The 53878-nt window shown below is 36.7% G+C and carries 50 protein-coding genes, 1 rRNA gene and 3 riboswitches; of the genes, 38 read left to right on the forward strand and 13 right to left on the reverse strand.

The genetic code is table 11. The features are described from left to right. The first annotated feature begins 2 nt into the window (after positions 1–2). From rrf to tsaD, 7 genes are all read left to right on the forward strand, one after another. Positions 3–118 (forward strand): 5S ribosomal RNA (gene rrf, locus SNE38_RS16645). 185 nt (positions 119–303) lie between these two features. Next, positions 304–1395, forward strand: coding sequence for an NADH-dependent flavin oxidoreductase (locus SNE38_RS16650; RefSeq protein WP_336046919.1), 1092 nt, complete (start codon positions 304–306; stop codon positions 1393–1395). Positions 1396–1526: 131 nt separating this feature from the next. Continuing rightward, complete coding sequence (locus tag SNE38_RS16655; RefSeq protein WP_191705267.1) at positions 1527–1865, forward strand: hypothetical protein; 339 nt, start codon at positions 1527–1529, stop codon at positions 1863–1865. 162 nt (positions 1866–2027) lie between these two features. Continuing rightward, positions 2028–2480 carry a tRNA (adenosine(37)-N6)-threonylcarbamoyltransferase complex ATPase subunit type 1 TsaE gene (gene tsaE, locus SNE38_RS16660; protein WP_191705266.1) on the forward strand — a complete coding sequence of 151 codons (453 nt, stop codon included), beginning with the start codon at positions 2028–2030 and terminating at the stop codon, positions 2478–2480. Beyond that, entirely contained in the window at positions 2477–3181 is a 705-nt protein-coding gene (gene tsaB / locus SNE38_RS16665; protein ID WP_336046920.1) for a tRNA (adenosine(37)-N6)-threonylcarbamoyltransferase complex dimerization subunit type 1 TsaB, read from the forward strand. The genes tsaE and tsaB overlap by 4 nt, the downstream gene beginning before the upstream one ends. Then, complete coding sequence (gene rimI, locus SNE38_RS16670) at positions 3181–3624, forward strand: ribosomal protein S18-alanine N-acetyltransferase (protein WP_336046921.1); 444 nt, start codon at positions 3181–3183, stop codon at positions 3622–3624. Before tsaB ends, rimI begins: the two co-directional genes overlap by 1 nt. After that, positions 3624–4637: a tRNA (adenosine(37)-N6)-threonylcarbamoyltransferase complex transferase subunit TsaD gene (tsaD, locus tag SNE38_RS16675; RefSeq protein WP_191705263.1), complete on the forward strand. Its 1014-nt coding sequence runs from the start codon at positions 3624–3626 to the stop codon at positions 4635–4637. The genes rimI and tsaD overlap by 1 nt, the downstream gene beginning before the upstream one ends. A gap of 572 nt (positions 4638–5209) precedes the next feature. On the opposite strand, the gene abc-f is transcribed toward tsaD, so the two are convergent. Continuing rightward, complete coding sequence (gene abc-f, locus SNE38_RS16680) at positions 5210–7150, reverse strand: ribosomal protection-like ABC-F family protein (RefSeq protein WP_191705262.1); 1941 nt, start codon at positions 7148–7150, stop codon at positions 5210–5212. 212 nt (positions 7151–7362) lie between these two features. Between abc-f and SNE38_RS16685 the strand changes: the two genes are divergently transcribed. The 3 genes from SNE38_RS16685 to tatC are packed head-to-tail and all read left to right on the forward strand — an operon-like array spanning position 7363 to position 9144. Next, on the forward strand, positions 7363–7995 hold the full coding sequence (locus tag SNE38_RS16685) for a redox-sensing transcriptional repressor Rex (RefSeq protein ID WP_191705261.1): 633 nt from the start codon (positions 7363–7365) through the stop codon (positions 7993–7995). Positions 7996–8048: 53 nt separating this feature from the next. Continuing rightward, on the forward strand, positions 8049–8306 hold the full coding sequence (tatA, locus tag SNE38_RS16690) for a twin-arginine translocase TatA/TatE family subunit (protein ID WP_191705260.1): 258 nt from the start codon (positions 8049–8051) through the stop codon (positions 8304–8306). A 16-nt stretch (positions 8307–8322) separates the two neighbouring features. Further along, positions 8323–9144: a twin-arginine translocase subunit TatC gene (tatC, locus tag SNE38_RS16695; RefSeq protein WP_191705259.1), complete on the forward strand. Its 822-nt coding sequence runs from the start codon at positions 8323–8325 to the stop codon at positions 9142–9144. A 92-nt stretch (positions 9145–9236) separates the two neighbouring features. On the opposite strand, the gene SNE38_RS16700 is transcribed toward tatC, so the two are convergent. Continuing rightward, positions 9237–9821, reverse strand: a complete 585-nt coding sequence (locus SNE38_RS16700; protein ID WP_336046922.1) for a CPBP family intramembrane glutamic endopeptidase — start codon at positions 9819–9821, stop codon at positions 9237–9239. 421 nt (positions 9822–10242) lie between these two features. Here SNE38_RS16700 and groES point away from each other — a divergent pair, with 421 nt between their 5' ends. The 3 genes from groES (at position 10243) to SNE38_RS16715 (ending at position 13828) form a co-directional block, all read left to right on the forward strand. Continuing rightward, positions 10243–10527 carry a co-chaperone GroES gene (gene groES / locus SNE38_RS16705; RefSeq protein WP_191705257.1) on the forward strand — a complete coding sequence of 95 codons (285 nt, stop codon included), beginning with the start codon at positions 10243–10245 and terminating at the stop codon, positions 10525–10527. A gap of 118 nt (positions 10528–10645) precedes the next feature. After that, a complete protein-coding gene (gene groL / locus SNE38_RS16710) occupies positions 10646–12277 on the forward strand; it encodes a chaperonin GroEL (RefSeq protein WP_191705256.1) in 1632 nt (543 codons plus the stop codon). A 177-nt stretch (positions 12278–12454) separates the two neighbouring features. Continuing rightward, complete coding sequence (locus SNE38_RS16715; RefSeq protein WP_191705255.1) at positions 12455–13828, forward strand: S-layer homology domain-containing protein; 1374 nt, start codon at positions 12455–12457, stop codon at positions 13826–13828. 197 nt (positions 13829–14025) lie between these two features. Here the strand turns inward: SNE38_RS16715 and SNE38_RS16720 are convergent, their stop codons facing one another. Beyond that, a complete protein-coding gene (locus tag SNE38_RS16720) occupies positions 14026–14772 on the reverse strand; it encodes an alpha/beta hydrolase (RefSeq protein ID WP_191701825.1) in 747 nt (248 codons plus the stop codon). Between the two features lie 195 nt (positions 14773–14967). Between SNE38_RS16720 and SNE38_RS16725 the strand changes: the two genes are divergently transcribed. The 11 genes from SNE38_RS16725 to SNE38_RS16775 all read left to right on the forward strand — a co-directional run bounded on the left by SNE38_RS16725 (position 14968) and on the right by SNE38_RS16775 (position 29518). Then, positions 14968–15855 carry a LysR family transcriptional regulator gene (locus SNE38_RS16725; RefSeq protein WP_191705254.1) on the forward strand — a complete coding sequence of 296 codons (888 nt, stop codon included), beginning with the start codon at positions 14968–14970 and terminating at the stop codon, positions 15853–15855. Position 15856: 1 nt separating this feature from the next. Then, positions 15857–16714 carry a tetratricopeptide repeat protein gene (locus SNE38_RS16730; protein ID WP_225223897.1) on the forward strand — a complete coding sequence of 286 codons (858 nt, stop codon included), beginning with the start codon at positions 15857–15859 and terminating at the stop codon, positions 16712–16714. A gap of 94 nt (positions 16715–16808) precedes the next feature. Beyond that, positions 16809–17294 carry a chemotaxis protein gene (locus SNE38_RS16735; protein WP_336046924.1) on the forward strand — a complete coding sequence of 162 codons (486 nt, stop codon included), beginning with the start codon at positions 16809–16811 and terminating at the stop codon, positions 17292–17294. 229 nt (positions 17295–17523) lie between these two features. Beyond that, the gene (locus tag SNE38_RS16740) at positions 17524–18816 is read left to right on the forward strand and encodes a globin-coupled sensor protein (protein WP_191705252.1); all 1293 of its coding nucleotides are present in this window, start codon (positions 17524–17526) and stop codon (positions 18814–18816) included. Positions 18817–18984: 168 nt separating this feature from the next. Beyond that, entirely contained in the window at positions 18985–20370 is a 1386-nt protein-coding gene (gene hemG / locus SNE38_RS16745) for a protoporphyrinogen oxidase (protein ID WP_191705251.1), read from the forward strand. Between the two features lie 102 nt (positions 20371–20472). Next, positions 20473–20570: riboswitch (SAM riboswitch) on the forward strand. A gap of 109 nt (positions 20571–20679) precedes the next feature. Next, the gene (locus tag SNE38_RS16750; RefSeq protein WP_191705250.1) at positions 20680–22524 is read left to right on the forward strand and encodes a bifunctional homocysteine S-methyltransferase/methylenetetrahydrofolate reductase; all 1845 of its coding nucleotides are present in this window, start codon (positions 20680–20682) and stop codon (positions 22522–22524) included. After that, positions 22517–25945: a methionine synthase gene (gene metH / locus SNE38_RS16755; RefSeq protein WP_336046926.1), complete on the forward strand. Its 3429-nt coding sequence runs from the start codon at positions 22517–22519 to the stop codon at positions 25943–25945. The genes SNE38_RS16750 and metH overlap by 8 nt, the downstream gene beginning before the upstream one ends. Positions 25946–26008: 63 nt before the next feature. Then, positions 26009–26521 carry a GNAT family N-acetyltransferase gene (locus SNE38_RS16760; protein WP_191705248.1) on the forward strand — a complete coding sequence of 171 codons (513 nt, stop codon included), beginning with the start codon at positions 26009–26011 and terminating at the stop codon, positions 26519–26521. A 130-nt stretch (positions 26522–26651) separates the two neighbouring features. After that, positions 26652–27695 (forward strand): fatty acid desaturase family protein, encoded by a 1044-nt coding sequence (locus SNE38_RS16765; RefSeq protein ID WP_191705247.1) that lies wholly within the window; start codon positions 26652–26654, stop codon positions 27693–27695. Positions 27696–27779: 84 nt separating this feature from the next. Continuing rightward, positions 27780–28916, forward strand: a complete 1137-nt coding sequence (locus SNE38_RS16770; RefSeq protein ID WP_191705246.1) for a sensor histidine kinase — start codon at positions 27780–27782, stop codon at positions 28914–28916. Next, positions 28913–29518, forward strand: a complete 606-nt coding sequence (locus SNE38_RS16775; protein ID WP_191705245.1) for a response regulator transcription factor — start codon at positions 28913–28915, stop codon at positions 29516–29518. The genes SNE38_RS16770 and SNE38_RS16775 overlap by 4 nt, the downstream gene beginning before the upstream one ends. A 50-nt stretch (positions 29519–29568) precedes the next feature. On the opposite strand, the gene SNE38_RS16780 is transcribed toward SNE38_RS16775, so the two are convergent. The 3 genes from SNE38_RS16780 to SNE38_RS16790 all read right to left on the reverse strand — a co-directional run bounded on the left by SNE38_RS16780 (position 29569) and on the right by SNE38_RS16790 (position 32527). After that, positions 29569–30540: a proline dehydrogenase family protein gene (locus SNE38_RS16780; protein WP_191705244.1), complete on the reverse strand. Its 972-nt coding sequence runs from the start codon at positions 30538–30540 to the stop codon at positions 29569–29571. A gap of 308 nt (positions 30541–30848) precedes the next feature. Further along, positions 30849–32156, reverse strand: a complete 1308-nt coding sequence (locus SNE38_RS16785; RefSeq protein ID WP_191705243.1) for an ammonium transporter — start codon at positions 32154–32156, stop codon at positions 30849–30851. A 29-nt stretch (positions 32157–32185) separates the two neighbouring features. Then, positions 32186–32527 carry a P-II family nitrogen regulator gene (locus SNE38_RS16790; protein ID WP_191701812.1) on the reverse strand — a complete coding sequence of 114 codons (342 nt, stop codon included), beginning with the start codon at positions 32525–32527 and terminating at the stop codon, positions 32186–32188. A gap of 360 nt (positions 32528–32887) precedes the next feature. Here SNE38_RS16790 and SNE38_RS16795 point away from each other — a divergent pair, with 360 nt between their 5' ends. The 9 genes from SNE38_RS16795 to SNE38_RS16835 all read left to right on the forward strand — a co-directional run bounded on the left by SNE38_RS16795 (position 32888) and on the right by SNE38_RS16835 (position 43209). After that, a complete protein-coding gene (locus SNE38_RS16795) occupies positions 32888–34351 on the forward strand; it encodes a nicotinate phosphoribosyltransferase (protein ID WP_191705242.1) in 1464 nt (487 codons plus the stop codon). Between the two features lie 18 nt (positions 34352–34369). Next, positions 34370–35197 carry an ammonia-dependent NAD(+) synthetase gene (gene nadE, locus SNE38_RS16800; protein WP_191705241.1) on the forward strand — a complete coding sequence of 276 codons (828 nt, stop codon included), beginning with the start codon at positions 34370–34372 and terminating at the stop codon, positions 35195–35197. A gap of 108 nt (positions 35198–35305) precedes the next feature. After that, positions 35306–35641: a hypothetical protein gene (locus SNE38_RS16805; RefSeq protein ID WP_191705240.1), complete on the forward strand. Its 336-nt coding sequence runs from the start codon at positions 35306–35308 to the stop codon at positions 35639–35641. A 131-nt stretch (positions 35642–35772) separates the two neighbouring features. Next, a complete protein-coding gene (locus SNE38_RS16810) occupies positions 35773–36717 on the forward strand; it encodes an AAA family ATPase (protein ID WP_191705239.1) in 945 nt (314 codons plus the stop codon). Next, on the forward strand, positions 36714–37901 hold the full coding sequence (locus SNE38_RS16815) for a DUF58 domain-containing protein (protein WP_191705238.1): 1188 nt from the start codon (positions 36714–36716) through the stop codon (positions 37899–37901). Before SNE38_RS16810 ends, SNE38_RS16815 begins: the two co-directional genes overlap by 4 nt. After that, a complete protein-coding gene (locus SNE38_RS16820) occupies positions 37898–40048 on the forward strand; it encodes a transglutaminaseTgpA domain-containing protein (protein WP_191705237.1) in 2151 nt (716 codons plus the stop codon). The genes SNE38_RS16815 and SNE38_RS16820 overlap by 4 nt, the downstream gene beginning before the upstream one ends. Positions 40049–40079: 31 nt before the next feature. Then, a riboswitch (purine riboswitch) is annotated at positions 40080–40181 on the forward strand. Between the two features lie 117 nt (positions 40182–40298). Next, on the forward strand, positions 40299–41852 hold the full coding sequence (gene guaA, locus SNE38_RS16825; RefSeq protein WP_191705269.1) for a glutamine-hydrolyzing GMP synthase: 1554 nt from the start codon (positions 40299–40301) through the stop codon (positions 41850–41852). Positions 41853–42052: 200 nt separating this feature from the next. Then, positions 42053–42733, forward strand: coding sequence for a DUF3800 domain-containing protein (locus SNE38_RS16830; RefSeq protein ID WP_336046927.1), 681 nt, complete (start codon positions 42053–42055; stop codon positions 42731–42733). Continuing rightward, a complete protein-coding gene (locus SNE38_RS16835) occupies positions 42733–43209 on the forward strand; it encodes a hypothetical protein (RefSeq protein WP_336046928.1) in 477 nt (158 codons plus the stop codon). The genes SNE38_RS16830 and SNE38_RS16835 overlap by 1 nt, the downstream gene beginning before the upstream one ends. 127 nt (positions 43210–43336) lie before the next feature. Here the strand turns inward: SNE38_RS16835 and SNE38_RS16840 are convergent, their stop codons facing one another. From SNE38_RS16840 to SNE38_RS16865, 6 genes are all read right to left on the reverse strand, one after another. Beyond that, positions 43337–44527 (reverse strand): site-specific integrase, encoded by a 1191-nt coding sequence (locus SNE38_RS16840; protein ID WP_336046929.1) that lies wholly within the window; start codon positions 44525–44527, stop codon positions 43337–43339. Between the two features lie 20 nt (positions 44528–44547). Next, entirely contained in the window at positions 44548–44727 is a 180-nt protein-coding gene (locus SNE38_RS16845) for a DUF3173 domain-containing protein (RefSeq protein ID WP_336046931.1), read from the reverse strand. An 11-nt stretch (positions 44728–44738) separates the two neighbouring features. Further along, positions 44739–45758 carry a replication initiation factor domain-containing protein gene (locus tag SNE38_RS16850; protein WP_336046932.1) on the reverse strand — a complete coding sequence of 340 codons (1020 nt, stop codon included), beginning with the start codon at positions 45756–45758 and terminating at the stop codon, positions 44739–44741. Beyond that, on the reverse strand, positions 45748–46224 hold the full coding sequence (locus tag SNE38_RS16855) for a hypothetical protein (RefSeq protein WP_336046933.1): 477 nt from the start codon (positions 46222–46224) through the stop codon (positions 45748–45750). Before SNE38_RS16855 ends, SNE38_RS16850 begins: the two co-directional genes overlap by 11 nt. 286 nt (positions 46225–46510) lie before the next feature. Then, positions 46511–47290 (reverse strand): cell division protein FtsK, encoded by a 780-nt coding sequence (locus tag SNE38_RS16860; protein WP_336046934.1) that lies wholly within the window; start codon positions 47288–47290, stop codon positions 46511–46513. A 4-nt stretch (positions 47291–47294) separates the two neighbouring features. Beyond that, positions 47295–47864: a hypothetical protein gene (locus tag SNE38_RS16865; protein ID WP_336046935.1), complete on the reverse strand. Its 570-nt coding sequence runs from the start codon at positions 47862–47864 to the stop codon at positions 47295–47297. Between the two features lie 257 nt (positions 47865–48121). On the opposite strand from SNE38_RS16865, the gene SNE38_RS16870 reads away from it, so the two are divergent. The 3 genes from SNE38_RS16870 to SNE38_RS16880 all read left to right on the forward strand — a co-directional run bounded on the left by SNE38_RS16870 (position 48122) and on the right by SNE38_RS16880 (position 50206). Beyond that, a complete protein-coding gene (locus tag SNE38_RS16870) occupies positions 48122–48952 on the forward strand; it encodes a helix-turn-helix domain-containing protein (RefSeq protein WP_336046936.1) in 831 nt (276 codons plus the stop codon). Between the two features lie 365 nt (positions 48953–49317). Beyond that, positions 49318–49467, forward strand: a complete 150-nt coding sequence (locus SNE38_RS16875; protein ID WP_191701804.1) for a hypothetical protein — start codon at positions 49318–49320, stop codon at positions 49465–49467. A 235-nt stretch (positions 49468–49702) separates the two neighbouring features. Then, a complete protein-coding gene (locus SNE38_RS16880) occupies positions 49703–50206 on the forward strand; it encodes a general stress protein (protein WP_225223895.1) in 504 nt (167 codons plus the stop codon). 327 nt (positions 50207–50533) lie between these two features. Here SNE38_RS16880 and SNE38_RS16885 read toward each other — a convergent pair whose 3' ends face one another. Then, positions 50534–50935, reverse strand: coding sequence for a hypothetical protein (locus SNE38_RS16885; protein WP_336046939.1), 402 nt, complete (start codon positions 50933–50935; stop codon positions 50534–50536). A gap of 331 nt (positions 50936–51266) precedes the next feature. After that, positions 51267–51368: riboswitch (purine riboswitch) on the forward strand. 137 nt (positions 51369–51505) lie between these two features. On the opposite strand from SNE38_RS16885, the gene SNE38_RS16890 reads away from it, so the two are divergent. Further along, a complete protein-coding gene (locus SNE38_RS16890) occupies positions 51506–52837 on the forward strand; it encodes an NCS2 family permease (RefSeq protein ID WP_336046940.1) in 1332 nt (443 codons plus the stop codon). Positions 52838–52988: 151 nt separating this feature from the next. After that, positions 52989–53465, forward strand: coding sequence for a GNAT family N-acetyltransferase (locus SNE38_RS16895; RefSeq protein WP_191705234.1), 477 nt, complete (start codon positions 52989–52991; stop codon positions 53463–53465). The last annotated feature ends 413 nt before the right edge of the window (positions 53466–53878 follow it).

Here is a 53878-nt window from a genome sequence, read left to right on the forward strand (position 1 = left end):
AGTGAAGTGATGATGGCAAAGAGGTCACACCCGTTCCCATACCGAACACGGAAGTTAAGCTCTTTAGCGCCGATGGTAGTTGGGGGCTTCCCCCTGTGAGAGTAGGACGTCGCTTCGCACACGTAAAACCACTGATTCCTCAGTGGTTTTTTTGTTGTTAAAGCATATTATGGTTTCTTTCAAAAAAAATGATTCATATCATCTACCTCTATTTCTACTAAATAACAAGATTAGATGCCTGTTGCTTGAAAATAACGAATTGTTTCGTTAAAGTCATAGCATAGCAAAAGGAGGAATTAAGGTATGAAAGCACTTTTTGAAAAGGTAAAACTAAATGAAAAGATTGAACTTAGAAATCGCTTTGTAATGGCCCCAATGACAACTTATTCGGGTAACGAAGATGATACGGTTTCAGATGAAGAGATTACTTATTATAAAGAACGTGCTTCAGGAGCTGGCATGATTATTACGGCATGTGCATATGTTGCGGCAAATGGAAAGGCCTTTCCAGGGCAAATAGCAGCTCATGAGGATCACTATATACCAAGTCTACAAAGAATTGCACAAGCTATTCAGCAAGGTGGCGCGAAGGCTGTTCTGCAAATTCACCATGGGGGTCGTCAATCCCTTCAGGACTTAGTTCCAGATGGGGATGTTGTAAGCGCAAGTACAGCTATTACAATAGAGAAAAATGAAGCACGATCATTAACACTCGATGAAACAAAACAACTTATAAAAGCATATGGAGAAGCGACAAGACGAGCGATTCAAGCAGGCTTTGATGGTGTTGAAATTCATGGGGCGAATACGTATTTAATTCAACAATTCTTTTCAGCATATACGAATAAAAGAAATGATGAATATGGTGGAACGATAGATAAACGAATGCGTTTCCCATTAGAGATAGTTGAAGAAGTATTAAATGTTAGAAATATGTATGCAGATGATTCGTTCATTGTTGGCTATCGATTTAGTCCAGAAGAGCCAGAGGAAGATGGAATTACGATGGATGATACTATCGTGTTAGTAAATGAATTAGCTAAAACAGAGCTAACGTATTTACATATTTCACTTGGAGATTTCCGCTCAGAGACACATCGCTATGAAAAGGGACAACAGAATCGAATCTCGGCTATTCAAAGTTTATTAGATGGAAGAAAGCCTTTGATTGGTGTTGGTTCAATATATACAGTTGAAGAGGCAGAACAAGCATTACAGCTAGGGGCAGATTTAGTTGCGCTTGGTCGTGCATTACTTATTGAACCACACTGGGTTGAAAAAGTAGAAAAGGGAGAGCAAGTTTATACAGCATACAATGAGAATGTTGATACTGTACTTCCAAGTCCATTACTAAAAAGGTTGAAATCTAGACCGGGATGGGTTCCGGGTTTTTAATTAAAGGTAATTATAAAAGGTTTAGTAAGGGGGTTAAGTCCTTTACTAAGCCTTTTTTATATTGCGAAAATGTTTTGTAGTGCAATGTTGCGGGAAAAGTTCGCTATATACATAGTGAAGGAGGGATACTGATGAATAAAAAGGGTTTCTTTATCTACCTATCTATTTGTCTTGTTTTCTTTCTAATGATGATGGTTTCTGCATGTACTGATGAAATTTTGGAGATTGAAGAAGGTAATACATATAGCTGGCAGAAGTATATGAATGAAGAAGAATATAATAAACTGAAAGAAGGTATGTCGTATCTGGAGGTAGTGCGGATTACAGGTGGCGCAGGTGAAGAAATTGACAGTGGAGTTTATGAGTGGAATGATGAATTTTTACTAACAAAGGCTTATCGTCTTCAGTTTAATGAGGATGCTTTAGTTCAAAAGGAAATAGTAGAACGGAAAGGTCACTCTTCACGTTAAAATAGATCTTATAGGCATTTTGCTTATAAGATTTTTTCTTTTTAAATACCTGAACCTAAGTTTTCATGTGTAAACATTATCTAGGAGTAATACATTTTGAACAATTGCCTCAGTTCAAGTAAACTAGAGATAATTGATTTTTTGTGGAAGGAAGCAAATTACATGATATATGAAAAATATATAGATACTCTAGAGGAGACGCAAGTACTTGCGATAAGACTGGCAGGTTTAGTTCATCCCCAGTATACAATTACTCTTGAAGGGGACTTAGGTGCTGGCAAAACGACTTTTACACAGAGTTTTGCAAAGGGACTTGGTGTAAAACGAACAGTTAATAGCCCAACATTTACGATTATGAAACAGTATGAAGGACGGATTCCACTGAATCATTTAGATGTCTATCGATTAGCCGATAGCGATGAAGATTTAGGATGGGAGGAAATTTTTTTTGGTGATGCGGTTACAGTTGTAGAATGGGCCCATTTAATTGATGAGGATTTACCAGAGGAACGTTTAGCAATAGAAATTACACGTATTGATGAAACAAAACGTAAGTTTATATTGAAACCAATTGGCGAAAAATATATTCGCCTTTGTGAGGAGTTATTAAAATGATTTGGTTAGGAATTGAAACAGCAAATGCACCGCTTTCTGTCGCAATTGTGAACGAAAATAAAGTGCTGGCTGAGGTTGTACAAAATATAAAGTTAACGCATTCAGTAGGTGCTATGCCTGCCATTGAAGAAGTAATAAAAAAAGCAGGATTAGTGCCAGCAGATATAGAGGCTATTGCTGTTTCGGAAGGACCTGGCTCCTATACAGGTGTCCGTATTGGCGTTACCCTTGCCAAAACTTTTGCGTGGTCATTGAAAAAACCTTTAGTAGGAGTTTCCAGCTTAAAAGTGCTGGCTGCCAATGCCCGTATTTCTAATTATGCGATTTGTTCTTTAATCGATGCTCGTCGTCAAAATGTATATGCAGCGGTTTATGAATCAGGTAGTTTAAATACAATGATTGAAGATTATCACGATCATATAGACGGGTTATTACTTAAGCTTCAACAACTTAATCGTCCCATTTTATTTATAGGGAGCGATGTTGAAGTATACTTTGAAAAAATCCAGCATGTATTAGGTGATTTAGCCATAAGAGCACCTTATACAATGGATTTACCGAGAGCTTCCGAGCTAATAGCCTTAGCTCAGCAAATGCCATTACCGGACATTGAATCTACTCATACATTTGTTCCCCAATATCGCCGTATTGCAGAAGCAGAAGCGAACTGGATTAAGGAACAAAAAAAGGAGCAACACTAATGGTTCAGTATCGTAAAATGGTGATTGACGATGTTCCGGCTGTCCATGCAATTGAGCTTGCCACATTTCCAACACCATGGACTCTGGAGTCGTTTTATTATGAAATGACAGAAAATCAATTTTCTCATTACTTAGTAGCTGAAAATGAGACAGGTGACATTATCGGCTTTTGTGGAATTTGGCTTGTTATTGATGCAGCTCAAATCACAAATGTAGCTGTTGTGAACTCTGTGCGTGGTCAAGGTATCGGTGAAGGGCTTATGCGTGAGGCATTACGAATAGCCAATGAAGCTAATATGGATGTAATGAGTTTAGAAGTACGTGTAACAAATACGGTTGCACAAAATTTATATCGCAAGCTTGGATTCCAAGAAGGTGGGCTTCGCAAAGGCTACTATACGGATAATCATGAAGATGCGTTAGTAATGTGGGTGAAATTATAATGGATAACTATATATTAGCAATAGAAACAAGTTGTGATGAAACAGCAGCAGCAATTATTAAAAATGGTACAGAAATTATTTCAAATGTCGTGTCATCGCAAATTGACAGTCATAAACGCTTTGGAGGAGTTGTACCTGAAATTGCGTCACGTCATCATGTCGAACAGGTAACAATTGTATTAGAAGAAGCATTAAATCAGGCGAATATGGAACCAAAGGATTTAACTGCTGTGGCCGTAACAGAAGGTCCTGGTTTAGTAGGAGCTTTATTAATCGGGATTAATGCGGCAAAGGCTTTTGCATTTATTCACGGCTTACCGTTAATTGGTACCCACCATATTGCGGGACATATTTATGCAAACAATCTAATACAGCCTATGGAATTTCCATTGTTGGCTTTAGTTGTTTCAGGTGGACATACGGAGCTTGTCTTAATGCGTGAACATGGTTCCTTTGAAGTGATAGGTGAAACTCGAGATGATGCGGCAGGCGAAGCGTATGATAAAGTAGCACGTGTATTGAATATGCCATATCCAGGAGGACCACATATTGACCGTTTAGCGCACGAAGCAACCGAAGCAGTACCTTTTCCTCGTGTATGGTTGGAGGAAGGATCCTATGATTTTAGCTTTAGTGGCTTAAAATCGGCTGTTATCAATTACAAGCATAATATGGATCAGCGCGGGGAAGAAATTATTCCTGAGAAAGTCGCAAAAGGATTCCAAGATAGTGTAGTGGAAGTATTAACAGCGAAAACATTACGCGCGGCACGTGAATTTCATGTAAAACAAGTTATTGCAGCTGGTGGCGTATCAGCAAATAAAGGGCTACGTACGGCATTGGAGAACGCTTTTAAAGAAGAAGGTATTCCGTTTTACGTACCTCCTTTAAAATTATGCACGGATAATGCTGCAATGATTGGTGCAGCTGCCTATGAAATGTATCAAGCAGGTGTTCGTGGGAATTTAGCTATGAATGGACGTCCTGGTATGGAACTAACAAGTTGGAAATAAGAACCAAAGTCATGATAGATCGGAATGATTTCATTTCCGTTCTATCATGCTTTTTTATTTAAGAGAATAAAGTAATCAGTATTTCAGTGTATTGCAATAATATAAGAAAGTCGAAACTAATAATTTATGATAGATAAATCTTATTTATAACAAGATTTTATCCAATGTTCAATTTTTCTGAAAATTATCCACAGATAAAGTTGATAAATCATAAAAAAGTTGTACGAACATGCGTACTTATGCACAAAGTGTGTATAACTTGTGGAAAACATGTGATTTATCTATATATAGTGGTGGCTTTTTCACATCGGATTGTGTATAACTTTGATTTTAATTGTGGATAATGTGGAAAACTATGTTGATATGTTGGTAGAACTAGATTTGTAATGTGAATAAAACTGTGGAGAAATTTGTAGAAATTTGGCGTATTGACCTATATATATGATTAATATGTAAATAGATTATTTATAGAATTAGTATTATACAATAATAATGAAAAATAGAGTTTTTATGTGAAAAAGATGCCAACAGCAAAAAGAGAGTGCCCAAAATTTCTTCTGGACACTCCCTTATTATAGTTGTTCTAATTCGTCATTTAGTTCAAGCCATTCCATTTCAAGTTCCTCATGTTGCTGCTTTACTTCATTTAATTCGGATTGAATCAATAGTGTTTTTTCATGGTCTGAGTAAATAGCGGGATCACAAAGTTGTTCTTCAAATACGGCGATAGTTTCAGCTAAAGCATTCATTTTCACTTCAAGTTCCTCGACAGCGCGGCGAATTTGGCGTTCCCTCTTTTTCGTGTCTTTATCAATCATAGACGTCGATTTCGAAGGGGCGCTTTTCTCAGTCGTATTTTTTTCTGAGGTAAGACTTTGCATTGCAGCTAGCTCTTGAAGTTCTTCTTTTTTCTCTAAATAATAGTCATAGTCTCCTAAATATTCAAAAGAACCTGTGCTGGAAAGTTCAATGACTTTAGTTGCGATCCGGTTAATGAAATAACGGTCGTGTGAAACGAATAAAAGTGTGCCAGGATAATCGATTAATGCATTTTCCAATATTTCTTTACTGTCTAAGTCTAAATGGTTTGTAGGCTCATCTAGTACTAGAAAGTTTGATTTTTGCATCATTAATTTTGCTAGTGCAAGACGAGCCTTTTCGCCACCGGACAGTGAGTTTACAGATTTGGCAACATCATCACCACTGAAAAGGAAGCGCCCTAAAATATTGCGAATATCCTTTTCATTTAATAATGGCCATTCATCCCAAAGTTCACTTAATACAGATTTATTGGAATGGAGTTTTGCCTGTTCCTGATCATAGTAGCCAATATGGACATTGGTACCGTAACGAATATCTCCCGCAAGTGCCTGTATATCCTTGACAATTGTTTTTAATAATGTAGATTTACCCACACCGTTTGGTCCAACAAGTGCAATGCGGTCTTCCCTAAATACTCGCATTCGAATATTCGTTGAAATTTCCTCTTTAGAAAAGCCAATTGATAAATCATCGATGGATAGTACATCGTTTCCGCTTTGACGCTCAATAGTAAAGCCGAAGTTCGCACTTTTCTCATCACCATCCGGAGAGTCCATCCAATTTGTTTTTTCCAATACTTTACGACGAGACTGTGCCATTTTTGTTGTTGAGGCGCGTGCTAAGTTTTTTTGAATGAATGTTTCGAGCTTTGATTTTTCATCCATCTGGCGTTCATACATTTTTAAATCCCGTTCATAGTTTTTCGCCTTTTCCTCTAAATAGCCACTATAATTTCCAATATATTTCGATACTTTCGTACGTGATACTTCATAAACAATCGACACTACTTGGTCTAAAAAGTATCGGTCATGTGAAACGATTAAAATTGCCCCTTCATAACCTTTTAAATATCCTTCCAGCCATGACAATGTCTCGATATCCAAATGGTTTGTGGGCTCGTCCAAAATTAGTAAGTCAGGCTTTGATAAAAGAAGCTTTGCAAGTGCCAAGCGTGTCCTTTGTCCGCCGGAAAGTGAGCGGATCGGCTTATCGTAGTCCTCAGGGAAAAACTGCATCCCATGTAATACGGAACGTGTATCTGCTTCATATTGATAGCCGCCTGCATCTTTGAAATCATGCTGTAATTGGTCATATTCTCCAGTAATCCGTGTATATTGTTCAGTATTCTCATAGATGCTTGGATCTGCCATTTGTTTTTCCAACTGGCGCAGCTTCTGTTCTTGATTTTTTAGGGTAGTGAAAATTGTCATCATTTCGTCCCAAATAGATAACTCTGAATCGATTCCTGCATGCTGCTCCAAATAACCGAGCCGAACATCTTTCGGAATAATAATTTCACCTGAGTCATAACTCATTTGCCCAGCAATTATTTTTAATAGCGTTGATTTTCCTGCACCGTTTCGACCCACTAATGCAATGCGATCACGGTGTTGAACTTCTAGCTTTACACCACTTAAAATTTCATCGGTAATAAAGGATTTATATAATTGATTTACTTGTAAGACAATCATTTTTACACCTCAGTTTCTCCTACTTAGTTTAATGGATGGGAACATCGTACGCAACGATGGATACTTTACTTGTTGCTACTAGTTTAGTAAGATTAACTTGCTTCTGCTCAAATAGGGGGAGCTCAGGCAAAGAGTGTTACATCGTGTTGCAATGCCTGAATGATCAACATCATGTTGGCAACAATTTTCAAATGTACATAGGAGGAGAATGTGTGAAACCAGATATAAAAATTCCACAAGCAACGACAAAAAGACTTCCTCTTTATTATCGGTTTTTAAAAAACTTCTCAAATGAAGGTAAAAAGCGTATTTCATCACAAGAATTAAGTGATGCGATGAAAATAGATTCAGCAACGATTCGACGTGATTTTTCTTATTTTGGGGCTCTCGGTAAAAAGGGGTATGGCTATGACGTACAATATTTGCTAGAGTTTTTCCGTCAAACATTGGATCAGGATGAGGCAATGAATGTTGCGTTAATAGGGGTCGGGAACCTAGGGAATGGTCTACTTAAATATAATTTCCAAAAAAATCATAATACGCGTATTGTTGTCGCATTTGATACAAAAGCACCTTTTGAAGGAACGACAATTAGCGATATCCCTGTATTCCATCCAGATCGTTTAGAGGAAATGTATGAAGAGTTTGGCGCAGAGTTAGCAATTCTTACTGTTCCATCACGTTCTGCCCAAATGATGACAGATCGCCTTGTTAAAATGAATGCAAAAGGTATACTAAATTTTACGCCTGTACGATTATCCGTACCCGAAACATTAAAAGTAATGAATATAGATTTGTCGGTAGAATTACAGGCACTTATTTATTTAGTACGAAATTCAGGTTAGTAACAAATTGTTCACATTAGTATAAATAGCAAATTCTAGTTAATTACTGTAAAATGTACATAATAATAGAGGAGGTGGCTATAGTGGTTGTGCATCTAAATGCGATTGGACCTGTGAGCCTAATTATCATTGGACTTATTGCTTTATTAATTTTTGGACCAAAAAAATTGCCATCATTAGGTCGTGCAATGGGGACAACTTTACGCGAGTTCCGTAGCGCTACGAAAGGCTTGACAGATGACGATGATGATTTTGAGAACAAGAAAAAGGTTATTGAACATAAAGAGAACGAAAAAAACGACGTTAAGTAAATAAGGAAGTCATACTATGAATTCAAGAGAATTAACTGTAGTTGAACATATGGATGAGCTTAGAAAACGCTTATTTTTCGTGGCGATTTTCTTTGTAATGGCTCTTTTCGTAGGATTCTATACAGCTAAACCACTAATTCGACACATTCAACAAAGCGATTTAGCTACTAGTTTTTCCATGAATGCATTTAGCCCGGCGGATCCTTTAACTGTTTATTTACAAGTAACCTTTATTGTGGCGGCAGTCATTGTTTCTCCGATTTTGCTATACCAGCTATGGGCTTTTATTACTCCAGGCTTGCATGAAATGGAACGCAAAGCAACGTTGAAGTATATCCCTTATGCATTTGTTTTAGGTATTGGAGGAATTACCTTTGCCTACTATATTTTATTCCCGTTTATTATGCGCTTTATGACGGAATTATCGGCAGATTTGAATATTACACAAACAATTGGCATTAATGAATTTTTCTCTTTTTTAATAAAGCTAGTAGTACCATTTGGTATACTATTTCAATTGCCTGTTGTTACGTTATTTATATCCCGTCTTGGTATTATTAATCCTAAGCTCATGATAAAGTTTCGTAAGTATGCATACTTTGTATTGATCGTTATTTCGGTATTGCTGGCACCGCCTGATCTAGTATCGAATATTATTATTGCGATTCCACTTTTTATTTTATATGAGATAAGCATTGTCATTTCCCGTATCGGCTATCGGAAATACGAAGTGGCGGAAAAGGAACGCATATTGGAAGAGGAAGAACGTGAGCGTGAGCTGCAAGTAGAAGAGTTGCTTGAACAGCAACGTCGACAAATGGAGCAAATGAATAGTTGATGTAAAACGCTATCAAAAGGGATAGCGTTTTTTTATTGAATTATATTATGGAATGGGAAAACCCGCTATTTCTATCCATAGCGGGTTTAAAATTACGCTTGAAACTTATCTGCATTCATCTGCACAAATGTCACGAACCCATTTAAAAGGATATGTGCAATAATCGGTGTGAGAAGCCGCTTTGTTTTATAATATAAAAACGCGAATATCATACCGCAAATTGTATAAAGTAAAATATGTGTGAAGTCCATATGAATGGCAGCAAAGACGATGGCACTAACAATGCTTGCTATCCAGAAATTATAATTTTGTATAATAGAACCGAAAATAACACGGCGGAATACGAGTTCTTCCAAAATTGGTCCTAAAAATACGGTAGCAACAATCATGATAGGTGCTACTTTTGTGACATTCATAATCGCCTCTGTATTTTCCGAGCCCATATCAATTCCTAAAGCGAGCTCAATATATGCTCCGATTGTTTGCCCTAAAAATACGAGGAAAAATCCAATAATACCCCAACCGATTGATGCGCCAATCGATGCTTTTTCTCCTTTAAAAACATCCCAAAATTGCTTATTGCGGGAAATTAAAATAAAACTCACGACAAAAGCAATCCCAAACGAAATCGTTGACCACCAAGCAGATAATTTAATAAGCTGATCTTGCTCAGACACTCCAGAAAAAAGTTGTAAAAGGGAATCTTTTAAACTAGGAATGAATATAAGTATTAAGACTGATAACTGACAAATGATATAAGTTAATAACACATAAAATGCAGTTTTCTGTGTTTTAAACTTAGAAGATGAGGTAGATGTCACGGATTAATAACCTTCTTTCTAAATATTAACAGCAGGAAATTCTTCACAAAAAACGTGTGAATATGCCGTATATTTTATTATACATTTAAGCAAGGACTATTATGTTATAGCCTTTTTCATACATTACTTCTTTTATTGTAGAGGAATTTGGTAATAAAACAAAATTTTTTAATGCACATACTTGCAAAAAAATATAGAATTCATTAAACTAATAAATGTGTTAGCACTCGACAATCGAGAGTGCTAAAAAGAAAATTTCTTTAGGAGGTTGTTTCAATTGTTAAGACCATTAGGAGATCGCATCATTATCGAACTTGTTGAGGTAGAGGAAAAAACGGCATTTGGTATCGTCTTACCCGACTCAGCAAAAGAAAAACCACAAACTGGTAAAGTAGTGGCTGTAGGTACAGGTCGTGTTCTTGACAACGGCACTCGTCTTGAGCTTGACGTAAAAGAAGGCGACGAAATTATCTTCTCTAAATTCTCTGGTACGGAAGTGAAGTACGACGGCGTAGAATATTTAATTATACGTGAGAGCGATGTACTTGCAATTGTCGGATAATTCCAAATTAAAATGTAATTTTGCAGCTAGTTATACATAATCAACTTTACTAGCTGCTCATCTTCATAAAAAAATAAATTGAAATAATAGATCGCAAATTTTAGGAGGAAAATGAATTATGGCAAAAGATATTAAGTTTTCAGAAGAAGCACGTTCATTAATGGCATCTGGTGTAGATAAGTTAGCTAACGCTGTAAAAGTAACTTTAGGACCTAAAGGACGTAACGTTGTTTTGGAGAAAAAATTCGGTTCTCCACTTATTACAAATGACGGTGTATCAATTGCAAAAGAAATTGAATTAGAAAATGCATTTGAAAACATGGGTGCAAAATTAGTAGCGGAAGTTGCTTCTAAAACGAATGAAATCGCAGGTGACGGTACAACTACTGCAACAGTTTTAGCACAAGCTATGATCCGTGAAGGTCTTAAAAACGTAACAGCTGGTGCAAACCCTGTTGGTATCCGTAAAGGTATGGATAAAGCTGTTGCTGCTGCATTAACAGAACTTCAAGCTATTTCACGTCCAGTTGAAAATAAAGAATCAATTGCACAAGTAGCGGCAATCTCTTCAGCAGATGAAGAAATTGGTCAATACATTGCAGATGCAATGGAGCGCGTAGGAAACGACGGCGTTATTACAATTGAAGAATCAAAAGGTTTTACAACAGAATTAGATGTAGTGGAAGGTATGCAATTTGACCGTGGCTATGCATCACACTACATGGTAACAGACACAGATAAAATGGAAGCGGTATTAGATAACCCATTCATTTTAATTACAGATAAAAAAATCGCTAACATTCAAGAAATTTTACCAGTGTTAGAGCAAGTAGTACAACAAGGTCGTCCAATTTTAATTATTGCTGAAGATGTTGAAGGGGAAGCTCTTGCAACATTAGTAGTAAATAAATTACGTGGTACATTCAACGCAGTAGCGGTAAAAGCTCCAGGCTTCGGTGACCGTCGTAAAGCAATGTTAGAAGATATTGCTGTATTAACTGGTGGACAAGTAATTACACAAGATCTTGGCTTAGATTTAAAATCAGCGGATTTATCATCTTTAGGTCGTGCTGCTAAAGTTATCGTATCAAAAGATAACACAACAATCGTTGAAGGAGCTGGTAACACAGATGCAGTAGCTAGTCGTGTAAACCAAATCCGCGCACAACTTGCTGAAACAACTTCTGAATTTGATAAAGAAAAATTACAAGAGCGCTTAGCAAAATTAGCTGGTGGGGTTGCAGTTATTAAAGTTGGTGCAGCAACAGAAACAGAATTAAAAGAACGAAAATTACGTATCGAAGACGCATTGAACTCAACACGTGCAGCAGTAGAAGAAGGTATCGTATCAGGTGGTGGTACAGCACTTCTAAATGTTTACGCGGCAGTTGAAAAAGTATTAGAACAAGTAGAAGGCGATGTAGCAACGGGTGTACGTATTATTTTACGTGCATTAGAAGAGCCAGTACGTCAAATTGCTGAAAACGCTGGTTTAGAAGGTTCAATCATCGTTGACCGCCTAAAACGTGAAGAAATAGGAATCGGCTTTAACGCAGCAACAGGCGAGTGGGTAAACATGATTGAAGCAGGTGTAGTTGACCCAGCAAAAGTTACACGTTCAGCATTACAAAATGCAGCTTCTGTAGCTTCACTATTCTTAACAACTGAAGCAGTGGTTGCAGATATTCCAGAACCAGCAGGATCAGGTATGCCGGATATGGGCGGCATGGGTATGCCGGGGATGATGTAATTCGTAATTAATCATTATCCGAAATTAATATAGACAGCCTTAATTGGAGTTAAAACATCGTATGGTTATGAAGTCATACGATGTTTTTTGTCTATAACAAACAATATAAGAAGATTTTGTTTTTTAACGACCAATAATTTATAATATGAACAAGTTACATAATAAGGGGGAAACTGGATGAAAAGATTCTCATTTTTTGTAGTAGTACTATTGGTATTGCAACTAATACTGCCTTTTTCTACAACGGTAAGTGCTGAAGAAAATAGTGATTTATTGAACTATTTAGCGCTTGGAGATTCATTAGCAGCAGGGATGAATGAAAATAGTGAAATTGGACTCGGTTATGCCGATCTAATCGCTAAAAGTTATATGGATGAGCAAGAGGGAATCCTGTTTAACAAAGGGTTTTCTTACCCTGGCTATACAACTGTAAATGTACTAAACGATATTGTAGAAAATGTCACAAAGCCAATGTATGATCTAAATGGTCAGTCAGAAAAAACAGCTTCCATTAAGCAGGCAATTCAGGAAGCAGACCTAATTACATTAAGTGTAGGTGCAAATGATATATTGAAATATGTGACTCGCTCAGAGACAGGCGGTATTACATTTGATGCAGCAGGTGTTTTAAAAGGAGTACAGGAAGTATCATCGAACTATGATAAGATTTTCAATACTATTTATTCGATTAATCCGAATGTTGATATTATCGTAATGGGACTTTACAATCCATTTCCCGCTATACAAGATCCAGTTATCCAAACACAATTAAATATGCTTGTAACAACGATAAACAATTCAATCAAAAATATAGTAGAAACAAATAAAGGTATCTTTTCAGAAGTAGCCCAATTAATTGCAGCTGATTCGAAAGCGTACCTTCCTAACCCTGCAAATATTCATTTAAGTGAAGCAGGCTATAAAGTGGTCGCAGATAAGATGATGAATGATTATTTAAATTCCATCATTAAAGAAGTAGAAGAAACAATTCCGGAAGAGGAAATTAAAGAAGCACCGTTCCAGGATATTAAAAACCATTGGGGTAAAGAATATATTGATATTGCATATACTAAAGGCTTTATGAATGGGTACGAAGATGGCTCCTTTAAACCAAATGCGAATATGACACGTGTGCAGGTGATATCGGTTATTTCACGTGCTTTTGAATTAAAGGCAACAAAACCTGCCCCATTTAAAGACATTAGCCATTACGCTCAGCAAACGCAAAATCAAATTGCCGCAGCATACGAAGCCGGCTTAGTACGTGAAAATGACGGATATTTCAATCCACAAGGCAATATTACGCGCTCGCAGTTAGCTTTAATTTTATTGCGTCTATCAAATGCTTTGGCTGAAGAAGAATATAAACCGGAAGAGCTTGCTCTATTTAAAGACATCGAGAACTATGCTTACGAAACACAAGCAGCTATTACCTATTTATTTGAGAATGAGATTGTACAAGGAACGAGTGCCACTACATTCTCACCACAAGGTAATGTTACACGCGCACAATTAGCAAAAATTCTCGTACTTACAAATTCAAACGAATAAAAAAACGAGCGTTGAATGGACGGGGATCCATTTAGCGCTCGTTTTTTCGAGACGAGATAACAAAAGTCAACTCGTCGGAAGAAAGGGTACATTCCTACTCAGAAGAGCATGAAATGTCTTTCAAATATATCATTGCAAAAACGGGGATTTTTGCAAGGGGACACTATTTTATCTTAATACACTTACTTTGAGTAATTCTACTCTTTCCACTTTAAACCTTCAAAGAAGCGGTAAATTTCTTCAAACACTAATTCACGTTCTTTACCTAATGTTAATATATGTCCGGAATTAATGAAAGTTTTAATTGATTTAATTCGTGAATTTACTGAACTATATATTAGATCGGCACTTTCACAATAATATTCATCATCTTCAAAACCGCGTAAAATATGAACAGGTGTTTCAATGACATTTAACTTTTCGCTTGTTTCATTAATCATGCTCTGTAAATAATTTAAAGACGGCATTTTCATGAGTTCAGCAATTTTAGTATGGCTATCTACTGTTTCGTCATACGTACCTGATAACTTTTTATAGTTAATCGCATATTCAACAATTCGATTTTGCAGACTATCCGTTGATTTTGACATTGCTGGAGCAGACATTGTAACAATTGCCTTTGTTGGTCGTTCTTCTCCAAGCTTTAATGAGAAAATACCTCCAAGGGAAACACCTGCTACTGCGATTTCTTCATAGCCACGATTACGTAAATCATCATAGCCTTCGATTACACTATCCCACCACTCAGTTGGTTGAGATTGGATTAATAAGTCAGGACCACCGCCATGACCTTTATATAATGGTGCATGAACTGTGTAGTTACGATCCGCTAAATATTTTCCTAAACGTTTTACATCATTTGTATTTCCAGTAAATCCATGCAGTAATAAAACAGCACGTTTACCGGCTTCCATTGTAAAAGGTTTCGGCGCGATGAGTTTCATTGTCTATTAGACCCCTTTGTAAAATTAATTATGTCCATTTTATAAAAATTTATAAAAACTATTGAAATTTTAAATTATTTTTGTTATGAAAACTAGCTGCTATCGCTTATTATAAAGAGTATAGATATATAAGTACAATTTATTATTCTTATTGTTTTGAGTCGAAAAAGTTATGAATAATGTGGGGGTTGAATTATGGAGATTGAACAGCTTCAATATTTCAAAACCGTTGCTACAATGCAACATATGACACGTGCGGCTGAAGTTTTAGCTATTTCCCAGCCAGCGTTAAGTAAGTCAATAGCGAATATCGAACAGCATCTCGGTGTGCCACTATTTAACCGTGAAGGTCGTTCGATTTATTTAAATCGATTTGGTGAACTTTTTTTGCAAAGTGTAAATGTGATTTTAGATGAATATGATCGTATTAAAGAGGAATTTGAAGATATTATTAAGCCAGGTTCAGGAGAAGTGTCGTTTGGTTTTATTCATACACTCGGTATGGAAGTAGTTCCTGAATTAATCGCTTCAACGAGCGCGGCATTTCCGAATATGCATTTTTCTTTGACGCAGGCTACTTCACTAAATTTAATGAAAAGGTTGGAAGAAGGGGCCATTGATTTGTGCCTATCTCAAAAAATAGAATCAAAGGTAATTGAAATAGAAACAGAAGAATTGTTTGTTGAGGAACTTTTCGTAATTGTTCCGACAACACATCCATTAGCTATGCAAGAATCGGTAAAGCTCGATGAAGTAAAAAATGAACCATTTATTGCGATAAAAAAAGGCAACTCGCTGCGACAGTTAGTGGATGAATTTTTTTTAGATGCGGGGATTGAGCTTAATACAACATTTGCTGCTGAAGAAATGCATACAGTGGCAGGATTTGTTGGAGCTGGGATGGGTATTTCCCTTATTCCAAATATTAAGGGGCTTGACCATTACAAAGTAAAAAGGCTAAAGGTTGATCCGCCGTGCTATCGTTCCGTTGGTGTTTCTTGGGCAAAAAATCGCTATCTACCACCTGCTGTTGTTGAATTCAGACAATATTTATTAAATTATTTTCAGCAAAGGGAAGTTTGAAATGATGGACAAGCGTACTGAATTTTTTGGATGGTTTAAGCAACAAGGATTAGATAATATAGAGCTATGGCTTGAGGAGTTCGAATTAGCGGAAAAGGGTATGGAAAAAGCAATGATCAATGTTGCTTTATTATATAAACAGTATGGATTTTTTGAGGAAATGTACAATTTACTTACTACAGTCAGTGAACATAAAAATTCAGAGGCGATGTATGAGCTGGCGAATTGTTATATTGAAGGACTTGGTGGAAAAGGCAGTGAACAGCAAGCATTCTCATTGTATAAAGACGCAGCAAATTTAGGTCACCGCGATGCGATGAATAATTTAGCTGATATGTACTTCAATGGGGAAGCTACAGAAGTGGACGAAAAAAAAGCGTTCCTTTGGTTTGAAAAAGCAGCGAAACATGGTGTACCAGAAGCGATGTATACGTTGGGAATTATGTATGAGCAAGGTTTGGGTACCCAATGCAATGCATCACTAGCTTTGGAATATTATAAACGCAGTGCCGATCTTCAATATGCAGAGGCTAAATATCGCCTTGGTATGATTTTCTATTCAGGGGAACTTGGTCAACAACAGAACGATAAAGAAGCAATCGAGTGGTTTAGAAAAGCGAGCGAGCATTACCATGTCGATGCGATTTATAACTTAGGTTACTGTTATGAGCATGGTCATGGTGTTATTCAGGATGTAGACAGAGCAATGACTTATTACAAGCAGGCTAGTATGCTGGGCGATAGAGAAGCTACTAAAAGAATAGTAATCTATTACGAACAAATAAATCTTAAAGAAGCTGCTAAGTGGCGTGAAAAATTGGAAAGCCTTGAAAGCTTTAAAGGATTTGATGAAAATTAATCATATTTCATAGTAATTTGTATGTTTAGTTTCCTAATAAATTTGGGAATGTAATCAATAGGGGAAAGTGATAAGGAGGGGAATTTTTATGTTTATGTTTGCAGTACCGCATATCTCTTCTAATGACAGTGAAGATGTTATTCAAAAATTACAGCAAATTCTATTGGAGCAACGTGAAAGTTTAACAACGCTTTGTACAATTGTTGAATATTTAAGAGAATATGTCCAAACTGGATTAGAAAATAAAGATGTCATCAAATACAATCAACGAATCCAAATGATGACCTATAAACAAACAGATCGTTATAATGAGATTGATCATCTCATTAATAAAAATATTATCGAAATTAAAAAAGGTAAAACTAAAGATAACACCGCTTTAACATTTGGCAAAGAGGTCAGGAAGATTGAATCAGGTTTTCGAACGCTAAAGCTATTCACTTGTGATGTTATTAATATGTTGGATTCCAATAAACATATCGAAAATCGTAGTATAGAGCGCATACGTTATTTTGATAAGCGTTCAGCATCGCTAGAAGCGGAAATTATTTCCCTGACACAGCAACTATCTTTTAAATAAGAATAACCTGCTCCATCAAAATGGAAATGAGAAGCAATCCTATTAAAAATTAATTAGTAGGATTGCTTTTATTGTAACAATTTGCTAAATTATACAAGATAACAAGCGGTACTATTTTAAATTGAGGCTTTGGTTTTACTTTTAAGTAACAAGGGAATTTATACATTTACATTGTTTCCAATTACATAGTATACAAAAGGAAATACCAATAGGGTGAGGATGGAAACATATGTTTTTTAAAAAAAAGGATATAGAGAATCAGGAAGATTTATCAATACATAATGAGGTAATGTTAGCGTATGTATCTGATGAGGAATTAAGGACACAAATTCAAATGTTAGGCTTAACAAAAGAAGATTTAAAATACTTGAAAGTAATGAAACCGTATGTTGATAATAACATCGAACATATTGTAGATAACTTTTATAAAAAACTAGGTCTGGAAAATAGTTTGGTTGAAATAATTAATAAACATAGCTCAGTTGACCGTTTGAAAGGTACTTTGAAAACCCATATTTGCGAAATGTTTAGTGGAATTATTGACGATACGTACTTTGAGAAACGAAAAAAAATTGCGCGTATCCATGTACATATTGGATTAAAAACGAAATGGTATATGACGGCCTTTTCAAACCTATTAATAGATTTTATTCATTTAGTAAATGTAAATATTAAGAACGACGAGCAACGTTTTCTTACGCTTGCAGCCATATCGAAAATATTAAACCTAGAGCAGCAAGTTGTTTTAGAAGAATATGAAGCAGTAGTGGAAAGAAAGGAAGAAAAGCTAGTAGAGGAAAAACGTAAAATAGGAAATGCTATTATTGAATCTTCCTCTAATTTAGCGACAATGTCTGAGCAAACAAATGCATCGTTCCAACAACTGAGTGCACAATCCATGGTCATTGTATCCCATTCGAAAAAAGCGAGTGATATTTCATCGGTGGCTACAGAACAGGCAAATCAAGGGAAAGCTCAAGTTCAGCATCAATCAGAGAGTATGACTGCAATCAATCAATCAGTAGCAACGATTTCGTCAGAAATAGATAAACTAGCTGACATATCAAAAGAGATGGAATCCACGATGGGTATAGTAACAAACATTGCGAATCAAACTAATTTATTGGCGCTAAATGCAGCGATAGAAGCAGCCCGTGCTGGAGAAGCTGGTAAAGGCTTTGGTGTTGTAGCCGGGGAAGTGCGGAAACTATCGGAGCAGACGAAAAATTCAGCAATAAATGTAGAGGGACTGTTGCAAAATACAGATATCCGAACGACAAAGCTACTCGAATCATTGCAGGAAATAAAAGCAGCGATACTTATCGGGGAAGAAAGTATGAAATCTACTGAAGTTCAGTTTAATGCTATTGTTAATTCAATGGTTGAGACGAAAAAGCAAAATGATTTAGTCGAGCAAGAGGTGGGGCTAATTGGAGACGTTATAGTAGAACTTGCGGGTGCCTTTGATTTAGTAACAAATTCTGCAGATTCATTGGCGCAAATTTCGCACGACTTAGAATAACTTAAAAGAAAGCTATGCGAAAGGTTCTTCCTTTTTGCATAGCTTTTTAATTTGAAATTATAAGCGATGACTTTAAATTTTGAAAATTGTTTTATCTGCCTGTCCATATCTCTGGTGAAAACGATTATACTAAGAGAAGAAAAAGTGAACGAAATAGGAGAGAACAACATGAAAACAGTAGTAGTTGTAGGTGGCGGGATTACTGGATTATGTACGATGCACTATTTAAAAAATCAAATGCATGAAAAGAATATTGAAGCGCGGTTAGTATTAATAGAGAAAAATCAGTATTTAGGCGGAAAAATACATTCAGAGTATGAAGAGGGATTTATTATGGAAACCGGTGCGGATTCCATTGTAGCGCGTCATCCCAATGTGCTAGAGCTAGTGAAAGAGCTTAACTTTGAATCGGAGCTTGTTTATAACGAAACAGGCATTTCTTACATTCATACTAATAATGAGCTGCATGCTATTCCCGCAGGGTCAACATTCGGCATTCCGATGAGTGTGGAATCACTTATGTCGAGCACGTTAATTTCAGAAGAAGGAAAGAAAAGGGCATTACAGGATATTGAAATTCCAAATAAAGATTTTACAAAGGAAAGTTCAATTGGTTCATTTTTAGAATATTTTTTAGGTGAAGAAATTGTGCAAAAACAAATTGCTCCTGTATTGGCAGGGGTTTATTCAGGTGATTTATATCAGCTGAGCTTAGCGTCAACGTTACCTTATTTAGTAGATTATAAAAATAATTATGGGTCGATTATGAATGGTTTTGAAGCAAATCGCGAGCAGTTTGAAAAAGCAGCAGATAAGAAGTTTATTTCTTTTCGAAAGGGTTTATCTACATTAATTGACCGTCTTGAAGAGCAGTTGCCAGAAGTGGAATTCATAAAAAGGACCGCAACAGAGCTAATACGAAAAGTAGGCAGACAGTATGAAGTCGTTTTAGAAAACGAAACGATTATAGCGGATATCGTTGTTCTTGCCGTACCAAATGATACAGTACGTACTGTATTGCAAGACGACAATTTGGATGTACAGCTTGAAAAGTTTACAACGGCATCTGCTTTAACGATGTATGTTGGCTTTGATGTACCGGACAATGTTTTACCAGCAGACGGTACAGGTTTTATTGTCTCCCATAATAGTGATTTAGTATGCAATGCATCTACATGGACAAGTCGTAAATGGAAGCATACGTCAGCAGAAGGGAATCTGCTCGTTCGTTTATTTTATAAAAACATTAATCCGCGATATGAAGAGCTGGTAGCAATGCCTGATGAAGAGTTGAAGAAAGTCGCAATGGAGGATATCCGATTAAGTTTGGGTATTGAAGCGAAACCGACCGTCGTAAATGTTACGAAATGGATCAATCAGATGCCCCGTTATGATTTAGCGCATAATGAAGCGTTATCAAAAGTTGTAGATTATTTACAAGTGCACTACCCGAATCTGCTTTTAGCTGGATGTTCCTACTTTGGGGTAGGGATTGGTGCATGTATTCAAAATGGTAAAAAAACGGCGGAACAAATTATTACACGAATTATGTAAAGAAATACTTTATTCGGCTAAAGGGTATTGACGTCTTATTTAGATAACGATATGATTACTTAAATAATTTTTAATTTTAAATTTTAGAAAAATTCATATAATTTCTTATCGAGAGAAGTTGAGGGACTGGCCCGTTGAAACTTCAGCAACCAACATTATGTCAGGTGCTAAATCCAGTGGCGATTGCCAGAAGATGAGAAGGGATTAAGTTGACGACTGACAACTATCAAGCCTTCTTTTGCTTAATGAAAGAAGGCTTTTTTGTATTAAAAATATACTGAAAATACTGTGAATGATGGAGTGGAAGCAATGGGTTTACTACAAGATTTAAAAACACGCGTTTTAACGGCGGATGGAGCAATTGGAACTTTACTTTATTCCTATGGGTTGGATTACTGCCATGAGGAAATGAATATTGCACGGCCTGAAATTATCGAGAAAATTCATAGTGAATATATTGCTGTAGGTGCAGACATTATTCAAACAAATACATATGGAGCGAATGCGATTAAGTTAGCTCGATATGGTTTTGAAAGTCGTGTAAAGGAATTTAACGAAGCTGCGCTGAAGATTGCGAAGCGAGCAGCTGCTCCGGGGGGACAGTATGTTCTGGCAACAATCGGTGGCATTCGAGGGATTCGAAAAAGTGATGCAACATTAGATGAAATCTTAGCTGCCTTTCAAGAGCAAGTGGAAGTATTACTAGCTGGTGAACCGGATGGATTCTTACTGGAAACGTATTACGATTTTGAAGAATTATCGCATTGTGTCCATCTATTACGTTCAATGACCGATTTACCGATTATTGCACAAGTAACGATGCAGGAGCCAGGTGTACTTCAAAATCAAATGACATTAAACGAAGCACTACAAGACCTTGAACGAGTAGGTGCAGATATTGTTGGAAGCAATTGCCGTTTAGGGCCATTTCATACAATTCAGGCTTTTGAAGGGGTAAATCTACCTAAAACCGCCTTTCTATCGGCATACCCAAATGCTTCTCTTTTAGATATAGAAGATGGGCGTGTTGTATATGAATCAGAAACCGATTATTTTGCACGTGCAGCTGTAGAGCTTGTAAACCAAGGGGTGCGTTTAATTGGTGGTTGTTGTGGGACTACGCCGAAGCATATAGCAGCAGTAAAAAAATATTTAGCAAATTTAACGCCAGTTGAAACAAAAGAGGAAAAGCATGGCCATACGCAATTTGTTCGTATTGCAGAACCTCGAAAGCAGGAACCGCTTCATGAAAAAGCAAAACGTGAGCGTTCTGTTATTGTGGAGCTTGATACACCACGACATCTTGAAATTGAAGGCTTTGTTGAAGGGGCAAAACAATTGGCGAACGCAGGGGCGGACGTTATTATGATGGCCGATAATTCGCTTGCTTCACCCCGTATAAGCAATATTGCGATGGCGGCTATTTTGAAGGAACATGGTATTCGTTCATTGCCGCATTTAACATGTCGTGACCGTAATTTAATTGGTCTTCAATCGCATTTAATGGGACTGAATGCTTTGGAGCTACATGATATTCTTGTCATAACAGGAGACCCGACGAAAGTTGGAGACTTCCCGGGTGCAACGAGTGTATATGATGTGTCTTCAATGGAGCTAATTTCGTTAATTAAGCAGTTAAATAAAGGTGGTTCATTTACAGGGAAATCGTTAAGAAAACAAGCCGATTTTTCTGTGGCCGCTGCATTTAATCCGAATGTGCGTGTACTGGACCGTGCAGTAGCCCGTTTAGAGAAGAAAATTGAACATGGTGCCGATTATTTCATTTCGCAGCCGGTTTATACGAAAGAAAAAATAATCGAAATTTATGAGGCGACGAAGCATTTGGATACGCCGATTTATATTGGAATTATGCCGCTTACCTCATCACGCAGTGCAGAGTTTTTACACCATGAAGTGCCGGGGATTAAACTATCTGATGAAGTACTTGCTCGTATGGCAGCCTGTGGGGACGATAAAGATGCAGCTACAGCAGAAGGCATTGCCATTGCGAAAGAATTGCTCGATACAGCGTGCAAATACTTTAATGGGATTTATTTAATTACCCCGTTCTTACGTTATGAAATGACACTGGAATTAATGGAATATGTAAAACAATATGATGTGGAAAGTAAAGGAGTTCAGTCAAATGTATAATCACCCAATTCATGAGCAATTACAAAAAAGAATCTTAATCATCGATGGTGCCATGGGGACGATGCTTCAGGCAGAAAATTTAACATATGAAGACTTTGGTGGAGAAGAATTAGACGGTTGTAATGAAAACCTGGTGCTGACAAGACCTGATGTATTAGGTAAGATTCACCGCGAATACTTAGCTGCAGGGGCAGACATTATTTGTACAAATACGTTTGGAGGTACACCGCTCGTTTTAAATGAGTATGATTTAGGAGATAAGGCAGTTGAAATTAATAAGAATGCAGTCAAAATCGCATTACAAGCTGCGAAAGAATTTTCAACAGCAGAATGGCCACGTTTTGTCGCAGGTGCAATCGGCCCTACGACAAAAACATTGTCGGTAACAGGCGGTATTACATTTGAAGAGCTAGAAGAAAACTTTTATATCCAAGCAAAAGCATTAACTGAAGCAGGGGCAGATTTAATTTTGCTTGAAACTTCTCAAGATATGCTTAATGTGAAAGCGGGGACGATTGCAATCCACCGGGCATTTGAGGAGCTTGGTAAAGAGCTGCCAGTTATGATTTCAGGGACAATTGAGCCAATGGGAACAACGCTTGCTGGACAATCAATTGAGGCATTTTATATCTCGATTGAACATATTAAACCATTGTCTGTCGGATTAAACTGTGCGACAGGTCCGGAATTTATGACCGATCATATTCGTTCGTTGGCAGAGCTTTCGACTGGTTATATTAGTTGTTACCCAAATGCCGGTTTACCGGATGAGGAAGGTTGTTATCATGAAACGCCGGATTCATTATCCAAAAAATTGAAAGGTTTCGCAGAAAAAGGCTGGCTAAACATTGTCGGCGGATGTTGCGGGACGACACCTGCGCATATTGCAGCAATTCGAAAAGCAGTAGAAGGCCATAAACCACGCGAGCCGAAAGCCATTACACATGGACATGTCGTATCGGGTATTGAGCCTTTGCAATATGATGAATCGATGCGTCCGTTATTTATCGGAGAGCGAACAAACGTAATTGGTTCGCGTAAATTTAAAAACTTGATTGTTGACGGGAAGTTTGAGGAAGCAGCGGAAATTGCACGTGCGCAAGTGAAGAATGGGGCGCATGTAATTGATATTTGTTTAGCAAACCCAGACCGTGATGAAGTAGAAGATATGAAAAATTTTATGCAGGAAGTTGTAAAAAAGGTAAAGGTGCCACTCGTAATAGATTCAACCGACGAAAAAGTAATGGAAGTTGCACTAAAGTTCTCGCAAGGTAAAGCGATTATCAACTCCATTAACTTGGAAGATGGGGAAGAGCGCTTTGATGCGGTAATGCCACTTGTGAAAAAATACGGTGCCGCACTTGTTGTAGGAACAATTGATGAAACGGGAATGGCAGTTACACGCGAGAAAAAACTGGAAGTTGCCAAGCGTTCATACGAGCTGCTTACGGAAAAATGGGGGATGGCAGCAGAGGATATTATCTTTGACCCGCTAATGTTCCCAGTTGGTACAGGCGATGAACAATATATTGGTGCCGCTGAGGAAACAATTGAAGGAATTCGCCTCATTAAAGAACATTTACCTGGCTGTTTAACAGTACTCGGTGTAAGTAATGTTTCGTTCGGTTTACCACCAGTAGGTCGTGAAGTGTTAAATGCGGTGTATTTATACCACTGTACACAAGCAGGTTTGGACTATGCAATCGTAAATACTGAAAAGCTAGAGCGGTATGCATCGATTCCGGAACAGGAAATCAAACTGGCGAACGATTTAATATTCAATACAAATGATGAAACACTGGCTGTATTTACAGACTTTTATCGTGACAAAAAGAAGGATGCAGTCGTTAAAGAATTACCGGCAACAGTAGAAGAACGCCTCGCGTATTACATATTAGAAGGTACGAAAGAAGGCTTAATTGAAGATCTAAATGCGGCACTTGAAAAATTCGATGCCCCACTTGATATTATAAATGGTCCGTTAATGGCAGGAATGGCAGAGGTAGGCCGGTTATTTAATGAAAACCAATTAATTGTAGCTGAAGTACTTCAAAGTGCAGGTGTCATGAAAGCAGCAGTCGCTCATTTAGAGCAATTTATGGAAAAGGGCGATACGAGTGCTAATAAAGGAACAATGGTATTAGCAACTGTTAAAGGTGACGTACATGATATCGGAAAAAACTTAGTCGATATTATATTAAGTAATAACGGTTTTCGTGTTGTTGATTTAGGGATTAAAGTAACGCCAGCCCAGCTTATTGAAGCAATTCGTAAAGAAAAGCCGGATTTTATCGGTTTATCGGGATTACTCGTAAAATCAGCTCAGCAAATGGTCATTACAGCACAGGACTTCAAAGAAGCAGGCATTGATGTGCCGATTTTAGTAGGGGGGGCAGCATTATCCCGACGCTTTACAGAAACAAAAATTGCCGCTCAATATGATGGACCTGTCATTTATTCAAAAGATGCGATGCAAGGGTTAGAACAGGCAAATCGCTTAATGAATGTAAATGAGCGTGAAGTACTATTGGAAGAGTTACGTGATTCTCGGGAAAAACGACTGGAATCAGACGCAAAACGCGCGGCTCGACCAGTTGCAGTTGCCGTTAAGCCAGTTCGTACAGTGAAGGATGCGGAAGTGTGGAAGCCGAAAGATTTTGTGCCGCATATTAAACCAGAATACTCTATTGCCCATTTACACCCATATGTAAATATGCGTACATTAATCGGGCATCACTTAGGGTTAAAGGGTAATTTAGAGCAAATGCTTGCTGATCAGGATGACCGTGCAATTTTATTGAATGATTTAGTAAATCAATATTTGAAAAGTAATGTATTAAGCGCATCAGGTATGTATCAGTTTTTCCCTGCTCAATCAAATGGTGATGATGTAGTTGTATATAGTCCTGAAGATGCGAAAACAGAAATCCAGCGTTTTACGTTCCCGCGCCAGCAGGTTGAGCCATTCCTATGCTTGTCGGATTACCTGAAGTCGGTCGATAGCGGAGAGATGGATTACATTGCATTAATGGTCGTGACAGCAGGTAAAGGTGTGAGCAAACAGGCAAATGAGTTGAAAGAAGCAGGAAAATTTTTGGAAAGCCATGCATTGCAGGCGACTGCACTAGAACTTGCTGAAGGTTTTGCTGAACGTATTCACCAGGAAATACGTGATCAATGGGGCTTCCCAGATGCGACAGATTTTACAATGCGTGATAGATTTGCTGCTAAATACCAAGGGCAACGTTTCAGCTTCGGTTATCCTGCATGTCCAAATTTAGAAGATCAGGAAAAGCTATTTCATCTATTAAAGCCAGAAAAAATTGGTGTACAATTAACAGAGGGCTTTATGATGGAACCTGAAGCAAGTGTATCAGCGATTGTGTTTGCACATCCGGATGCACGCTACTTCAACGTATAATTCAAAAGCCGTTTCGCCGCATTTTAGGGTGATGCGGCTTTTGCTACCTAGAGGAGGGAATATATGATTCGACGAGCGACAAAGGAAGATGTACCGACAATTTTAGAGATATTTAATGACAATGTCATAAATTCCACAGCTATTTATATGTATAAGGAACAAACGTTGGAACAAAGAATTCACTGGTTTAAACAAAAGCAAAATGCCGGCGAACCATTAGTTGTGTTTGATGTTGATGGGGAAGTAGCGGGCTATGCTACGTACGGAAGCTTCCGTGCTTATCCGGCCTTTCAATATACAGTAGAACATTCGGTATATGTGCATAAAAATCATTATAAAAAGGGAATTGCCAGTAAACTCATGCATTGGCTCATAGAAGAGGCGAATGTAAATGGTGTGAAAACAATGGTCGGCTGTATCGATAAAGAAAATACAGCGAGTATAAAAATTCATGAGAAGCTAGGGTTTACGTACAGCGGAACGGTCCGCAATGCAGGATATAAGTTTGGTCGTTGGTTGGATTTGGTGTTTTATCAGCTAGATCTTGAAGGGCCAGAAAATCCGCTGGAATATTAATGTAGCCTTTGTTTGTTACCTGGTCATATGACAACTGTCATAAAAAAGATGTGATATTTGAGCGTTTCGTCATGTGTGTCCTTTTTGTACGATGTAATTAATTATTTTTACAGGAAAGAGGGATTAACACATGGCAAACATACATGCAGAGAAAACAAAGCAACTACGAAAAGATGTAGCGCCGTTCGCAAAATCAGAAACAAGACTTAGTATTCAACAACTAATAAATACGCTGGGACCACTTTTATTGATTTGGGGAGCAGGTTATGTATTGTTGCAATATTCACCTTGGTTCACAGCGCTTTGTAGTATTCTTGCTTCAGGTTTTGTAATTCGTGCATTTATTATTTTCCATGATTGTACACATGGTTCATTTTTCCAGAATAAAAAAGCGAATGCAATTATTGGGAATATCACTGGGCTTTTAACATCATTCCCATATGAAAAATGGAAACGTGAGCATACGATTCATCACGCAACAAGTTCGAACTTGGATAAGCGTGGTATTGGCGATATTGATATGCTTACAGTGGACGAATACCTCGAAAAATCAAAGTTAGGTCGTATAGGTTACCGTTTTTACCGTAACCCAATTGTTATGTTTGGCTTAGGGCCACTATTTATGGTACTTATATTAAATCGCGTAAACCGCAAAGATGCAAAACGAAAAGAACGTTTAAATACGTATTTTACAAACATTGTATTATTAGCGATTTGTACAACTCTTATTTTAATATTTGGTTGGACGACATTTTTATTAGTCCACGGATTAACACTATTTATCGCAGGTGCTTTAGGTATTTGGTTGTTCTATATCCAACATACTTACGAAGATTCGTACTTTGAAGTAGATTCTGAGTGGGATTATGTTAAAGCTGCTGTAGAAGGAAGTTCATATTATAAATTACCAAAGATTCTACAATGGGTGACTGGTAATATCGGCTTCCACCATGTGCACCATTTATCGCCGCGTGTACCAAACTACAAACTTGAAGATGCACATGAGTCAATTAAACCGCTTCAGCAGGCGACAACGATCACATTAAAGACAAGTCTAGAATCAATTCGCTACAAGTTATATGATCCGGAAAACTACCGTTTTGTTACGTTTAAAGAAGCGGCAGAACGCGAAACAAAGCGTGATAAAACACGTGATAAAACACTTACTAACTAACTTCATTAAAAAACAGGTATCTCAACCATGGATTGAGATACCTGTTTTATTATAGAATAAAGAAAAAAGAGAATCGAGGCTATTATGCAAACTTGGTATAGTATCATCCCGAAAAGTCCGATGTTAAGTATTTATATATGGATAATCTTTTGTATTATGCCATTTTTCTTTATTATCCAATCCTTCACATTGTGGCAAATTATATTAGGAATCAATTTAATATTGGCTTATTTTTTATGCCATTACTTTTCTTTCACGGCTAAGCCTGGGCTAAAGTATATGTGGATCAGTTTCCAAATGGTGCTCAATATAGTAATGACACTTGTGTTTGGTTATGTATATCTATCTTTATTTACTGCATTTTTTATTGGTAATATAAGGCAGGCAGTTGGGTTTTATATTATGTATGGTTTACATATCGGTTTTACCGTTCTATCGATAGTTGGAGGATATTTTATTTTCCTTGAATTATTTATATCGCAAACCCCGTTCATAATTATTAATGTACTTGGTGTTGTACTATTACCGTTTACATTATATTCGAGAACGAAACGTGAAAATTTGGAAGGTGAGCTGGAAACGGCACGTGAACGCATTTCAGAATTAACGATATTTGAAGAGCGTCAGCGTATTGCACGTGATTTACATGATACACTAGGTCAAAAGCTTTCAATGATCGGTCTTAAAAGTGACTTGGCTGCAAGGTTAGTGGAAAAAAATCCAGAACAGGCGATTTTGGAAATAAAGGATATTCGTCAAGCGGCGAGACTTGCCTTAAAAGAAGTGCGAGAGCTAGTCGCGGATATGCGGGCTGTTCGTATTGAGGAAGAGCTATACAGAGTAGAACAGATATTAAAAGCCGCACAAATTAAACTTCGATTAAACGGTGATAAAAGAGAAATTAATATGCCTACTTTGGCGGAAAATGTAATAAGCATGTGTTTAAAAGAGGCTGTAACAAATATTGTAAAGCATAGTAAGGCAACAATTTGTCGGATCAATTTTTACCAAAGCGATGACGAGTTTAAAATGACGATACAAGATAATGGTATTGGTTTCAAACGTTCTCATGAATTAGAAGGTGGCAATGGTTTAAAGGGGATGCAGGAGCGTATAGAGTTTATTAATGGCTCGCTTGAAATAGAAAATGGTGATGGGACAACGGTTGTTTTAAAAATACCGTTAGCTATTACGCACCAAAAGGGGGAGAACAAGAAATGATTCGAATTGTTATTGCAGAAGATCAGGGTATGCTACTTGGGGCAATGAAATCACTGCTTAGTATGGAAGATGATATGGAAGTAGTTGGTCTTGCAAAAAACGGTGAAGAAGCAATTGATATGGTAACGGAATTAAAACCCGACATATGTATTATGGATATTGAAATGCCGATAAAAACCGGATTAGATGCTGCTGAGGCCTTACGGGAAAACGATTGTAAAATAATTATTTTAACAACCTTTGCACGTCCTGGCTATTTTGAAAGGGCGCGAAAGGCGGGAGTGCGCGGGTATTTGCTGAAGGATAGCCCGATTGAGGAGCTTGTCAATTCCATTCGAATTATTATGGATGGTCGTCGTATTTATGCACCGGAGCTTGTGGACTTTGTATATGAAGATGACAGTGAAAACCCGTTAACTGAACGTGAAAGCCAAGTGCTCGAACTCGTTGCAGAAGGGAAAACGACGAAGGAAATTGCAGCAGAGCTTTTCTTATCTGCTGGTACAGTACGTAACTATATTTCTACCATCTTAGATAAGCTGGGAGTGGGGAATCGAATTGAAGCAATAGCCCGGTTTAAAGAAAAGGGCTGGAATAAATAAAATGCTTCGCTTACTTTTGACGAGTAGGCGAAGCATTTTATTTAGCGTAATTAATCTTTTTTCGTTAAACGGCCAAGGACGAATGCACCGGCTGCTACGGCTAATATGGTGTTCGTCTTTTTATTGAATACTTGCTTTGTTACGAGCGAAATATTTTGCGGACGCTCAGCAAGACGACGCATAAAATATCCGTACCAATCCTTGCCATATGGGACATATACACAGACTTGGTAGCCTTCGCGTGCAAGCTCCAGCTGTAAATCCTTCCGGAAGCCGTAAAGCATCTGGAACTCGAATTTTTCTTTCGGAATATCGTATTGCTCAACGAAATATTTTACGTGTTTAATAATATTATGATCATGTGTTGCAATCGATGTGAAATGACCGTGAGCTAAATGGTATTCAATTAGTTCGATAAAGTTAATATCAATATCTAGTTTGTCTTGGTAGGCTACTTCTTCGGGCTCTTTATACGCTCCTTTTACAATACGCAGACGGTAGTCTTTAAATTGCTCGGCATCATCCTTTGCGCGGTGGAAATACGCCTGGATAACGGTACCCACATTATCAAATGATTTTGCAAGCTCTTCCAGCATATCAAATGATGGTTGCAGACGTTTATAATCCTCCATATCAAAGTTGACAAAAATACCATACTCATAAGCTCGTTCAACAATGTCACGTAAGTTGTCATAACAAAAATCAATATCAATATCGAGTCCAAGCTGTGAAGGTTTTAAAGAAATATGTGCATCCAATTCTTCTAGATGAATAGCTTCGATTAATGCTAAAATTTCTTCTTTTGCTTTTACAGCTTCTCCTTCATCGGAAACAAATTCACCTAAACTATCCACTGTACATGAAATGCCTTGTTCATTTAGTTTTCGAATGCTCGTAATTGCTTCTTCTAAGCTTGTCCCCGCCACAACGCTTTGTGCACCGAGCTTTAAACCGTATTGATGAGCAGCGTTGCTAAGTGCTTGGTTTTCCGATAATGAAATGAAAAAATCACGTAAAGCCATAGAAACATCTCCTTAAAATTCGTTATTTTCCTAAAAATTATACCATAGCGTTATTTATAGACATTAGCATTCATCCTCATATTATAAGTTTGACTTTCAGTTGCTCAAGCTTTGTACTATTAGAATATCGGAAAATCCGAACCGCTGGAGTTTTAAGTAAGTAAAAAGACTGAATTAAAAGTCGGTTTTGACTTTTAAGACAGCCTCCTTCTCGATTATATAAAAGAATGGGGTGGAAGTGTGTGAAGGGGAAGGGGCACACACTTCATTTTTTGGTTTTCTGGGAGCATGAAATTCAGGGGATATATTTATATCCGCTTTTCTTGTACATTTTGACTGGATGATACTTTGCCTAAGTTAGTTAAACGTTGGGCAAAACTATCATTTGATTTTATAACACCTTTGAAAGTGTCTTGCATTTCATATGCATATGCACCATGTTCTGCAATGTCTAAGCCCTGTACTTCTTCTTCATGAGTTACACGTAATGGGATGAAGGCTTTAATGACAAGAGTAGAAAGAGCGACTGTGCTGGCAGTCCAAGCAATAATTGCTACAACGCCTAATGCCTGCACGCCAAGCAATGTTGCGCCCCCACCATATAAAAGACCTCCACCAGTAATATCAAATAGACCAACAGCTAATGTTCCCCAAATACCGGCAACACCATGTACTGCTACTGCTCCAACTGGGTCATCAACTTTTAACTTATGATCAATGAAGCGTACAGCTTCCACTAAAATGAAACCGCCGATAGCCCCTGCGATAATAGCACCGACAATGCTTAAGTTTGCAGCACCTGCTGTAATACTAACTAAGCCTGCTAAAGCTCCGTTTAATGTTAAAGAACCATCGATAAAGCCGTAACGCAAACGAGTGTAAAATGCTGTAGCAATAACACCCGCTGATGCAGCTAAAAATGTATTTGCAATAACGCCTGGAACTAATGATGGGTCGGCAGCTAAAGTTGAAGCACCATTGAAGCCATACCAACCTAACCATAAAATGAATACACCTAATGCGCCAAGTGGAATTGAATGACCTGGAATTACATTCACGACGCCTTTTGCATATTTCCCTACACGAGGACCAACCATTGCTGCAACAACTAATGCACCAACTGCACCAGTTAAGTGAACGACTGTGGATCCTGCGAAATCAGTGAAGCCTAATGCTGTTAACCAACCATCACCTTGCCAAATCCAATGCCCAACAACAGGATAAATGAATGCTGTCATAACTACTACTAACGCCATATAGGCAACAATGTTGGTACGTTCAGCAACAGCACCTGAAATAATAGTGGCGCATGTTGCAGCGAACATAGCTTGGAATACGAAGAAGGCAATGTCATCAACACCGCTTAATGCAAAACCAGAAGTACCGATAAGTCCGTTTGCTGTGTCACCAAACATTATGGCGTAGCCAACTGCAAAATAGACAATACCGCCGATTGAAATTGTTAAAATATTCTTCATTAATATATTGACCGCATTTTTAGAGCGAGTAAATCCTGCTTCAACCATTGCAAACCCAGCATGCATGAAGAAAACGAAAAATGCACCAAGCATTACCCATACTAAGTTAATCGATAATTCTAAAGCTTCGTTTGTCATAAAAATATCCTCCTTTATTTAACGGTTAATTAATCAATTGCAATGGAACCAAGTTCTTTCGTGCGTATACGAATCGCCTGCTCTACCGGATAGATGAAAATTTTACCGTCACCAACTTCTCCTGTAGAAGCTTCGCGTAATAAAACATCGATAATCGCTTGAACTTTTGCGTTGTCTACAACCATTTCAAGCTTTAGCTTTTGAGAGAACTCCATTGAAAAGGAATTGCCGCGAAACAATCCAATTTTTCCTTCTTGTCGACCTGCACCGGCAATTTCGGAAATGCTCAGCCCGTCAATACCTTCTAAAGCTAAACCTTCTCGCACTCTTGCGAAAACTTCAGGACGAATAATTGCTTCGATCTTTTTCATTTCTCCCCAACTCCTTGTGTTATGTTATCTAACATGATAAATCGAATTTCATAATAAATCAATACCTTATGTTAGGAAAAATGACATGGATATTCGATTGGTTTAATCGCATTGTGAGATGAAGTGAGGAAGGAGGAGGTGAATAGCTTGAAATGGCTTTATATAGAATAAGAGAAGCTATTCAACGGAAGCTGTACATAACGAACGTTTTTTATTGATTCATTTGGGGAAAACTAAAAGGAATTGAAACAAAATGTGTGTGAAAATGCAAATATTGAAAATAAAAACTCTTCATACTTCGAATTAATTCAAGATAGTGTATACTATGACTAATTATGTTTTGGAAGAAGGGAACTCACGATGAATGAAAAGTATGTAGATGATAGTTTCGCTTTGCATACCGATTTATATCAAATTAATATGGCGGAAAGCTATTGGGCAGACGGTATACATGAACGCAAAGCTGTATTTGAACTCTATTTCAGGCAGTTGCCATTCGGTAATGGCTACGCTATTTTTGCAGGACTGGAACGTATGTTGAATTATTTGAAAGACTTTAAATTCAGTGAAACAGATATCGACTATTTACGTGAAGAACTCCATTATAAAGACGATTTTATTGACTATTTAAAAACTATCCGCTTTACAGGTTCGATGTATTCCATGGTGGAAGGAGAACTTGTATTTGCTAATGAGCCAATTGTACGCATCGAAGCGCCATTGGTTGAAGCGCAGTTAATCGAAACGGCTTTACTGAATATCGTCAACTATCAAACGCTTATCGCAACAAAAGCGAGTCGCATAAAGCAAGTGGTCCACAATGAAATTGCAATGGAATTTGGAACACGCCGTGCACAAGAGATGGATGCTGCAATTTGGGGAGCTCGTGCCGCAGTAATAGGCGGTTTTGAATCTACTTCAAATGTACGTGCAGGTAAATTGTTCAATATTCCTGTATCGGGCACGCATGCGCATGCTTTAGTTCAAGCATATAAAAACGACTATGATGCATTCCATTCGTATGCGAAGCGTCATAAAGACTGTGTGTTCTTAGTCGATACGTACAACACATTAAAGTCAGGTGTACCGACGGCGATAAGAGTTGCAAAAGAACTTGGGGATAAAATTAATTTTGTAGGTATTCGACTGGATAGTGGGGATATTGCCTTCCTGTCAAAAGAAGCGCGCCGTATGCTGGATGAAGCCGGATTCCCTAATGCGAAAGTCATTGTTTCAAACGATCTGGATGAATACACAATACTAAACCTAAAAGCGCAGGGTGCTCGTGTTGATATGTGGGGTATTGGTACAAAGCTTATTACTGCATATGATCAACCGGCATTAGGCGCGGTATATAAAATGGTTTCAATTGAAAACGAACATGGTGAAATGGAAGATACGATAAAAATTTCTGCCAATGCTGAAAAGGTAACAACGCCGGGATTAAAGCGAGTTTACCGTATTATTAATAAGAAAAACGGTAAATCGGAAGGCGATTACATCGCGATGGCGGATGAGAACCCGGCGGCAGAAGAACGTATTAAAATGTTCCATCCGGTTCATACATTCATTTCCAAATTCGTTACAAACTTTGAAGCGAAAGAGCTTCACCAACTCATTATTGATCATGGGAAAATTGTATATGATAACCCATCGTTAACAGATATACGTAAATACGCTCATGCCAATTTAGATTTATTATGGGATGAATATAAGCGTTCCTTAAACCCGGAAGAATATCCAGTAGATTTGAGTCAAAAATGCTGGGACAATAAAATGCGCAACATTCAAGAAGTGCGAGATATGGTAACAGAACTCGAATAACGTTAAGGGGTGTGTACATTGTCATTATTACAACAACAAATTATTGAAGAATTAAAAGTAAAGCCGACAATTAATGTAGAAGAGGAAATCCGTAAATCCATTGATTTTCTAAAGAATTATGCAAAGAAGCATCCGTTTTTAAAAGGATTTGTTCTAGGTATTAGTGGCGGACAGGATTCTACGCTAACAGGGAAGCTTGCACAAATGGCGGTGGATGAGTTAAATGAAGAAGCTGGTGCACACACATATTCATTTTGGGCGGTACGACTTCCGTATGGGCTTCAGAAGGATGAACAAGATTGTCAAGATGCGCTCGACTTTATCCAGCCGACAAAAATTTATACAGTGAATATTAAAGAATCTGTTGATGCGAGTGTCAAAGCTTTATTAGCGGCGGGTGTAACGCTGAGTGATTTTGCGAAAGGGAATGAAAAAGCCCGTGAGCGTATGAAGGTGCAGTATTCAATCGCAGCCATGCATAATGGAGTCGTAATTGGTACGGACCATGCAGCGGAAGCAGTGACAGGATTCTATACAAAATATGGAGATGGTGGCGTAGATTTAGTGCCAATCTTCCGTTTAAATAAACGTCAGGGCCGTCAACTATTAAAATATTTAAATTGTCCGGTTCATCTATATGAAAAAGTCCCAACTGCTGATTTGGAAGAAAACCGTCCAGCATTACCTGATGAAGTGGCATTGGGTATCACATACGAGCAGGTTGATGATTATTTAGAAGGTAAAGAGATTCCAGAACAGGCACGGATTACGCTGGAAGGACATTATTTGCGCTCAATGCATAAACGGCATATGCCGATTACAATTTTTGATGATTTTTGGAAATGATAATTAAAGCTGTGTCATGGGAAAAGTGACACAGCTTTTTTATTTGTAAATATAATAGTTTTTGAACAAGTCGATATATAAAGAAAGGGAGGAAGGGGGAACTACACTATGAGGACTTCGAGAGTTACCGCAACAACAAGCAGCATTTATCGCAACTCGACGCGTGCTATGATATCGGATACGCATTTTGCGGATGCGATCAATAGTGGGATGCATGACCATTTTCGTGACCCACGCGAGCAGCTACCCCAAAAGAAACAAAGGAAGAAACCGCAGCAACGTCCAAAAAAGCTTATACATAACAAGGGGCACTATATTATAAAAGGTATGCAGTACAATGCAAATTCAGCAGAAAATTTAAGGCGTTTACTGCAGTATTCTGAACGAGTAACTACACTCAATAATGCCAATCGTCGGATAACTACCTATAAGACATCTATTTAAATCACCCCAACTTTGAAATAAAAGTGAGGTGATTTTTCATTTATAAAGTAAACTAGTTGTACTAACATTTTCTTTTCGTTATGCTTAAACTATATGTCATACATGGTACATTTCAGCTGGGAGGACTATTCATGAACGAACAAATCGAGAAAATAATCAGAAATATCGAAAAAGTGATGATAGGGAAAAGAGAGATTGCTGAGTTAAGTATTGTTTCATTACTCGCTGGAGGACATGTATTGTTGGAGGACGTGCCAGGTGTAGGGAAAACAATGATGGTACGTGCCCTTTCGAAATCATTAGGTACGAGCTTTAAGCGAATTCAATTTACACCGGATTTATTGCCATCTGATGTAATTGGCGTTTCAATATATAACCCGAAAACTTTGCAATTTGAGTTTCGTCCAGGACCGATTGTAGGAAATATTGTATTAGCGGATGAAATTAACCGTACATCTCCAAAAACACAGGCCGCATTGTTAGAAAGTATGGAAGAGGCTTCAATAACAGTAGATGGTGATACGATTCAACTGCCGAAGCCGTTTTTCGTAATGGCTACACAAAATCCAATTGAATATGAAGGGACATACCCGCTCCCTGAAGCACAATTAGACCGATTTTTGCTCAAAATCAAAATGGGCTATCCAACAAAAGAAGAGGAAATCGAAGTGCTTCGACGTGCCGAGAGAACGGTGCCAATTGATGATATTTCTGCAGTATTAACGATTGAACAATTAATGGAACTGAAGAGGCAAGTAAAAGAAGTGCATGTAGAAAATAATATTAAAGAATATATCGTGTCACTCGCTCAGAATACTCGTCACCATCACAATGTATATTTAGGAGTTAGTCCCCGTGCTTCTATTGCATTAATGCGTGCAGCACAAAGCTATGCGTTTATGAAAGGGAGAGACTATGTGATCCCGGATGATGTCCAATATTTAGTGAAATATGTATTCAGTCACCGAATCATTCTAAAACCAGAAACACGCTATGAAGGAATTACAGAAGAGCAAGTAATTAAAAGTGTGCTTCATTATGTCCATGTTCCTGTGAAAAGGTATGTTCCTGAATGAGTGGATTCAAACAGTTTTTCCGGCATAGCGGTCGTTTGATTACCGTTATTTTATTGCTCGCTATAACGTATTGCTATGCGATGTTTCAAGGGGGCTTTGTCAGCTGGTTTGTCTTTTTTACTATTTTGCCCTTTTTGCTTTATTCAATATTACTGGCTGTTTTTCCGATTCATTTTAAGGAAATATCCCGAACATTATCAAAGGATCGGATTGAGCGAGGAAGTAATGTACAGGTGACAGTAACATTTCGGAATACGAGTTGGTTTCCAATCGTGTTTATGATGGTACAAGAGCTACCGATGGATAATGGGCATTACGAGAGACCAAATGGGAATGTGACAAAATTGTTTTTAGTCGGTTGGAAGCGTGAGTTCGAATGGACATATGAATTAAAGGAGTTAAAGCGTGGTGAACACCATTTTAAAGGGTTGGAGTTTACGTGTACGGACTTTTTTGGATGGACAATTCGTAAAGTAGCGGTCAATCATCCTCAACTTTTTTTAGTTTATCCAAAAGTTTCGGATGTAGATGTATTGCCAATTGGAATGCAATATGAACAAGGTTCCAGTCAGTCGCGCTATTCTTTGGTAAAGGATACAACGATGGCAACCGGAGTTCGTGAATATATACCGGGGGATCGTTTTTCCTGGATACATTGGAAGTCCTTTGCGAAAAATGGTGAGCTTCGGACGAAAGAATTTGAGGATCGCAAGTCACAAAATATGTTTATATTAATCGATCGTGCTGTACAGAAAAATTTTGAGCAAGTAGTCGATTATACCGCATCCTATATTAATAAAATCGTAAAAGGACGCGGGGATGTTTCGTTTTTAAGTGCAGGTAATGATCGATATTTTGCCCCAATAATAAAAACGGACAAACAATTTGAGAAGGTACTGCAACACTTGGTAACTGTACAGCCTGATGCGCAGTTTGGTGTTGAGCGTCTGCTATATGAAGAGCAAAAAATCATGAGCCGCTCAGTCGTAGTTATTGTAACGGGTGAACTTGTGCCAGAACTGCAGGAAATTTTAAACTCAGGCACAAAATACGCTCGAAAAATTATTTGCTTTGTCGTTAGTGACGAAAAAAATTTGGTGCAATTCATTAGTCAGAATAATGAGGTTCATTACGTTGATTCGGATGAGCTGCAGTCAATGTATTCGGAGGTGAAGCACGCATGAGACGTAGTACTTCCGAAAAAATTGAATTCGCTATTTTCTATATTATTATTTTCCTGATTTTAAGAGAGTGGCTTTTGCCGATTATGGAACTGACAAGTACAGGGTATTTCATGCAGTTTTTACTCTTTATGGGGATCTGTTTGTTACTGGGTATTTTTTCATTACCGTTTGCCGTTTCGTGGTTTATTAAGTTAGCTTATATTACATGGTTTAATGTAAGTGTTTATAATGATGGTCAATTAACGACGGTACAGTTTCTATCAAATGAACTAAAAACTAATATGAATACAATTTTAGCGGGTGAGTGGATTTATGTAAGTGATCCATTCCGTACCAGCTTGTTTTTCATTTTAATTTGGATGCTGATTTATTTAATTCAGCATTGGGTAACTGTGCGCTATAGTATCTACTATTTCCTTTTACTTACAGTGTTTTTCATCGGTACTCTTGATGCTTTTACCGACTATGACGGAACTATGGCCATTATAAAAGTAATGATTTTAGGGCTTATTCTTACAGCTCTCCTTTTCATAAAACGATTGATGCAGGCAGCCAATATGCAAAAAGATTGGACGAGCTATTTAGTTTATGCCGCCCCGATTATTATTTTTGTTACAATCGCAGGGATCGTAGCAATCTATTTACCAAAGTCAGAGCCGCAATGGCCAGATCCGGTGCCATATATGAAGGGGGTTGCTGGTATTGGGGGGTCTTCTACACAACCATTTGCCACGGTCGGTTACGGGGATAATGATGAAAGTCTTGGCGGTCCGTTTTTTGGCGATAATACACTTGTTTATCAAATCCAAACACCGATTCGTCAATATTGGCGTGTAGAAACGAAAGATTTTTATACGTCAAAAGGGTGGATTCACTCTGCTGACGAGTCATTGCAACAGACACTGCAAATGGCAGATAAGATACCGCTTTCTATTAGTCCGGGAAAGGAAGACCCGCAATCTGTACAAGTACAGGCGGTAAATGAAGATTACCGATTTTTACTGCAGGCATATGGAATAACTTCCTATGAGCTCTATGATCCGCAAAGTGTGATCAGGTTTAATGGTGGCAATGAAAAAATGATTCCAGTTATAAACAATAACGTGGTTTCTCCTTCATCCTATGAAATGACATTCCAACAACCAGAATATAGCTATACTGCATTAAAGGAATCTTTATCCTCCACGGAAAATGATTCCCGTTATTTGCAGCTGCCGGATGATTTACCGCAGCGTGTTGCAGACTTGGCGTATGAAATTACGGATATGTATGAAAGTGTTTATGATAAGGCGCGTGCAGTAGAAGGTTATTTTGCGCGAAGTGGCTTTCAATATGAAACGACAAACGTGCAAGTACCTAGCGGCAATCAAGATTATGTAGACCAATTTCTATTTGAGACAAAACTCGGCTACTGTGATAATTTCTCAACTTCGATGGTTGTGTTGCTTCGCTCGGTAGGAATCCAGGCGCGTTGGGTGAAGGGCTTCTCGAGTGGAGAGCGAATTCATGAAGAAGACGGCATGTATACGTATCAGGTGACAAATAATGATGCCCATTCTTGGGTAGAAGCTTATATTGATGGAATTGGCTGGATGCCGTTTGAGCCGACAATTGGATTTAGCAACCCGGTGAATATAAACTATGATGTCGATGTGGAAATGCCAGAAGAAGAGCAATTACCAGAAGCGGAAGAACCGGAAGCGCCGCAGCTGGAGCTGGAAGAACAAGATCCGCAACAGGCTACTGGGGATGCAACAAGTTCAATTAACTGGTCTAACTTTAAATGGGTAGTTTATGGATTATTAGCCATACTTTTAGTAGGTTTTATTATTCTGTGGAGAAAGCGCGGTAAGTGGCAACCGAAACTTGCTGTGAAAATGAATCATTCCAAGCTAAATCGCTCGGATACATTTGAAGAAGGCTATTTAGTGTTATTGAAACAATTGGAGCGTATTCATTTAAAACGCGGGCAAGATGAGACGTTACAACAATTTGCGCTACGAGTGGATGAGCAGTTGGATACGACAAAAATGAGGGAACTAACGGCCTTTTATGAGAAGCTGATTTATGCAAAACAAACTGAACAAATAGATATGACGAAGATGAAAGAAATTTGGGAATATTTAATCAATCGCACGAGTGGTTGATTTTAGTTCGGTGAAAGAGTAAAATTTAGAAAAATCAATAGTATAGTGCCTTCATATAAGTCTGGTAATATGGTCCAGATGTTTCTACTAAGTTACCCTAAATAACTTATCTATGATGGTGGGATTCGTTATATCCTTAACAGGGATAGTGTACCCACTTGAAGAAGAGATGAAATATGAACGCGTAGAATTTATTTTCTTACGCGTTTTTTTCTTAAATATAGGCCGCAAAAAATTAGAAGAGGTGGAAATTGTGTCAACTCCTTTATTAAAAGAGCAAGAGAAAATTGTCGTTCTTGATTTCGGTAGTCAGTTTAACCAATTAATTACGCGTCGTATTCGTGAGTTTGGTGTATTTTCAGAATTACATCCGCACACGGTTACAGCAGAAGAAATCAAAGAAATGAATGTAGCGGGTATCATATTCTCAGGTGGTCCAAACTCTGTATATGATGAAACGGCATTCCATGTAGATCCGGCAATTTTTGAATTGGGTTTACCGATTTTAGGTATCTGTTACGGAATGCAGTTAATGGCGCAGACGCAAGGTGGTAAAGTAGAAGGCGCGATAACTCGTGAATACGGGAAAGCAGAAATTAACGTGACTTCAGACAACAAACTGTTTGCAGAATTACCAAAAAATCAAGTTGTATGGATGAGTCACGGAGACCATGTAACAGCGGTTCCTGAAGGTTTTGAAGTAATTGCGACAAGCCCTGCATGTCCAATCGCGGCAATGGCTGATGTTTCCCGCAAGTTTTACGCAGTTCAATTCCACCCGGAAGTACGTCACTCTGTATACGGAAATGATTTACTAAAAAACTTCGTATTCAATGTATGTGAAGCAAAAGGCGACTGGTCAATGGCTAACTTCATTGATATCGAAATTGCAAAAATCCGCGAGCAAGTTGGCGACAAGCAAGTTCTTTGTGCATTATCAGGAGGAGTAGATTCTTCTGTAGTAGCAGTATTAATCCATAAAGCTATTGGTGATCAGTTAACTTGTATGTTCGTTGATCACAACTTGAATCGTAAAGGTGAAGTTGAGCAAGTAATGAAAACTTTCACGGAAGACTTTGATATGAAACTAATCAAAATCGATGCTCGTGAGCGTTTCATGAACAAATTAAGAGGCGTTTCTGACCCAGAGCAAAAACGTAAAATTATCGGTAACGAGTTTATTTACGTATTTGATGAAGAATCATCAAAACTAAAAGATATGGATTTCTTAGCCCAAGGTACGCTTTACACGGACATTATCGAGTCAGGTACAGCAACTGCTCAAACAATTAAATCACACCATAATGTTGGTGGATTACCAGAAGACATGAAGTTTGAATTAATCGAACCTTTAAATACATTATTCAAAGACGAAGTGCGCGCTTTAGGTTTAGAGCTAGGTCTTCCTGAAGCGGTAGTATGGCGTCAACCATTCCCAGGTCCTGGTTTAGGTATCCGTGTACTTGGTGAAGTAACAGAAGAAAAACTGGATATCGTTCGTGAAGCTGACTATATCCTACGCGAAGAAATTAAAAAAGCGGGTCTTGACCGTGATATTTGGCAATACTTCTGCGTATTACCTGACATCCGTTCAGTAGGTGTAATGGGCGATGGCCGTACGTACGATTACGCAATCGGTATCCGCGGTGTAACATCAATCGACGGCATGACATCTGACTGGGCACGTATCCCTTACGATGTATTAGAGAAAATTTCTGTACGTATCGTAAACGAAGTGAAGCACGTAAACCGTGTGCTGTATGACATTACTTCTAAGCCACCAGCGACGATTGAGTGGGAATAATTAAATAACAACGTAAAAAGCTTGGTAGAGCCTTATTTAATAAGGTTTCTTCTGAGCTTTTTTGTTTAGTGATACCAGATATGATACCAAAAGAATGTAATATTGATAGTAATATTGATATAAAACTCAAAAGTGGTAAAATTAAAATAGTATTTATAGGTTAATGAGGGAAAAGATGTATTGTGAGAGGATATTATAAGATGAAACATATATATTGTGATGAGAGTAGACCAGAAATGATTGGAAAGGTTTGTCCTTACGATGATTATTCTATTATCGGGGGTATTTGGATTGATGAAGATAATGTGAGGCGCTTTAAGAGAAATTTGAAAAAAATTAGAGTTAAGCATAATTACTATGCTGAAATGAAGTGGAAAAACGTTTCTCCATCTTCTCTCGAGTTCTACAAAGAAATAGTAACACTGTTTTTTGATAAAGAGTACATTTCTTTTAGATGTATAGTGATTGATGCTGACAAAGTAGATTTAGAATCATTCCATAACAATGATCAAGAGCTAGGTTTCTACAAATTTTATTACCAACTAATCTATCATTGGTTAAGAGGAAATGAAAGATATTCAATTTTTTTAGATTATAAAAAGAATAAAGAATTAGACAGATTGCATAAACTTAAAGAAATTTTAAATATTTCTGCATTGGCAGATGTAGATAATTTGCAAGCGTTAAATTCAAAGGATTCTATTTTCATTCAATTAGCAGATATTTTAATTGGTAGTGTTGGATATAAATTTAATCAATACTCTACAAGTACAGCAAAGTTAGAGATTATAAATTTAATTGAAGAAAGATTAACCCATGAAATAAAGGAAACTATGAAAGGTGAATACAAATTTAATGTATTTAAAATAAGGTTACAGTGATGAGCAATGATACTTTTAAGATTAAGGATAATCCATATGCTACATTAACCCATTTTGAAACTGAAGATGAATATAGAGCATATTATATTACAGAATACTGTAATCAAAAAATTTACACACATGACGGTATCGAAGTAGTCTTTTATGAAGATGTTTTTGAACATGCGTTCTTTAAAAGTGGTAACAGAAGAATCCGAGGAGATAAAACTATCTTCAGTTCTGAAAGAGCGCAAAGGATACATTGGATAAAAAGTGTCTTATTAGACAGTGGTTTAACGAGTTACGTAGGCTATGATAACAAGAAAAAATGTTATGATAATAGTAGAAGAGTAACGATACTTACGCCAGATAATTATGTGGTTGTATTGAGCTTAAGAGCATCAGGTAAAGCAAAATTTATTACTGCTTATCTTTGTGATGATGAAGATGAAACAATTAATAAAATTAAAGGTGGACCAGTGATTTATCAGCCTTGACAAGTTGAAACCTAAAGCATATAATAAAAACAACATATATGTTCGATTTGTCCTTTACTAAAAGTAGCAGGACCTACAAAGGCTTCAATCGCTGAGCCGGAATCAGCGTAAAGAAAAAAGCCAAGGATTACCTTGGCTTTTTTTGATTGTTTTTAAAGTGTTGATTTCCATTAAACTTAGTTTTATTTTTTGACAAGGTGTAATTTATTGAACCAGCCATATTATTCGCAATTTCAAAATTAACATTCGGGTAGAGGTGTGAATAGGTGCTTAATGTTGTTTTAATATCTTCGTGCCCTAGTCTGTCTTTAATAATTAAAGGATTTACATTGTATTCATTAATTAAAAATGAAGCGTGAGAATGGCGAAGTCCTTTAGCTTGAATTGATTTTACACCAGCTAATTTCGCATGACGTTTAATAATGCGAGCAATAGTCGATTTCCAAGTAGGCGAACCATCATAGGAAAGAACCATTTTAATATCATATAGTTGCTGTTGTCGTTTTTGCCATGCATTTAAGATTGAGACTGTGTCAGAATCAATAGCAATTGTGCGAAGTGCTGCTTTTGTTTTAGTTGGTCCTAAACTCCAGTCATTTTTATTCTTTAGACGTAAAGAGTGATTAATTGTAATAGTACCTTTCACCAAATCAACTTCTTCACTCCAACGCAATGCAGTAGCTTCATTTACTCGTAAACCGGTCATGAAATATAACCATATAATTACAAATGAATAATGCTCGTAATAATCATCTAAATTAAAAGTTGAAAGCACTTTTTCAAATTCATCTTTTGTCCAAAATTCTACTGAAACTTTTTCTTTTGGAACAGTACCTACTTGCTTTGCACGGTTATTTTTAATCATACCTAAACTAACAGCTTTTTCGAGAATTTGTGAAAACATACCGTAGACCATGCGTGCGTAATTTTGTGAGTAGTTTTCAGTTAAACTGTTTTTCCATAATTGAATGTCTAAATTAGTAATATTTTCAATTTTGTTTTTGCCAAAATGCCTCATAATCTTTTTTAAAACAGGCATTCTTGCTTCAAAAGTAGTTATCTGAACTTTAACTTTATATTCCGGAATGAATAATTGCTCCATGAAAGTATTAAAGTCCATGCCACTATTAGAGATTTGTCCCATGTCTTGTGCTTCTTTTAATTCTGTTGTTTTAGCCTCGTATGCGTCTTTTTGGGAATTGAAACCTCTACGCATTTTTCGAATACGTTTTCCTGTCACTGCATCAAAGCCTAGAGAAACAGAGTAGTACCATTTCCCAGACTTCGTATCTTTATAGACACCAGTGATTTTTGCCATATCACATCAATCCCTTGTACTTAAAGTTTTATACCTGTAATTTCTTCAACTGCTTCTTTGGGAACTCGCCCTAAGCGTTTGTTGTTATAGAAGTTGTAACCTCGTTGCACCATTAAAGCTTTTGCTTCACGAATAATTCCTTGTGCAGTACATTTTGTATAACCGATTTCTATTAATTCATCTTTACTAATTACGTTCAAAAAAATGCCTCCTAAATATCATCTTCGCCTAATAGTTCATTTACTCTTTGAGTGATTAAAGTCCGGTCTAAATCAGTAAGTTTGGAATGACCTAAATTTAACTCTTCACGTAAATAAGCATCAGCAAATTCTACGCCATATGCTTGTTTATATACTTCATAGATCATTGCTCTAGATTTTGTCGTAGATTTTTCAATCCATTGTTTTTTCTCTTTTAATGTCGTCTTTGCTCTCGTAACTCGCAAAGAAATTTTAGGAACGTCAGAAATGAATTTGTCCCACCATTTCATATTGTTCCAACGTGATTTATTGTGAAAATCCTTATTGCCTTTTGGTTGAGTTTTAAATGCGTAGTGACTGGCTAATATACCTCGAATAATTAAATTTAAAGGTTGTCCTTCAGAAATTAGCTTACAAACTTCTTTTGCTTTCGAATCTCCAAGTTCTAATTCCCAGCGAATCCACTTTTTAATATCTAAAACTTCATCCGTATTGTCTCGGATTTCTTGTTTCTTATCGTATATCCTTAATACTTGTGGGTGATTCCCTATGTATAGTGTGAAGCCAGTAAGGACACCATCTAAAATTCTTCCGCTATTTATTTCTTTAAAGGTTTGAGATTTTGACGATAGTTGCCCTCGTTTCACGTAATCTTGAATTTTGCTAACGTGAGGGGTAGTTTCGTCAAAAATATCTAATGCTAAATCAATTCTAGAAGCATTTGCATTAAATGAAATAATAGTTTTGATGAAAGAATGCCAATGCCAGCCAGTGCTTCGAGACATGTACTCTTCATATTGTCTACAAGCTTTACCTGAAAGGTTTACTAATACATTAGAATGTTTTTCGCTTAAATGGATTTCGATATTAGCGAAACAATAACGAATATCGTAAGAGGGAAAAGGACTGCCTTTTCCCTCCTTATCGAATTCAGTAACTGGAATACCTAAAATGTTTTCTGCTACAAATTTATAATTTGAAACAGGTATAGAAAATCTTAGCCAGTCAATTAAGCAGCTGTTACGCTCCAACTTTATAATTCGTAGCAGAAACCTTTAATTCAGCAAATTGCCAAGTGTCTACCATAGAGCCATTTGCATACGATTTCTTTTGCACCTTCTTAGGACTTACAGAAAGGTTTTCGAAAGAGATTGGGATAAATTCATCCGCTTCAAATTTATCTAAAATAGGTAACGAATCTTGATTTTCAATTGTAATCGTAATAGGTGCTCCAAACTCACTCAGTTGGTTGGCAATAGCTAATTCAACTAATGCACGATCATATACTTTAAAAGAAATTGTTAATTTGCCTGTTTCAACAAGTTCACCAAGACTTGTACGTTCTTTATCAGCTTTTGTAGTAATTTCTTTTGCTAAAGCGACGAAGTTTTGAGGTAATTTAAATTGATTTAAGTCGAATTTCAGAATAGATAAATCTTGTTCTGTACCTTCTGTTAAAGAAATTTTATTTGTTGCAGCTAATTTTAATTTTGCCATTTATAAAGGCTCCTTTTATATATAATTTCCCCGAAATCTCGGGATTTTAAAATGTTGTTACAACTAGTCATACCAAGAGTTTAAAGCATATTCCATGAGTTTATTTCCCCCGTGTTACTAACGGGGGAGAAGCAGCTTTAAAACCTTCCACTCCACTTCGTTTCGTGGTTGCACTCACTAAATTTGAAATAGACCGGCTCCGCCTATCCTTTTGCTAACGCAAGGATTCTATTTCAAATCTATTGAGCACTACGGATGAAAGGATAAATTTTTAACAATTATTACCTTATTTACCGAATTTATAAGCTCCTTGTTCCAAGTATCTTTTTAGTACACTTTTAACATTGATTTTCTGTGTATCTAAAATAGGAGTTTGAAATGCTCGAGGAGTGCTCCAACCCAAACCGTCTAAATAGATATAACCTTTACCGATACCTTTTTCAGCAGCTGGTAATTCGTCGTAAAAATCACCGAAAACCATTCGATAACTATCTTTTGACATCCTACCTAAAGCTACTCGCATACCAGCGTTTTCTCGAATAGTGGTAGATAACACTTCAGCTGAGAAACGCTGAGAAGAAAGTATTGCAAAGATACCAGCTTGACGTCCTTTTAACATGATTTGAATTAAATAACTTTCTATTTCCTTACCAATTTTTTTATCTTCCGCCATTGTCGCAATTACCTCATCGAAGAATATAAAAATAGGTCGAAGTTTGTAAAATGAATAGTTTTCGCCAGTAGTAGAGCTTTCTGTTGAGAAATATTCTTCATATCTAGAATTCATTATTTCTGATAAGTGTCGTAATAAACGACATGTTTGTGAGGGCGTACTTGCTACATGTTCATCACGTTCATTTTCGGGAAAAGCAAAACGTAAACTGAATAAATCTGCACGTTTACCGTCAATAAAATAAATGTCTGCCCCTAATTTAGCTGCTGATAAAATAAGATAGGATAGAAAGCGAGTTTTACCTTGCCCGGTAGGTGCTTGAATAATTACACCTACTTGCTTTGTGGAAAATTCATACCACTTATCTTTATCTAATTGAATAGAATTGTTCATGATTTTAACCCTTCCATGTTTCTGTTGAATCAATGTAGTTATCTTTATCAGAGCATAAAATATAAGTGGTATGATCAGCGAAATCGCTCTGTACAGAAACCACAGTTAAATTTAAAGCTGTCTGAAAGGTTGGAGTTAGTTCATTCATTTTGTGAGTGAATTTACCCCCATTTGGGTAAACTTCGAGATAAAGTTGATTATCTATCCAATAAAATTTTATTTTCATGGATAGAATAATTTTATTGAGTTCTTTACTTTCGTAATAAAAATTATTAACTTCGATAATTTTTCTAAGTGTATACTTCATGCGCTGAACTCTTGAAAATGAAAATGGGCTAACATATAGAGTGAAAAGGGTATTAATTAAAAACAATAAATATACAATCAGTTTTAAATAGTCTTGTAATGGAATATTTATTCCAAACTGATGATTAATTGATAATGCGTTTTTAATAAGATAAAAACACAATAAAGGTAATGCTCCAACGAAGAATTTGATAAAAAATGCTTTCAAATCTGGTTGTTTTGTCTTTAACTTTGCCGTATGCTTAAGTTTAAAGTGAGAAATTTTCATAAGGCTTCCTTTCTAAAAATGAATAATATTTAAGTAGCGTTTGCAGACGCTGCTTTTTTATTTATTATCACGACCTTTCTTTAACACGAATTTAACACGATTTTTATAAAAAAATATAATCAACTTTTAGGGATTGAAATCGTATTAAAAACGTATTAATTATTTTTAGTATATAATAATGATTATATATGTCAATATAAAAATAAAAATACATTAAACAAGAATAAAAATAAACTTTATTTAAAGGGTGATATTTTATGAAGCCTAAAAAACAAGATGTTGCACAAAGAATTAAGAAAATCAGAGAAAACTCAGGACTTTCTATTGCTATTATGGCGGAGCGAATAGGTATTTCAAAATCTACTTTAAATTCATATATAAGAGGTTTAGCTTTGCCGCCAGAAAATATAGTAGAAAAAATATCATTATTTACAGATATCCCTAAGGATTGGATATATTATGGAAGTTTAAGTGAATATATTAATAGTTATCTACTTTATAATGGACATGGAAAGCTATTAGAAGACTATCCTGAAATTGTTGATGAAATATCTACTAAGTTTAATAAGGGTGAAAAAGACGGAATATCAGAATTTATATATCCTACTCCTATAGTAATTGAAAGAGTATTTGATGATATTTATGCTCCTATCTTTAATAAGTATGTTTCTGAATTAATAAAAGATTTCACTGAAGATATCGCTAAGTATCCATTTCATAATGAAACGGAGAATATTATTAGAGAAAGATATATAAAGAAGGTCTTTAATTTAATTAGACTAGAGGAACCAGCAATTAAATATGGTGAAGATAATAGAATCTTTCAAATTGCTCTAAAAGAATTTAATTTTAGAGTAGATTTATCTATGCAGGGCAGAGAGGATAATGAATACAAAAGTGACGATGTATTATTGGCATTATTATTACAAAAATTCGAAACCCGTAGAGGTACTATAGAAATATTAAGAGCTATTAGTGAATATTTTAATCTGGGTGGAGCGAGATATTCACCCGATATTATAGAGGTTTTTAGAGAAAATTATCATAAATTAAGAAAAATAAATGAAGTAAAAAATAATACAGATTGATACCAGGTTTGATACCAATTCTAATAGGATTTCATGATTCCTTACATTATTATATGGTTTAAATACCTTGATACTGCTAAGGTTTTAGTTTATAAAAGAAAAAAGTTTATTGAGTGGGAATAAACGCTCTCCAAATTTCGAGGAGCCACTGCACCGCAGAAGTACAATAAATTAATGAACACCGTAATAAGCTTAGTAGAGCCTTACTTGATAAGGTTTCTGCTGAGCTTTTTTACTTAGTTTTAAATTTTTTTACGAATATATGTAAGGTTGGCAGTGCACTATAAGGTTTACTTCAGTAAAATAAGGTATAGTATATTTGTTGGATGGATTCTCTTTAAGGATTAGAAAAGTAGGTGAACAAAGTGGGAAAATATCAATTGGATACAAAAGGCAAGGTAGCTGTGACAAAGTATCATGAAAAAAACAAACCTGCCAAATTTGATAAAAAACAGCAACTTGAAAAAATACGTGCAGAGTATTTGAAGAAGAAACAAGAACAAACAGATAAATAAAACGAATTATAAACATAGGAGGATGGTTTTCCCCTATGTTTTTTATTTTTGAATATGTGGGACTAAAAAATGGTAGTGGTAAATAAACATTTTTATTCTTTCAATTTTATTGCGAATTGTTAAATTTATATTACTCGGGTTTAGTATTTCTGAGAAAAGGTATTGATTAGTATACCTATAATCAAGATAAACGAGCGGTATGAACTAAACTATTAAAAAAATGGAGGAATGAAACATGGAAACAAGTGAAAACAAAAAATTGCATGGTATTTACAATACGGAAATGGAATTACAAGCAGAAATGGATCGCCTTCGTACACAAGGGTATGGCGAAGAGGATATGTATATTGTATCGAATCGTAACCAACAGCTTTCAATGTATCGAGGATCATCTTCATATGGAAATGATGGAAAAGAGGGTTCATGGTGGGATCGCTTCAAAGCATTTATTATGGGAGAAGATTTAGTGCGTGATAAATATTTCACACAAATGGGTTTAACAGAAGACGAAAGAAATCGTTATTATAAAGAATTGCAGGAAGGCAAGTATTTATTGTATGTAGATAAAGACTATGGAGCTTACTTCGATGAAGGTACAGAAAATTACGGGGTAAATAAAACTGAAGAAGAGCGATTAGCCCTTCATGAGGAAGAGTTACTACAACGTGAAAGAAATGATATTCATAATACATCGACAAATTTAGATGAGTCGTTAAATCGAACAAATCGTCAATATTAAGAGCTGTAATTAAATATAAGGAAGTCTATATTGTATAGGCTTCCTTTTTTTATGTTTAGAATTATTTACTCTTCAATAGTATCTTTTGGGCGGGATTTCCACTCAATTCCACTCGATACACAACCTAATGTCACAATTAATAAAAGTACAAATAATGTGTTATGCAACCAATACGGCAATTAAAGCCCTCCTTTAAACTATCTTTAACATCTTTAACGAATATTATTTTAACATACTAAAAAGATAGAATGTACAATTTAGGGCTGGTGAAGTTAACAAAATAATTAAAAGCCTAAGCAGCTTATAGGCATACTCAGGCTAATGTGATTAGTTTTCTTTTTTTTCGATGAAGAACGTTACGATGAAAAATAGGAAGAATGCGATTAATAAAATTGATCCGCCTACAATGAAGAACACCATATTTAATGTTTCATTAGTGTTCAATGGATCTAAGTAGTGTAGCCACATTCCTATACATAACCCAGTGGCACCAATCATCCCTAAAATACTTTGAACCTTTACGTAAAGTAGTTTGCGGATTGGTACAGAATAATAGAAAATTCCCCACGCAAATACCGATAACCATCCTACTAATACAAAGTGAGCGTGAATTGGACGTAAAGTATAATTCATTTCTCCACTCATAATAGAACCGATTAAAACACCTAAAAAGCCAAAAATTGCCGCGAAGCGAATTAAGCGCATCGCCCATATTCGTTGTTGTATCAAAAAAATCCCTCCAAAAAAATTCATTTCAAGTTAACTATAAAAGAGTAATATGACATCTCTATAAACTTTCCTGAGAAAATATTCTATTATTCCAGTAAATCCAACACTTCATATAACCTTTATTTCATTCAAAAAATCCCACCCAAAGTATATGTGTGTAATAGAAAAGTGAATTGAATTACAGTATATACCAGGTCGGTAAAAAGGCGTTTAGTAAATTCCAAGAAAAGACTTGGCTAAATTATGAATGTTTTCACGAACCTTTTATGATAAAAATTAAAAAATGTTCGGATATGGGCTTGTAATTTAAAAAATGAAATGTTATATTACTAGCGTAAATTAAATATGTCGTCGTATAATGTCGGGAATATGGCCCGTAAGTTTCTACCGAATCACCGTAAATGATTCGACTACGATTTAAAATAAGTTTCGATTCTATTTAACTAATAGAAACAATTCTTATTTCCATAAATCGTAGACATGCAGCATAACAGCTTAGCGTGTCTTTTTGTTTTATAGGATCGAAACCCTCGATAGTTGTAAGACGACAACACGGAGGAAAATTACATTATGAAAAAGTATTTCGAGTTTGATAAACTTGGGACAAATTATCGCAAAGAGATATTAGGTGGTTTCACTACATTCTTAGCGATGGCCTATATTTTAATTGTCAATCCATTAACTTTAACATTAGCGGATGTACCTGATCTTCCGGATGCAATGCGTATGGATTATGGTGCAGTATTCGTAGCAACAGCCTTATCGGCAGCTGTTGGATCGTTTGTAATGGGATTCTTGGCAAAGTATCCGTTGGCATTGGCACCGGGACTTGGACTAAACGCATTCTTTGCTTATACAGTTGTTTTAACAAACGGAAGTCCATGGCAGCATGCATTGGCAGCAGTATTCGTTTCAGGTGTGTTCTTCTTGATTTTAACTTTAACAGGTTTACGTGAAAAATTAATTAATGCAATTCCAATGGAATTAAAATTAGCAGTTGGTGCAGGTATTGGTTTATTCATCGCATTTATCGGTTTGAAAAATGCCGGAATTGTTATTGCGAATCCAGCAACATTTGTTGGTATTGGTAACTTAACAGATCCAGAAGTATTGTTGGCTATATTTGGTATAGTTATTACAGTTATTTTCTTAGTTCGTGGTATGAAAGCCGGTGTATTCGTCGGTATGGCTATTACTGCTATAGCTGGTATGATTTTTGGTTTAGTAGAACTACCGTCACAAATTGCAGCAATGCCACCATCTTTAGAGCCTACATTCGGTGCGCTATTCTCTGCTTTTGGTGACGCGGAATTTTATACTTTAGCAATGCTTTCAGTTATCCTAACATTCCTATTCGTTGACTTCTTTGACAATGCTGGAACATTAATGGCTGTAGCCAACCAAGCAGGATTTGTTAAGGACAATAAACTACCTCGTGCAGGTAAAGCTTTAATTTCTGACTCGATTGCAACCATTGCAGGATCTATTTTTGGTACATCGACAGTAACTTCATTTGTTGAATCTTCTTCGGGAGTAGCTGCTGGTGCTCGTTCTGGTTTTGCAGCAATTGTGACAGGTGTATTCTTCCTATTAGCACTATTCTTCTTACCGATTCTAAGTGTTGTAACTTCAGCGGTAACAGCTCCAGCGTTAATTGTTGTAGGGGTATTAATGGTTGCATCACTTGGTAAAATTGAGTGGGAAAAATTCGAAATTGCAGTACCGGCTTTCTTTACTATGTTAATGATGCCTTTAACATTCTCGATTGCAACAGGTGTTGCTGTAGGTTTCGTATTCTACCCATTAACAATGATTGTCGCAGGGCGTGCAAAAGAAGTTCATCCAATTATGTACGTATTCGGATTTATATTCTTGCTTTACTTAGGCACTGTAGCACATTAATGAAATTTATTCTTAGCTACTTAGACAATCCGTTTAAGTAGCTTTTTTTATTTGGCGGTCTCTACCATTAGAATTACAAATTAAGTTACGGATGATTAGAAGGACAATCTATATCGAGGTAGAAGATAAATATATAAGGAGTGAATAGATTATGGAAGTTGAAATTATTGAAGCCAGTACATCTGACTATATAGAAGTAAACCGAATTGTAAGGGAAGGGCATGAGGAACACGTAGAAGGGGATCGGTCTATTTTTCGTAGTGTGGAAACGGTGATGCCTGAAGATTATTACAATGAACTATTAAAGAATGATAATAGTAAAATATTTATTGCGAAATTAGAAGAAGAGACGGTTGGCTTTGCAATAATAAGTTTGGAAGTATCGCCGCCATTCCCTTCATTAGTTTCTCGGAATTATGCCTACATACATGATTTTGGCGTTGATCAAAGAAAGAAACGTCGATCAATCGGTTCGAAGCTCTTTGAAAGGTGTATTCAATGGTCGGAAGAAAAGAATGTAACGACAGTGGAGTTGAATGTGTGGGAATTTAATAAAGATGCATTAGCGTTTTATGAGAAACAAGGCATGAATGCTATTAGTAGAAGAATGCGAATCGATATTAAATAGCTTCTTTTTCTTATAGGAGGAAGGGGTAGAGAGATTACTTTTGGAGCGACAAGTAAAAGTACTTTACTGTATATATAATAGGAAGAAACTCTAAATGGCTTACTGTATAAATATCAGAAAATTTTTTCTTTTAAAAAGGGGTTGCGCAAAGATTAGATACGGGTGTATAGTTAATCACGTTGCTGCGACACACTGAAGCAAGCAACACAATCGAAAAACAAATTCTAATAAAGTTGTTGACAAGTAAAAACAACTCAGTTATAATTTGAAACAGTCGCACAAACGACTAAAACATGAACCTTGAAAACTGAACAAGCAACGTTAATGAAACAAGCTTCTTAAATGAAGCAAACAATAGATTATAACTTTTAATTAAGTTAAATCGCTAGCAAAGCAAATGAGCTTTCAAACTA

This window comes from Solibacillus ferritrahens (genome assembly GCF_037027585.1).
Classification (GTDB): Bacteria; Bacillota; Bacilli; order Bacillales_A; family Planococcaceae; genus Solibacillus; species Solibacillus ferritrahens.

Bases quoted from the DNA above. Each gene is read 5' to 3' on its own strand.
- SNE38_RS16650 (WP_336046919.1), top strand. From the start codon at position 304: ATGAAAGCACTTTTTGAAAAGGTAAAACTAAATGAAAAGATTGAACTT.
- SNE38_RS16655 (WP_191705267.1), top strand. From the start codon at position 1,527: ATGAATAAAAAGGGTTTCTTTATCTACCTATCTATTTGTCTTGTTTTC.
- tsaE (WP_191705266.1), top strand. From the start codon at position 2,028: ATGATATATGAAAAATATATAGATACTCTAGAGGAGACGCAAGTACTT.
- tsaB (WP_336046920.1), top strand. From the start codon at position 2,477: ATGATTTGGTTAGGAATTGAAACAGCAAATGCACCGCTTTCTGTCGCA.
- rimI (WP_336046921.1), top strand. From the start codon at position 3,181: ATGGTTCAGTATCGTAAAATGGTGATTGACGATGTTCCGGCTGTCCAT.
- tsaD (WP_191705263.1), top strand. From the start codon at position 3,624: ATGGATAACTATATATTAGCAATAGAAACAAGTTGTGATGAAACAGCA.
- abc-f (WP_191705262.1), bottom strand. From the start codon at position 7,150: ATGATTGTCTTACAAGTAAATCAATTATATAAATCCTTTATTACCGAT.
- tatA (WP_191705260.1), top strand. From the start codon at position 8,049: ATGTACATAATAATAGAGGAGGTGGCTATAGTGGTTGTGCATCTAAAT.
- tatC (WP_191705259.1), top strand. From the start codon at position 8,323: ATGAATTCAAGAGAATTAACTGTAGTTGAACATATGGATGAGCTTAGA.
- groL (WP_191705256.1), top strand. From the start codon at position 10,646: ATGGCAAAAGATATTAAGTTTTCAGAAGAAGCACGTTCATTAATGGCA.
- SNE38_RS16715 (WP_191705255.1), top strand. From the start codon at position 12,455: ATGAAAAGATTCTCATTTTTTGTAGTAGTACTATTGGTATTGCAACTA.
- SNE38_RS16720 (WP_191701825.1), bottom strand. From the start codon at position 14,772: ATGAAACTCATCGCGCCGAAACCTTTTACAATGGAAGCCGGTAAACGT.
- SNE38_RS16725 (WP_191705254.1), top strand. From the start codon at position 14,968: ATGGAGATTGAACAGCTTCAATATTTCAAAACCGTTGCTACAATGCAA.
- SNE38_RS16730 (WP_225223897.1), top strand. From the start codon at position 15,857: ATGATGGACAAGCGTACTGAATTTTTTGGATGGTTTAAGCAACAAGGA.
- SNE38_RS16735 (WP_336046924.1), top strand. From the start codon at position 16,809: ATGTTTGCAGTACCGCATATCTCTTCTAATGACAGTGAAGATGTTATT.
- SNE38_RS16740 (WP_191705252.1), top strand. From the start codon at position 17,524: ATGTTTTTTAAAAAAAAGGATATAGAGAATCAGGAAGATTTATCAATA.
- hemG (WP_191705251.1), top strand. From the start codon at position 18,985: ATGAAAACAGTAGTAGTTGTAGGTGGCGGGATTACTGGATTATGTACG.
- SNE38_RS16750 (WP_191705250.1), top strand. From the start codon at position 20,680: ATGGGTTTACTACAAGATTTAAAAACACGCGTTTTAACGGCGGATGGA.
- metH (WP_336046926.1), top strand. From the start codon at position 22,517: ATGTATAATCACCCAATTCATGAGCAATTACAAAAAAGAATCTTAATC.
- SNE38_RS16760 (WP_191705248.1), top strand. From the start codon at position 26,009: ATGATTCGACGAGCGACAAAGGAAGATGTACCGACAATTTTAGAGATA.
- SNE38_RS16765 (WP_191705247.1), top strand. From the start codon at position 26,652: ATGGCAAACATACATGCAGAGAAAACAAAGCAACTACGAAAAGATGTA.
- SNE38_RS16770 (WP_191705246.1), top strand. From the start codon at position 27,780: ATGCAAACTTGGTATAGTATCATCCCGAAAAGTCCGATGTTAAGTATT.
- SNE38_RS16775 (WP_191705245.1), top strand. From the start codon at position 28,913: ATGATTCGAATTGTTATTGCAGAAGATCAGGGTATGCTACTTGGGGCA.
- SNE38_RS16780 (WP_191705244.1), bottom strand. From the start codon at position 30,540: ATGGCTTTACGTGATTTTTTCATTTCATTATCGGAAAACCAAGCACTT.
- SNE38_RS16785 (WP_191705243.1), bottom strand. From the start codon at position 32,156: ATGACAAACGAAGCTTTAGAATTATCGATTAACTTAGTATGGGTAATG.
- SNE38_RS16790 (WP_191701812.1), bottom strand. From the start codon at position 32,527: ATGAAAAAGATCGAAGCAATTATTCGTCCTGAAGTTTTCGCAAGAGTG.
- SNE38_RS16795 (WP_191705242.1), top strand. From the start codon at position 32,888: ATGAATGAAAAGTATGTAGATGATAGTTTCGCTTTGCATACCGATTTA.
- SNE38_RS16805 (WP_191705240.1), top strand. From the start codon at position 35,306: ATGAGGACTTCGAGAGTTACCGCAACAACAAGCAGCATTTATCGCAAC.
- SNE38_RS16810 (WP_191705239.1), top strand. From the start codon at position 35,773: ATGAACGAACAAATCGAGAAAATAATCAGAAATATCGAAAAAGTGATG.
- SNE38_RS16815 (WP_191705238.1), top strand. From the start codon at position 36,714: ATGAGTGGATTCAAACAGTTTTTCCGGCATAGCGGTCGTTTGATTACC.
- SNE38_RS16820 (WP_191705237.1), top strand. From the start codon at position 37,898: ATGAGACGTAGTACTTCCGAAAAAATTGAATTCGCTATTTTCTATATT.
- SNE38_RS16830 (WP_336046927.1), top strand. From the start codon at position 42,053: ATGAAACATATATATTGTGATGAGAGTAGACCAGAAATGATTGGAAAG.
- SNE38_RS16835 (WP_336046928.1), top strand. From the start codon at position 42,733: ATGAGCAATGATACTTTTAAGATTAAGGATAATCCATATGCTACATTA.
- SNE38_RS16840 (WP_336046929.1), bottom strand. From the start codon at position 44,527: ATGGCAAAAATCACTGGTGTCTATAAAGATACGAAGTCTGGGAAATGG.
- SNE38_RS16855 (WP_336046933.1), bottom strand. From the start codon at position 46,224: ATGGCAAAATTAAAATTAGCTGCAACAAATAAAATTTCTTTAACAGAA.
- SNE38_RS16860 (WP_336046934.1), bottom strand. From the start codon at position 47,290: ATGAACAATTCTATTCAATTAGATAAAGATAAGTGGTATGAATTTTCC.
- SNE38_RS16865 (WP_336046935.1), bottom strand. From the start codon at position 47,864: ATGAAAATTTCTCACTTTAAACTTAAGCATACGGCAAAGTTAAAGACA.
- SNE38_RS16870 (WP_336046936.1), top strand. From the start codon at position 48,122: ATGAAGCCTAAAAAACAAGATGTTGCACAAAGAATTAAGAAAATCAGA.
- SNE38_RS16880 (WP_225223895.1), top strand. From the start codon at position 49,703: ATGGAAACAAGTGAAAACAAAAAATTGCATGGTATTTACAATACGGAA.
- SNE38_RS16890 (WP_336046940.1), top strand. From the start codon at position 51,506: ATGAAAAAGTATTTCGAGTTTGATAAACTTGGGACAAATTATCGCAAA.
- SNE38_RS16895 (WP_191705234.1), top strand. From the start codon at position 52,989: ATGGAAGTTGAAATTATTGAAGCCAGTACATCTGACTATATAGAAGTA.